The sequence below is a fragment of the Mesorhizobium sp. M7A.F.Ca.US.008.03.1.1 genome, assembly GCF_003997495.1.
Lineage (GTDB): Bacteria > Pseudomonadota > Alphaproteobacteria > Rhizobiales > Rhizobiaceae > Mesorhizobium.
In genome coordinates this window covers 56,528-108,258 of sequence record NZ_RZRU01000022.1, presented here as the reverse complement: position 1 = coordinate 108,258, position 51,731 = coordinate 56,528, and the positions used below count along the sequence as shown (strand labels likewise).

The window sequence follows — 51,731 nt, the reverse complement described above, 5'->3', positions numbered from 1 at the left end:
GCGTTGCGGTGATCCGCGTCGGCGGTGCGACGGAAGTCGAAGTCAAGGAAAAGAAGGACCGCGTCGATGACGCCCTCAACGCGACCCGCGCGGCCGTCGAAGAAGGCATCGTTGCTGGTGGTGGCGTAGCCCTGCTGCGCGCTTCGGCCAACATCAAGGCCACCGGCGTCAACGCCGACCAGGCCGCCGGCATCAACATCGTCCGTCGTGCGCTGCAGGCTCCGGCCCGCCAGATCGCGGCCAACGCCGGTGCGGAAGCATCGATTGTTGCCGGCAAGATCCTTGAGAACAAGGGCTTGACCTTCGGCTACAACGCCCAGACCGGCGAATATGGCGACATGATCGCCATGGGTATCGTCGATCCGGTCAAGGTCGTTCGCACCGCTCTCCAGGACGCGGCCTCGGTCGCCGGCCTGCTCGTCACCACCGAAGCCATGATCGCGGAGGCTCCGAAGAAGGAGTCGGCTGGCGGCGGCGGCATGCCTGGCGGCATGGGCGGCGGCATGGGCGGTATGGGCGGTATGGATTTCTAATCCACGCTTCCATCAGCTTTCAGCTACGGAAAGGGCGGCAGCGATGCCGCCCTTTTTGTTTGGCGCGAGCTTCTATCGCCGCGCCTCTTTCGGTCCTCAGACGGCGGCATCGGCGCGTTGCTTTACCTTCCCGGCAAGCACAGCGGCTTCGATCAGCGCAGCGACTTCGTCGGCCACCGCCTGCACCGGGGCGCGGTCGCGGGTAGCGCGGGCGATCACCATCAGCCCTTCCAGTGACGATTCGACCAGCAGCGCCAAAGCCTGGGCGCGGCGCTCGGGCACCCCTGCCCTGACGAAGGCGTCCCGCAGCAGGCTGATCCATTGCTCGAAAGCCGAGCGGCACAATTCCACCAGTTCCGGCACGTCGGTCGGCGCGTCCAGCACGACGGGCGCGATCGGACAGCCCAGCGAAAACTCGTTGTCCTCCAGCATGCGCCCCACCGACTGGTAGATATGATGGACGGCCACCGCCGGATCCTTTTCGGCAGCCAGCGCTTCGCCCAGCCTCTTCGTCACGTCAGCAACGCTGGCGCGCGTCACCTCGATGACCAGTTGGTCCTTGCCGCCGGGAAAATGAAAATAGAGCGAGCCCCGCGGGGCGCCGCTGGCGCTCAATATGTCGTTGAGCGAGGTGCCGTGATAGCCGCGCTGCCTGAGCAGCAGCCCAGTCGTCTCGAGTATGCGGGTGCGGGTGTCGTTGGCCATGTCAACCTCTGTCAGGAGGAATCATTATAGGCCTTGCGCAGAATATGACAATCGGTCTACATAATATGTAGATCAGTCTATATATTTCTTGAGAGGAACGACATGCGAAGCTACCGTCTCGAAGGATCTGGGGCCGAATCCCTGATGATGCGCGACGCGGCGCAGCCGGAGCCCAAACCGCATGAGATCATGGTACGCGTTCGCGCCACCTCGCTCAACCGGCGCGATGCAATGATCCTCAACGGCACCTATCCGCTGCCGCCGCGCCAAGGCGTCGTTCCGCTGAGCGACGGGGTCGGTGACATTGTCGCCATCGGCGATGCCGTCACCCGCTTTGCCGTCGGCGACCGTGTCACCGGCAGCTATTTCGCGCGCTGGATCGATGGCCGCATCCATGCGGGGCTCATCGATCAGCTCGGCTGCACGCTGGACGGCATGCTGGCGGACTACGCGGTTCTCGACGAACAATGGGCGCTGCGCTTGCCCGATCATCTCGACTGGCATGAAGCGGCGACGCTGACCTGCGCTGGCCTGACTGCCTGGAACGCGGTGACGGGCGCCGGAATTCCGAAGCCCGGCCAATGGGTTCTGGTCATCGGCTCGGGCGGCGTCTCGCTGTTTGCATTGCAGTTCGCCAAGCTGCTCGGCTGCCGTGTCGCCGCCGTCACCTCGCGCGGCGAGAAAGCCGACAGGCTGCGGGCGTTGGGCGCCGACCTGGTGATTTCGACATCGGATATGCCGCAATGGGGCGCGGCCGTCCGCGACCAGACCGGCGGCATCGATCTCGTCGTCGAGACCGGTGGCCCGGCGACTTTCGCGCAGTCACTGATCGCCAGCACGCTTTACGGGCACATCGTGCTCTTGACGCTGCAGGATGCGAAAGGCGGATCGATCCAGCTGCCGGCGGCACTCTACCAGCGTAGCCTCGCCACCATCAGCCGTTTGTTCGTGGGCAACCGGACCCATCTCGAAGCCATGCTGCGCGCCGTCTCGCAGCACCGCCTGCGGCCCGTCATCGACAAGGTCTTCGCCTTCACCGAGGCCGGTGATGCCTACCGCTATTTCCAGCAGGGCGACGTCTTCGGGAAGGTGATCATCGACGGCCTGACCCATCAGTCCTCAAACCAAGGAGAACGACAATGACAATTCGTGAAGCCTCGGCCAAATGGCAAGGGACGCTGAAGGAAGGGGCGGGCCGGTTGCGGCTCGGCAGCGGCGTCTTCGAAGGCGCCTATTCCTTCCCGTCGCGTTTCGAGAACGGTCCGGGGACCAACCCGGAGGAGCTGATCGCCGCGGCGCATGCAGGCTGCTTCTCGATGGCGCTGAGCGCCGTACTGGGCAACGCCAATTATGTCCCGACAAGCATCAGCACCGTCGCCAAGGTGCATCTGCGCGCAACCGCTGCCGGTCCGACGATCACCCGCATCGAGCTCGAAACCGAGGCAGAGGTCGCGGGACTTGCCGAAGATGAATTCGAGCGCCTTGCACAGTCCGCCAAGGCGGGCTGCCTTGTCTCGCGGGCCCTTGCCGGCGTGTCTCAGATCACCCTCAAGGCAACGCTCGTCGAAGCCACCAAAGGCCAATGAAGCCAGGAGAAAGAAGATGACACAAGAACTTGTCATGGACGCGACCGCGTACGACCTGTCCCAGCAGACGGCCGAGATCATGCGGCGCTACAACAACGTATTCCAACGCCATGATCCTTCGGCACTCGCCGAGCTGGTGGCTGAGGATTGCGTGATCGAGAACACCGTTCCAGCGCCGGACGGCGCCCGTTATGCCGGTCAAGCGGCGTGCGTCGGGCTTTGGACGGCGATAGCAACCCAGGCCGGCACGCGCTTCGATATCGAGGAAACCTTCGTTGCCGGCGACCGGGCAACGATCCGCTGGCGCTATTTCATGACCGACGGCAATTCGCTGCGCGGCGTCAACCTCATGCGCGTGGCCGACGGGCGGATTATCGAAGCGATGGGCTATGTGAAGGGGTAGCGTGCCCGAGCAATTCCCCGAAAGGGCATAACGGCTTTTCGCCCGGCAGCCCAACAAAGAGGAGCCGATCAGCGAGACTGAACCGCTCCCCGTGGCGCTACCGATCCGCCAGCGCCAGTTTTGCGCCGAGCATGACGAAGGCGCCGGCGAAGGTCCGACGCATCCAGGTCAGCACCATTGGCCGCGAGACGACGTGGCTGCGGATCGAGGCGGCGAAGATGCCGTAGCCGACGAAAACCACGAAGGTCAAAAGCATGAAGACGGAGCTGAGTTCCAGCATCTTCGACAGCGCATTGGGCTCTGTGGTGCTGACGAATTGCGGCAGGAAGGCGAAGAAGAAGATCGACAGTTTCGGGTTGAGCACGTTGACGAGGATGCCGGTGGCGATGACCTTGCCGGCCGAGCGTGGCGTCACATCCTGCTCGACGCTGAGGCCACCCTTTTCCTTGAGCGTGTTCCAGGCCATGTAGAGCAGATAGGCGACGCCGAGATATTTCAGCGTCTCGAAGGCGACCGCGCTGGTGTGCAGCAGAGCCGCAAGGCCGGTGATGGCGGCGGCCATGTGCGGGATGATGCCGAGCGTGCAGCCGAAGGCGGCGATGACGCTGGCCCGCGCACCGCGCGAGAGCCCGGCGCTCAGCGTGTAGAGAACGCCGGTGCCGGGCGAAGCCACGACAATCAGCGACGTCAACAGAAATTCGATGCTCATGAAATCCTCCGCTGCCCTGCCCGGCGCGGAAGGTATCGGGACGAGGGTCTACGCACAAGCGGCGGCGGCTGGCTTAATCTCCCACTTGTGGATTGGTTACACCGGCAATCCGAGCGCCTGGCGTGCCATCAGACACTCCTCGTCGCCGGGCATGCAGGCGCGACAGACGTCCGGCCGGACGTCGTAAATGCCGCAAGCGGTCGACTTGCCGATCTCGCCGGACAGCGCCGAGCAGCGCACGCCCTCGCAGCGCATGCCTGACAGGTCAGATGCGACATATTTTTCCGGGATACGGTCGAGCTGTGCGTCATCCTCGGTGGAAAAGCGCGGCCACTCGGCCGAATAGGAGCAGCAGGCACCGCAGCTTTGGCAATCGAAGGTGCCCTGTTGCGACGACAAAATGCTTGCGGCGGCCACCAGGGCGGACAGCCCTGGCGCGGCGGGGTTGCGATCGGCGTCTTGCGGCAAGGCGCTATTTCTTCTTAGCCGTCTTGCCCTTCGGCGAATCCGCCGGCGACTTGAACAGATCGGTCGCGGCCTCGGTGGCGTCGCCGGCTTTCGGCGCGGCAACCGGCTTGGCCGGTTTTGCCGAAGCACCCGAGGCTGCCGGCTGATCCTTGGAGGAGAATTTTATGGCCATGTCAGTCCTCGTCGGCGAAGCGCGATGATGGGGCGCGCGGATTGCGCAGGCGGCCGATCAGCGCCGAAACGGCCGTGATGTTCATTTCCTCGGGCGACCAGTTTTTCACCGCCTCGATGTGATGGGCCGCCAGCTCGCGATGCGTGCTGCCGCTGTAGGCGGCGTCCTGATACGTCACCCGCTCATGGGTCTTGGCGTCTTCGCGGACATATTCGATCAGGTAGTTCGGGCATTCGGCGCGGCCGCGCACGCCGACGCGCACCTGGGCATCACCGTGGGCACGCTTGCAGCGCTCCAACTTTTCCAGCACACGCCGAACGAATTCGACCGGCTTGTCGAGGCCTTCAACCATATCGGCAATGGTTGCGTCGGCGGCGATCGGTGTTGGCGGTACGCGTTTGGTGGCCATCAGCGTCTTCCGGCCCGCTTCGGCAAAGCGGCTAGCGCGGCGGCGGCGGCCATCTCATCGGCCTCCTTCTCCAGGCGCAATTCGCGCAGACGCGCGGTCTTGGCTTCGCGGGCCTCGCTGACGGCGTCGCGCTCGGAATTGATGCGGTTGAGCGACATCGACTGGGTTTGCGTCTTGCTGAACAGGGACACGGCCTGTTCGACGGTTGTCTTTGAACTGGTGGTCAAATCTTTCTCCTGTCAGGAGCCTGTGCCGATGGAGCGAGACCGGGTCTTCGGTCAGGATCACGCACAAAGCAATACGCGCGGCGAATTCAAATTGCTGGAGCGTCCCTTAGCACGTCCAGGCCGGCACGCAGCGTACTTTCGGCGGCAAGGCGCGCAAAATGAAAAAGGCCAGGCACCGCCTGACCTTCCATGAGAGCGTCGCGCAACCAGATGACATCCAAAAGGATGCACCGGGGATGCACGGGAACGCCCTGCTTATGCACATGATATGCCGTGGAAACTCAGGTCTCCGCGGCCATGTGCCCGAATTCGCCACTCACCGGTGCCAGTACATCCGTGGTCACCGGGAGAGCTGAATTCGTTTTTCAGGCCGCCTTCAACTGGTCGGCGGACATCTTGCCCGACTTGTTGTCGCGGACCATCTCGTAGCCGAGCTTCTGGCCCTCGACGATGTCACGCATGCCGGCGCGCTCTACGGCCGAGATGTGGACAAAAACGTCGGCCGAGCCGTCGTCAGGCTGAATAAAACCAAAACCTTTGGTGGCGTTGAACCATTTAACTGTGCCGGTGCTCATGACGAACCCTTTCCATGGCAAATATTCGTTCGACGCCATGCGGATGCACAACGTCGTTTGTCCCGATTTTTGATGTGGGAAGTTCGTCAAAGGCGCGCTCGAAAGCGCGGATAACAAAAGTCAGTCAAACAAATATCGACGAATTGCTTGTAGGCTTCTTTTGGCGCGCTGTCAAATTTGCATAAAGCCCCAGCTGCGGAATTCTCCCAAAACACCTGGCCAAAACACCTGGCATGGCGGCAAATCGGGCGCCAAACAGCGCGCTTGCGCCAACTTGAAAAAATTTTTGCGGTATCCAGGAACCATCTGCGCAGACGCGCATTTGTTCCGTGTCACCAGCAGTTCATGAGAGCGATCGAAAGGACAGTTGATGGCAAAGACGCCCCCCGCACGATAAAAGGTGCGAGGGGCGTTTTCGTTTGTCTCCTATTCGTCCGGGCCGGGTTCCGGCCACGTTTCCCTGGCCGCCTCGGCATACCAGTGCCGCATCGCCGGCGTTGCCAGCACGGCGTCGACATAGGCGCGCGTATCCGGCGCCAGCGTGCTGCCATAGGTGTCGAAACGGGTGACGACAGGCGCATACATAGCGTCGGCCGCGGTGAAATGGCCAAACAGGAACGGGCCGCCCTTGCCATATTTTTCCCGGCACTCGCGCCACAGCGCCTCGATGCGGTCGCGTTGCGCCTCGCCTTCGGCATCGAGCGGCTTGTGCCCCTTGGGCCGGCGCAAATTCATCGGCCAGCCATAGCGGACCTCGCGAAAGCCGGAATGCATCTCGGTCGCGGCCGAACGCGCCAGCGCACGGGCGTCGATATCGGCCGGCCAGAGCTTTTTGTCCGGAAACAGGTCGGCGAGATATTCAAGAATGGCAAGGGTTTCCCAGATGATTTTGCCATTGTGATTCAAGACCGGCACCTGGCCGGTCGGCGACACTTTCGCCAGATTGGCAAAGGTCTCAGGCGTGCGCAGCCGCACGAAACCTTCCTCGAACGGGATCTCCAGATGCCTCATCGCCAGCCATGGCCGCAGCGACCATGAGGAGAAACACTTGTTGCCGATATAGAGCGTAAATTCTGCCATTTTTCTCCCCGCACGCTTGGCCACCCAATTCCCATTGTCGGCGCGTGTCCACAGCCTAGCCCACCGACCTTGCCCCAGGCGGCGGCCGCGCGACCTGATCTGCCGTCCGGGCGACGCCTGGAACCTAACCAACATCGGCTCGTTAGCTACCCGCAATGAATTCCCCCGAATTCAGAATCCCAGGAGATGCGCAAAAATGGTGAACAAGGATCAGGTTGCGGGCGTGGCCAAGCAGGTCAAGGGCTCGGTCAAGGAAACCGCGGGCAAGGCAACAGGCAACAGGCAGACCCAGGCCGAAGGCACGGCCGACAGGATCGCCGGCAAGGCGCAGAAGGCCTATGGCGACGTCAAGGACAAGGTCAAGAAGGCGCTTTGATCCCGCATCGAGAGATGCGCTGTTTGTCGGGAAAGGCGGTCGCGAGGGCCGCCTTTTTCATGTGCTCCAGCCCTTGCTGAAAGCACTGGTGAAGGAGACCTCGCCGTGATCGCCGGTCGCCTCGCCCAGCACCACGTCCATGCCGTCGCTGGTCACCCTGGCCAGCGCGAAACCGCCCATATAGGCAGCCTTCGGCTTGAACAGGTCGATCTCATCCCTGCGATAGATCAGCGGCGTTTCGTGCTGGTGGCCATGGAAAATGCCGACGACATTGTAGCCCTTCAGCGCCGCCAGCAACGCCTGCCGGTCGGCCTCGCTCCACCAGTGCGGCGCACCGGTGCCGTCATCATCGAAGTGCCTCTTGGCGGCATCCCAGCGTTCCACCGAGAAAGTGTCCCAGCCATAATGCTGGAACAGGACGACAGGACGGCCGTCCGCCGCATAGGTCGCAAGGTCCTGCTTCAGCCATGGCAGGCTGCTCTCGGCGCCGTGGCCGGTATCGCCGGCGAAACGATGAGTCTGGATCAGATGCAGGCCGCCCCAGTCCCAGGAGTAGCAGTCGGTGTCGACATCATAGTCGGTGGCCGGCACTGGCGGCTTGAAGAACACGCCGGCGCGATGGTTGACCTCGACATAGTCGCGCAGTTCGCGCCGGTACCAGTCGACATGGTGCGGCGGCCCGTTCTGATCGAGATCATGGTTGCCGAGCCCGACATAGACCGGCATGTGCACGCGATCCGGACCGACGCCTTGGCTGTAGCGCTGGCTGAACTGAAGCAGTTGGGTGCCCTCGTTCGGCTGGGTGATCTGGCCGCCACCGTCATCGGTCATGTCACCGCCGACGACAAGACCGAGGGGCGCGGCGATGCGGCTGCCCGCCGAGCGCAGGCCGGTGGGGACGCCGTTGATCTCGACCGGCCAGTCCTTGTCGCCGAGACCGTTGAGCGCTGCCACGTTGCGCAGCAGCGCGGCGTCGGTCTTGCCTTCCTGCAGGCAGTTGGGGCTCAAGCCGCTCGCCATGCGGCAGGCATGGACATCGGCGATGAACAGGAAGGTGGCGTCGATCGACTGGACGCGTTGTCCGGTCTGGCCGAAGGCCGGGCGCGACAAGGCGCCGGCCGCGGCAAATCCAGCAGCCTGCGCCAGGAAGCTGCGTCGAGAAAGCGATCCAGTCGAACGGCGATTCATCATACGCTGATTCAGCATGGACAGCGGCCAGTCGTCCAGCGCCTCTGCGCCCCGCCATCATCGACATGACGCCACGGGTCTGGCATGTCTCCCCTTGCGCGAGCGGAGAAGGACGAAAAATGAAAGCCGCACCTATCTGCACGATTCTGGCCGCGATGTTGTGCGCGAGCACCGCGCATGCCGCCGGTTGCGTCGACGCCAAGTCCGCCAGGAAGGGTTTCGTTCTGGCGAGACCCGGCATCCAGAGCGAATTTCGGCCCGTGGCTGGCGGGATGATGTCGGTTATCAACACCTACGAATCGCAATCGCCCCAAACCCAATATTTGTTCGCCGGCCTGATCGAGGTGTTTCGCGACAGCGACACCGGTCGCCAGGCGATGATCCCATTTTCCGATCTGCGAAAACTGTTCCCGCTGAAGGCGGGGGCAAAGGCCGCGATAGAGTTCGTCGAGTTGTCGCCGAACAAGCCGCCGAAGGGCACCAAGGTGCTGAGCCTTGTCGTCAAGGGCAAGGAGACATTCAGTCTGGGCGATTGCAAATACAATGTCCTGGCGGTCAAGGAGACGTTCAAGAACGGCGCCGGCGAGACGCTGGACACGTTCACCGCGCTCTATGCGCCCGATCTGCAAGCCGCGCTCGCACGGCGCTACGATGAAGGCACCGGTTCGGAATCCGTCAACGGCTACGAGACGATCAAGCCGCTGGCCGAGTAGCTGAATCAGAGCCGGCGTTCCCCACCTCTTCGGGCATCGGCTGAAGAACGCAGCGCCGCAAAGTCAAGGGGTTCTCGGCCGTGGCAGTATCCTGTTGCGTCGCCTGGCTGCCAATCCGCCCTGCGACGGCGATGGCGACGGCACGCTGCGCTCCAGCCCCGCCAGACAATCCCGCAGCACACCGGCATCCTGCGCCGTCTTGGCCATGGACATCGCTCCGGAATAGGCGGCGACCGTCAGCGCGGCGAAGCGTTCGGGGTCCGTGCCCTCGTCCCTGCCCGCCTGCTGGTCGGCACGCACCTTGTCGGCGATCGCGCGCCGCCACCCGGTAAAAATACCGGCAAGGGCAAGGCGAAAATCGGGATCGGCAAGCGACAATTCATGCGCCAGATTGTTGAGCGGGCAGCCGCGCACGAACCCCTGCTGCTCCAGTTCCGCCGCCACGGCCTCGAACACCGCGCGCACGCCCTCGCGCGCTGATGCCGCCGCCAGCACGGGCGCGATCCATGTCTCTTCGACCGCTGCCGCCACACGCTCGTCGATCACAGCCAGCGCCAGCGCCTTCTTGGTCGGGAAATGGTGATGCAGCGCGCCGCCGCTGACATCAGCCGCCGCCATAAGGTCGCCGATGCTGGAAGCGTGATAGCCGCGCGACTGGAACGCGCCCTCGGCGACATCGAGCATCTTTTTGCGCATGCCTTCTGGGTCGTTGGTGCGTTTTCCCGGGCGCGGTTTTGGTTGGACGGTCATCTCTGCTGACATTACCGAACTTTAGCATGTTGACAAAACAGGACAACCGGTCTGTTTTTAAAACAGGACGATCACCCTGTTTTAAGGAGAGCGCCGGATGAACCTGCCCCAGAACGGCGCGCCGAAACCCACGGCGCTTGCCTCGCCTGTCGTCGAATTGAGGCAATACACGCTGAAGCCCGGCCGGCGCGACACGCTCATCGACATCTTCGACGGCAGACTGATCGATGGCCAGGAGGACGCCGGCATGACCATCATCGGCCAGTTCCGGGACCTCGACCGCCCGGACATGTTCGTCTGGATGCGCGGCTTCGACGGCATGGATGCGCGGAAAAATGCTCTCGCCGCTTTTTATGGCGGGCCGGTCTGGGCGGCGAACAGTGATGCGGCGAATGCAACGATGATCGATTCGGACGATGTGCTGCTTCTCAAGCCGGCGTGGCCGGGTGCCGGCTTCGACCTAGCGGGCGCGCAGCGGCCAAGCCTGGCGGTCTATGAAAAGCCCATTCAAAACAAACCGCTAACCGGCATCGTTGTCACCGAGATTCATCATTTACAGCCCGGCACGGAGGCTGATTTCGCCACTCGCTTCGAGATTAAGACGGCGTGCCTGATGACAACCGACGCACGCCTGCTCGCCGCTTTCGTTACCGAGCATGCCGAAAACAGTTTTCCGCGCCTGCCGGTACGGGCTGATGAAAACGTCTTCATCAGCGTCATGGGCTTTGCCAGCACCGAAGCGCATGCCCGCCACAAGGCCGCCCTCGCCGTCTCTCCGGCATGGCAGGATTTTTGGCGGGCCGCGCAACTCGGCCTGACCAAACCAACGGAGACTTTGCGGCTGTCGCCGACATCGCAATCGCTGGTCGGGCCTTAGACTTCAAACGCCTTGAGAATGGCCTTCGCGACGAGGCCTGGGTCTTCCCAATGCGGGTTGTGGCCACAGTTCTCGGACCGAACGAAGACGGCTCCGGCAAGAGCGGATTGCAACGCCTGCTGGTGCGCTTCGCCGAACAGCGGGTCGCACGCGCCGGCGATGATCAGCGTCCGGGCCTGCACGGCCCGCGCAGCATCGGTCAGATCGGCGCGGCGGATTTTCTCGAGAATCGCGCGCCAGCGCGGCGTCGGCATCGCCGAGGCCTCTTGCGCCAGGCCGGCGAGAAAGGCTGCTGGCACGTCGGGACTGCAGGCATGCCACCAGGCATAGAACGGATCGGCCGGTGATATCGGGTCGCGCAGCGCCTCGACGCCCGCGATCAGCGGATGATCCGGCGCGAAATCAGGCTTCAACGTGCCGGCCAGCACCACCAGTCCACCCATGAGGTCCTTGTGTCGCCCAGCCAAGGCGATAGCCACCATGGCGCCCAGCGAATGGCCGACGACGACCGGCCGGTCGAGCCGCAAGATCTGGATCAGCCCGGCAATATCGTCGGCGAAATCGGTGATGCAGCAGCCCTTGCCCGCTTGCGAGGCGCCGTGGCCGCGCAGATCCGGCATGACCAGCCGGCGGCCGGCCAGATATGGCGCAAGAAGCGAAAAGCTGCGGCTGGTGTCGGTGAAGCCGTGCACCAACAGCAGTGCCGGCTCGGCGCCCGATATCTCGACATAGGCGATGTCGAGATCGCCGACAGTGACGAACTGCTTGCGGCCGGCCCAGGCGTCCTGTTCCGGCATAGCATCCAGCACCGCCGCCCTCACAGGCCGAGCTTTTCCTTGACCGCTGCGAGGCCGGGTCGGCCGTCAAAAGTGGTGACGCCGCCAAGCCAGGCATCGAGACGGTTCTTGTTGGCCGTGATCGCCTTCAGCGCGCCGTCCTCCGGCTTCATGCCGTCATTGATCAAATAACCCATGCCGCCATTTTCGAAATCGATGTCGAAGGCGAGATTCCTGAGGAATTGCGCGACGTTCGGGCATTGATCGAGATAGCCCTTGCGCACCTGCGTCGTCACCGTCGCAGCGCCGAAGTTCGGGCCGAAGAACTTGTCGCCGCCGGTCAGGTACTTGAAGTCGTACATCGTGTTCATCGGATGCGGCGCCCAGCCCTGGAAAACGATGAACTGCTTTTCCTTGATCTCGTAGCCGACCTCGGAAAGCATGCCGGCTTCGCTCGACTCGACCACTTGCCAGCCGTCCAGCCCAAAGGCCGGATCGGCGATGGCGTCCATCATCAACTGGTTTGAACCGGGCTCGATGCCGTACATTTTCTTGCCGAACTTGTCGGCGAACTTGTGAAGGTCGGAAATGTCCTTGACGCCGGCATCCCAGGCGTAAGTCGGGACGGCGAAAGTGTATTTGGCGCCTACAAGGTTGACGCGCACATTCTCGACCGAGCCGTCCTTCTTGTAGGGCTCGTAATAGGTGACCATGGCCGGGTCCCAGTAGCCAAGGAACAGGTCGAGGTCCCTGTTTTTCATGCCCTCATAGATGACATTGATGCCAAGAACCTGGCTTTGCGGCTGATAGCCGAGCGCCTCCAACAAGACATTGGCGACCCCTGTGGTGAAGGCAAGGTCGTTCCAGCCGGGTTCGGCCATGCGGACCGTCTTGCACTGCTCGGCCTCGGCCGCCTGGGCCGCATGAGAGGCCGACATGAGGGCGGCAAGGCAGACGCCATTTGCAAGGATGCGGAACATTTCGGTTCTCCTCGTTCGTAAAATTGACCAGTTGGTCTTTTTATTGTCCCATGGGTCAATTCTTGATCTGAGCGGACGAAAATGTCAACGTGGATTCGAAATGCATGGACCGATCCCGTGAAACTCAAGCGTCTCAGTGACATACGCCGCAAGGAATTGCGGCAGGCGGCCTTCGCAGTGCTGGAGCGCGAAGGCATTGCCGGCGCGACGCTGGAAAAGGTGGCGGCGCAGGCTGGCGCCTCCAAGGGCATCGTGCTGCACTATTTCCGTAACAAGCAGGAATTGTTCGAGCACGCGATGCGCGAGGCAAACGCCGTCCTGTGCCAGGCGGTGATCGCGCGGCTTCGCCGGGCGCGTACGCCGATGGAGCGCATGGATGCCGTGATCGAGGGCAATTTCGAGGAGCATCTGTTCCAGCCGCCTCTGTGCCATGCCTGGCTGTCGCTCTGCGCCGAGGTGCCGCGCGACGAGAAGATGGCCCGGATCCAGAGGGTGATCCACGCGCGCATGCGCTCGAACCTGTTGTCGGGCCTGCACGGCCTCGCCTCGCCTGAAAATGCCGACGACATCGCGCTTGGCGTCACCGCGCTGATCGACGGGCTTTGGCTGCGGCTTGGCCTGCAGCCAGGCAGCGTCTCGCGCGAACAGGCGGTCCGCCAGGTCAAGAACTATGTCGCGGGCCGGCTGGCTTTGGGGGAGTTTGCAACCGCCGTCGCTTAAACCAGCCTCGGCTGGCCTGCCGGATGGCAGCCGTCGAAGTTCATACCGTAGGATAGGCTGACGGCTTGACCTTGGCCGCCAATGTACGGCGCTCTCGACGACGCAGAAATCTCGGAGCGTCCCATGAGACTTCCCGACAAGCGCGCGCTGGTCACCGGTGGGTCGGACGGTATCGGCCTGGCGATCGCCCAGGCCTTTTCGCACGAGGGTGCGGACGTCCTGATCGTCGGCCGTGACACCAAAAAACTCGACGACGCCCGCGAGCAGCTCGGCGGCACTATCGAGACGCTGTCGGCCGATCTTGCCACATCGGCCGGCATCGCGGCCGTGGTCGAGGAGGTGAAAAAATCGGGCAAGCCTCTCGATATCCTCGTCAACAATGCCGGGGTGGCCTTTTTGGTGCCGTTCGAGACCGTCAGCGTGGCGCAGTTCCAAGAATCCTTGGCGCTCAATGTGACGGCGGTGTTCTTCCTCACCCAGGGCCTGCTGCCGCATCTGGCAACCGGCGCATCGGTGATCAACATCTCGTCCTATTTCGCCAACAAGATGATCCCGAAGCGGCCGTCGAGCCTCTATTCCCTGTCGAAGGGCGCGTTGAACTCGCTGACCAAATCGCTGGCCTTCGAACTCGGCCCGCGCGGCATCCGCGTCAACGCCATTGCGCCGGGTACGGTCGACACCGCCATGCGGCGCCGCACCGTGGACAATTTGCCGGCGGAGGCCAAGGCCGAGCTCAAGGCCTATGTCGAGCACAGTTATCCGCTCGGCAGAATTGGCCGCCCCGACGATCTGGCCGGCATCGCGGTCTATCTGGCGAGCGACGAGGCGGCCTGGACCAGCGGCGGCATTTTCTCGATCGACGGTGGATATACGGCGGGGTGATCCCTCCGCGCGCCAGAGCAATTCCAGAAAAAGCGTGAAACGCTTTTCCGTACCGAATTGCGTCAAAACAAAGCGTTAGGCGCCGGCAATTTCAGGGGCGCCGCTTTCCACAAATCCGAGTGCGGCTACCGCCTCCAGGATCTGCTTGCGAACCCAGCGATGGGGTGGCTCGTCGTCGTGGCGCGCGTGCCAGTACATCCTGATTTCAGGAACAGCAATGGGAAGCGGCGGTTCAAAGATGACGAGCGGGAGGGTCTTCGCCGCCCAAACCGCGAACTGCCTGGGAACCGCCGAGAGGTAGTTTCCATTTGCCACTGCCAATGCGACAGCTTGAAAATGCGGCAGCGCCAGGCTCACACGGCGCTTTCGCCCGATCTTGTCCAGCGCCTCGTCGGTGGAACCCGACATCGAACCGTCGATGGAGCGAAGCACATGAGGCAGTTCGCAGAAAAGCTCTATCGGCAGACGCTCGCCGTCCGCGATCCCGGCCTGCCTGATGGTGGTGTTGTCCCTCGCGGCAATGATTGAGAATGGCGAATGGAACAGAGGTGCGCTGGAGATCCAGTCGGAAACCTCCAGCGGACGTTCGAGTGCGGCGTCGATTTCATCGTCCTGGAGCAGCCGCGAAACGTCGCCGCGCGCGCTGTCGAGAAAGCGGAACGACACGCCGGGCGCCACGGCCGCGACGCGCGCCGCCAGGGGCGGCATCAGCAGCATGGAAAAGAAGTCCGCGCCCATGAAGGTGAAGGTTCGCTCCAGGCCGGCAGGATCGAAATCCTTCCCCGACTGGAAAACGCGTTCGATCTCGCGCAGCGCGGCGCGCACCGGCTCCGCCAGGCTTTCGGCTCGCGGGGTCGGCACCATGTCGTTGCCGCGCCGCACGAACAACTGGTCGTTGAGGAGATGACGCAAGCGATTGAGCGCGGCACTGACGGCAGGCTGGCTGAGGCCGATCTGCTCGCCGGCACGCGTAACGCTTCTCTCCCGCAGAAGGGCGTCGAACACCCTGACGAGATTGAGGTCGAGCGCATTCAAATTCATCGCATCAATTCGCCCCATACGATCATTCGATTTCCGTTGTCGGCATGTCCTTGGTTAGGTCGTCATCGGCACAGCAGGCACAGGCAACAGAAGGATCAGACAGCCATGACAATGACCCCCGGCACGATCACAGGCAAGGAACTCTTCTGGTTCAACAACACGCTCGTCGCGATCCACGTCTCGTCGGCGGCAGGAGAGGACGGCACCTGCGTCGTCGAGCATCGCATGCCCTATGGCGACTCTCCGCCGCTGCATGTGCATCGCAGGGAAGACGAAGTGTTCCACATCCTCGACGGCAGGCTTCGCTTTCAGATCGACGGCTCCGAACGCTTTGCGGAAGCGGGCGAAACCGTCATTGCGCCGAAAGGCCTGCCGCACACCTACCGGGTCGAATCGCGCGAAGGCGCGCGTACGCTCACCATTACGCGCGGTTCGGATTTCGAGACGATGCTGCGTCAGGCGAGCCGTTCCGCCGAACAGCCGGAGCTGCCGCCGCAGATGCAACCAACACCGGAAATCATCGCGGCACTGGTGCAGCTCTGCGCAGAAAACGGCATCGACATTGTCGGTCCGCCGCTAGGGTGAGAGGCCGGATCTGCCGATCTCCCCCCTTGAGGGGGAGATGGCCGGCAGGCCAGAGGGGGGCACTGTCCCGCCGACCTCTCTCTGCCGCTTGCCCGGAGGAGCTGCCTTTCGGTAAGAGCAACATCGCAGCGTTGGCGATCCTTCGCGCCCCCCTCTGCCCTGCCGGGCATCTCCCCCACGAGGGGGGAGATTGGCTGTTCCTTCAACCGATTTGCATCCTTGCCGCCCGCAATCTCCGCTTGAAGCCGTTTGTGCAACGCGATACGCCGTTGCCGACTTCGACAAGGAGAGACCCGTGACCGCTGCAAAGACCAGAACCGAAACCGACACGTTCGGCCCGATCGAAGTTGCCGCCGACCGCTATTGGGGCGCGCAGGCACAGCGTTCCCTTGGCAATTTCAAGATCGGCTGGGAAAAGCAGCCGGCGTCGATCGTGCGCGCATTGGGCATCGTCAAGCGGGCGGCGGCCGAAGCCAACATGGAGCTGAAGCGGCTCGACCCTTCGATCGGCAAGACGATTGTCGAGGCGGCGCAGGAGGTCATCGACGGCAAGCTTGACGAGCATTTTCCGCTGGTGGTCTGGCAGACCGGCTCTGGCACGCAGTCCAACATGAACGCCAATGAGGTGATCTCCAACCGGGCGATCGAGATGCTGGGCGGCGTCATGGGCTCCAAGAAGCCGGTGCACCCCAACGACCACGTCAATATGAGCCAGTCGTCCAACGACACCTACCCGACGGCCATGCACATCGCCTGCGCCGAACGCATCGTGCACGACCTGTTGCCGGCCCTGAAGCATCTGCACAAGGCGCTCGCCGCCAAGAGCCGGGACTTCAACCACATCATCAAGATCGGCCGCACGCACACGCAGGATGCCACCCCCCTCACGCTTGGCCAGGAATTCTCGGGCTATGCCGCACAGGTCGCCTCATCGATCAAGCGCATCGAGCTGACGCTGCCCGGCCTGCAGGAACTGGCGCAGGGCGGCACCGCCGTCGGCACCGGCCTCAACGCGCCGGTCGGCTTCGCCGAAAGGGTGGCGGATCGCATCGCCACCATCACCGGCATCGCCTTCGTCACCGCGCCGAACAAGTTCGAGGCGCTGGCGGCCCATGATTCCATGGTGTTCTCGCACGGCGCCATCAATGCGGCGGCCGCCGCGCTGTTCAAGATCGCCAACGACATCCGTTTCCTCGGTTCCGGCCCACGTTCGGGCCTCGGCGAACTGTCGCTGCCGGAAAACGAACCGGGCTCCTCGATCATGCCGGGCAAGGTCAATCCGACCCAGTGCGAGGCGATGACGCAGGTCTGCGTGCAGGTGTTCGGCAACAATGCGGCGCTCACCTTCGCCGGCAGCCAGGGTCATTTCGAGCTCAACGTCTACAACCCGCTGATGGCCTACAACTTCCTGCAGTCGGTGCAGTTGCTCTCCGACGCCTCGGTCTCCTTCACCGACAATTGCGTCGTCGGCATCGAGGCGCGCGAAGACAACATCAAGGCGGCACTCGACCGCTCGCTGATGCTGGTGACGGCGCTGGCGCCGACCATCGGCTACGACAATGCCGCCAAGATCGCCAAGACCGCGCACAAGAAGGGCACTACTTTGCGCGAGGAAGCGCTCGCTACCGGACTGGTCAGCGAGGCCGACTACGACCGGCTGGTGCGGCCGGAGGATATGACGCATCCGGGGTAGGCAGTTCCGGTAAAAGTGTCTGCGGTTTTCCGTCCGGAATTGCGTCAACCAAAAGCCCGGTATTTCGTGATGGGAGAATTTACTCCCGTCACGACCTGACCCGAAGCGAATTTTGCGCAGGCCGCCCGATCACGGAAACGTAAGTACTGTGAACAATGTGTCGCCAGTCTGGTGGCTTTGGTGAACAGTCGGCTTGCTCTATCTCCCCGGTATCAACCCATCCCGGAGAGCCACCATGTCCATCAACCCTTCAGTCGCCGGTTCCGGCGCATCCAATGCCTCGACCACCATTCTCCTCGGCCGCGTGCTGCTTGCCGTCATCTTCCTGCTTTCAGGCTTCGGCAAGCTGACCGCCATCACCGGCACGGCCGGCTATTTCGGCAGCCTCGGCCTGCCCTTGCCGACCGTAACGACCATTGTCGTCGGCTTGATCGAGCTTCTTGGCGGCCTCGCCATTCTCGTCGGCTTCAAGACCCGGATTGTTGCCTGGGTGCTGGCGATCTTCACGGTCGCTACCGGTTTGGTCGCCCATACCGGTTGGGCCGACCAGATGCAGATGATCCAGTTTCTCAAGAACCTCGCCATCGCGGGCGGCTTCCTCGTGCTGGCCTCCTCGGGCGCCGGCGCCTATTCGATCGACGCCAAGCGCGGCTGAGCCAAGCCTCAATAGCTGAACGAAAAAGCGGCGCGGAATTTTCCGCGCCGCTTTTTCGTTGTCGGTGTATGCCAGCCGATCCGCCAGCCTGAGTTTTCTGATAAGATCGGAGCTATCGGGACGAGGCCGGCCGGCGGCCGATAACGGAGGTGAACATGCCCAGCAACGCGCTGCTCCTGCTCTCCCGGCTGCTGCTTGCCGCCCTGTTCGTGCCTTCCGGTTTCCATGCATTGAGCGACATAGCCGGCACGACAGGCTATTTCGCCGGCCTCGGCCTGCCGCTGCCGACACTTGCCGCCTGGGGCACGGGACTGTTCGAACTGATCGCCGGGCTGCTCATCCTGGTCGGTTTCCAGACCCGGATCGCAGCGCTGCTGCTCGCCGCCTTCTGCATTGCCGCCGGTTTCATCGGCCACTATGGCCAGGGCGGCGGCGACGCGATGATCGCCCTCCTGCACCAGCAGATGCTGATGAAGGACATCGCCATATCAGGCGGTTTCCTGGCGCTGGCCGTGGCTGGCGCCGGCGCATGGTCGGTCGATGGACGCAGCGCTGAACCAACCAGACATATTGCCCCGGGTTGAACCCTCGACACCCCAGCTAGGTCGACCCCCACTCCGTCTCGGCTTCGCCGAGCCACCTCTCCCCCGATCGACGGGGTAGAGGAAGGGCGCGAGCCTGTTGTAGCCAGCGCTCTTCCAAGAGGCTCCCTTCCTCTCCCTCCGGAGGGGGGAGAGGTGGCGCTGCGAAGCAGCGACGGAGTGGGGGAAGGCTTTGGCGAAAACGCGCAGCCGCTGACAAGTGGCGCGATTGAGTTGGTCTAATATCCGTGTGATCAGATAAATCACGCCCTGGTAGGCCGTGTTCACTTCACCGTCATGCTCGGGCCGCCCTCGACGGCCAGTACCAGGCGGCGGTTTGTTATCTTTGCCAGCTGCGCCAGCCTTCCCGCCGGCCGCTCGCCATAGAGATCGGCCAGCGATGCCGGCAGGACCAGCGCCAGCACGCCGTTGGCGCGCTGTTCCCATTTCAGCCTGGGCATGATGCCGGGCATCGACGCCGTCAGCAGGTAGACGACGCGCATCATGGCGGCGAGCACGCGGGCGCGTTCCAGGTAACGCGGCGGCGCCAGCGCCTTGATCTCGGGTGCGATGGCTTCGTTGAAGATCCCGTCGTGACGATAGGCGTTGGCCATTGCCAGGAAGGCACGGCCGGGATGGTCGACGCCGAAGAAGGACGCATGCGCAATGATGTTGAGCGATTGCTTGCCGCGATATTCGGGATGTGCGCGCCAGCCGATGTCGGCCAGCAATGCGGCCGCGTGGCGGTAGCGCGCCTCGTCTTCGGTCTCCTCGATGCCGAAGGCGGCAAAGGTTTTGGCGGTCCAGTCGACAAGTTCATGCGCATGGGCGACGGAGCGCGAGCGCAGGCGGGCAAGCTCCTCCGAGGCCGAAATCAGCGGATCGGCCTTCTGCTCCGCCTCGTCGAGCAGCGAATAGAGAAAGCCTTCGCGTACACCCAGAGCCGAAACGATGATCTTCGACGGCTGCATCGCCGCCATGATCTCCTGCAGCACGACGGCGCCATAGGGCAGCAGCGAACGGCGGTTCTTGGAAACGCCTTCGATGCCCTTGACCTTCTCGATCTCGGCCTTGGCCACCTGCTTGAGGAAATTCGCCGCGCTTTCGGCCGATATCTCGTAATGGTGCATCACACCGAGCGGATAGTTGGTCATTTCCATGTGCAGCCGGGCGAGATTTCGCCAGGTGCCGCCGACGGCGTAGAAGGGCCTGCCCTGCCCGCCTTTCAACAGCTTGGCCTTCCCCAGCTCGTCACGCGCGATCTTCGCCGCCTGGGCCAGCGAGTTCTTCGCCATGTCCTGCAGGCGCAGACCGCCCAGCGGCAGCGTGATGCCGTCGCCGATCGCTTCGCCGGCGACGTCGACCAGTTCGAGACTGCCGCCGCCCAGATCGCCGGCGATGCCATCGGCCGGATGGAAGCCGGAAATGACGCCGAGCGCCGAAAAATAGGCTTCCTGACGGCCGCTGATGACACGAATCTCGGTCTTCAGCACATCCTCGGCGCGGTGGATGAAATCGGGGCCATTGACCGCCTCGCGGGCCGCTGCGGTCGCCAGCACATACATATGCTCGGCGCCGGCCTGGTCGGAGAGCGCGCGAAAGCGGCGGAACTCTTCCATCGAGCGCGTCACCGCCTCGGGGTCGAGCTTGCCGGTCGAAACGATGCCCCGGCCGAGACCGGCCAGCATCTTTTCGTTGAACAGCATGGTCGGCGAGCGCGCCAGCCCCTCATAGACGACGAGACGGATCGAGTTCGATCCGATGTCGATGATGGACAGCGGTCGGCGGTCCTGCAGCCGGCCCTGGGAATCAGACAGCATCAGCCGGACGCTGCAGCGTTCTTCTTGCGGCGCTTGAACTGCGCGATGCGCTTGGGCGCATGCGACTTCAGCGCGTCACCCCGTCCCGACAGGCTCGGATTGGTCATGAAATATTCCTGCGCGTTGAACGGTTCCTCGCCCTCCTCCAGCACGACGCGCCGGGAGGTTCCATCAGCCAATACGTCGAAACTTTGCTGATTGTCCATGATGTTGCCCAGCATGATCTGGCCAAGGATCTGTTCATGCACAGTTGGATTGGTGATCGGCACCATGGTTTCGACGCGGCGGTCGAGGTTGCGCGGCATCAGGTCGGCCGAAGAGATGTAGACGATCGCCTCGTCCGACGGCAGGCCGTAACCATTGCCGAAACAATAGATGCGGCTGTGTTCGAGAAAACGGCCGACGATCGATTTTACGCGGATGTTTTCCGACAGGCCCGGAACCTGCGGCCGCAGGCAGCAGATGCCGCGCACGACAAGGTCGATCTCGACGCCGGCGCGGCTGGCATCGTAGAGCGCGTCGATGATGATCGGATCGACGAGTGCGTTCATCTTCATCCAGATGCGCGCCGGTTTCCCCTGCACCGCGTAGGCAATCTCGTCGGCAATGTGCTTCAGGATGCGGCTTCTCAGCGTGAACGGCGAGATCGCCAGCCGCATTTCGTCCGTCGGCTCGGCATAGCCGGTGATGAAATTGAACAGTTGGGCGACATCGCGGGCAATCGTCGGATCGGTGGTGAAGAAGGACAGGTCGGTGTAGATGCGCGCCGTTACCGGATGGTAGTTGCCGGTGCCGAGGTGCACGTAGTTGCGCAGCTTGCCGTCCTCGCGCCGCACCACCAGCGACATTTTCGAATGGGTTTTCAGCTCGAGAAAGCCGAACACGACCTGCACGCCGGCACGCTCCAGATCGCGCGCCCAGCGGATGTTGGCTTCTTCGTCGAAGCGCGCCTTGAGCTCGACCAGCGCGGTGACCGATTTGCCGGCCTCGGCCGCGTCCACCAGCGCGCGCACGATCGGGCTGTCATTGGAGGTGCGGTAAAGCGTCTGCTTGATCGCCACCACTTCCGGATCGGCCATCGCCTGGCGCAGGAACTGCACCACGACGTCAAACGATTCGTAGGGGTGATGGACGACGATGTCCTTCTCGCGGATGGCGGCGAAACAATCGCCCCCATGCTCGCGGATGCGCTCGGGAAACCGCGGATTGTAGGGCATGAATTTCAGGTCGTCGCGAGGGACGGCGACGATCTCGGAAATCTGGCTGAGCGCCAGCGGCCCGGTGAGCACGCTGATGCGGCTCGACGACACGCCAAGCTCGCCTGCCACGAAGTCGCGCAATTCGCCAGGCATCAGCCTGTCGAATTCGATGCGGATCACCGAACCGCGCCGCCGCCGCTTCAGCGCCGTTTCGAACAGGCGCACCAAGTCCTCGGACTCCTCCTCGACCTCGATATCGCTGTCGCGGATGATGCGGAACGTGCCGGAGCCCTTGACCTCGTAGCCGGGAAAGAGCTTGCCGATATAGAGGCCGACCGCCTCTTCCAGCGGGATGAAGCGGACATGATGCTTGCGGTCCGGCAGACGGATGAAGCGCTTCAGCGCCACCGGCAGGCGCAGCAGCGCGCTCATCTCCTCGCCATTCTTGCGATGGCGCAATTGCAGCGCCATCGAGAAGCCGAGATTGGGAATGAACGGGAACGGATGCGCCGGGTCGATCGACAGCGGGGTCAGCACCGGGAACACCTGCCCCTGAAAATGGTCTTCCAGCCAGATTTTCTCGTCCTTGGTCAGCGCATCGCGGGTGATGCTCTCGATGCCTTCCTTGTTGAGCAGCACGGTGAGCGCCGAAAGGCTCTTCTGCTGGTCTTCCTGCAGCCGCTCGACCTCACGCAGCAACTGTTCGAGCTGCTGTTCGGGGGTGCGTCCGTCGGGGCTCTTCAGTGTGATGCCCTCGCGCACCTGGCCGGCAAGACCGGCAACACGGACCATGAAGAACTCGTCAAGATTGGCGGCCGAGATCGACAGGAAGCGGACGCGCTCCAGCAGCGGATGATTGAGGTTCAGCGATTCCTCGAGAACGCGCCGGTTGAACTGCAGCCAGGAAAACTCGCGATTGACGAAGCGATCCGGATTGCCGCCCTCCGGACGAGCCACCTCGACATCCACGAATTCGTTCTGCACCGGCTTCAGTTCGTTCATGATTCCCGCTCTTCTACACCGTCAGCCAGTTAAAGCGCCGCGCGTCTTCAGGACGCGCAAAGGACGCTCTGCCACTCCAAGGCGACGCATGGGCCCTGCCGAAAACCGGGGGCGGTCTTCTGGGCCATGCGTTAACCGGCTTAACTTATCCTCTGACAGGCTTTTGCGACAGTTTGATTTCATCGAACTTGCAAAGAGACCTGATATGATCCAGATGCAGACGAGACTGCGTTAAGGAGACGACGATGGCAGGCGGTTCCATTCCCCATTTTCAGAACGATGCGGGCTATCAGGCAATAGACATCGGCGTGAAGGAATTCATGTGCACGGGCGCCAATCCGCCTTTCGACCACCCGCATGTGTTCCTGGACATGGGCGACGACAATGAAAAAGTCTGTCCCTATTGCTCGACGCTCTACCGCTATTCGCCGAAGCTGAAGGCGACCGAAACGCTGCCGGCCGGCTGCATCTACATCGACCAGGCCGCCTGAGTCTTTCGCGACCAGCCCGATGAACGACACACGATCCCGGCAAATTGTCATCGCCGGGGCGGGTGTCGCCGGATTGACCGCAGCCCTTGCGTTCGCCGAACGCGGCTACCTTGTTCGGGTGTTCGAACAGGCGCAGCGCCTGGAAGCTGCCGGCGCAGGCATCCAGCTCTCTCCAAACGCGACCCGTATCCTTCGCCAGCTTGGCGTGCTCGACCGGCTGCTGCCGGCGGCGGTGCGGCCCGAAGCCGTGGTGTTGAAGGAGGCCGCGACCTTGCGCGAACTGGCGCGCGTGCCGCTGGGGCAAGCCGCCGAAGCGCGCTGGCAGACACCCTATCTCGTCGCGCACAGGGCCGATCTGCAGAGCGCACTGACCGCGCGCGTTGCCGAGATGCCGGACATCCATCTCATCACCGGCGGGCGCGTCAGCGGTGTTGACACTGACAGCCATGGCATCGCGGCGACAGTCGAGATCGAGGGCCAGACCATCAAGGCTGAAGGCTCCCTGCTGGTCGGCGCCGATGGCGTCTGGTCGTCGGTGCGCGCGCTTGTCGATTCGACCAGGGGGACGGCATCGCCAAGGAGCCGTTTTTCCGGTGAACTGGCCTGGCGCACCACCGTCGCGGTTGAAAGCGCCGCCGGGCAAGCCTTTGCCGCGATCGGGGCGGCCGACTGTGTGACGACCTTTCTGCATCCTGGCTTCCATATGGTCGCCTATCCCGTCAGCAAGGGCGACGCCTTCAACCTCGTCGCCTTCAGCAGAGGCGAGCGCATTGCCGAGGGCTGGTCCGGCCATGCCGATCCCGGCATCCTCGCCAGCGCAATGCGCGGCACCGCGCCGGGCGTTGCAAGACTACTGGAAATGGCCGGCCCGTGGCTGACCTGGCCGCTCCATACGGTCGAGCAGAAGCAGTCCTGGACAACACCAGACGGCATCGCGCTGATCGGCGACGCCGCGCATGCGATGACGCCGTTCGCGGCGCAAGGTGCTGCCATGGCGATCGAGGATGCGGCTATGCTTGCCGATGTTATCGCCGACTTCCCCGCCGATCAGGCACAAAGCCTTCAGATCTGGGAGAACCTGCGGCGGCCGCGCGTCACCAGGGTCGCCCGTCGCGGCACCATCAACCGCCTTGCCTGGCATGCCGCAGGGCCAGTGGCGATCGCGCGCAATCTGTTCCTGAAGATGCGCTCGTCGGAGAAACTCGCCGCCGATCTCGACTGGCTCTACGGCTGGCAGCAGCAGAAAATCATCCGACGCTGAAACCTGGGCCTGAATGTCGGCCTTTGAGCAGAGCTAGTTGTAAAGCCGCATCGACAGGCCGAGCGATACAGGCAGCGGGTTCCACCAGCCGGTGCGCAGGCCGGCGGTGCGCAACGCCGCCGCCGTCCAGGTGTTGCAGCCGACCAGCGCGTTGAAATGGCCATTGGCTTCGTAGAAGCCGTCGAAGCTGGAATAGGCTGCGTCCGGAACGAGGATCGGGCCTTTCGGTCCCCGCTGGAAACTCGCATCGATGAAATCGAGCAACGCCGCGAACCGATCCTCACCGATGTCGAATCCCACGATATCAGGGCGCGGTTCGAGGATGTCACCGGCGACATCGACATGCATGACCGACGCGTCGAGGGTTAGTGCCTTCATCACCGGCACCGCCTTCAGCTCAGACCATGTCGGCGTCTCCAGGTAGAAGGCGCGGCCGCCCCAGCCGAAGACGATGTAGCGGACCTCCGGCCTGTCGGCGGGTATGCCGGCGTCGACCAGGAAATGGAAACGTCGGCGCACGGCGTCGTCGACCGGGATGGCGATGTCCGTGTGGATCGGATTGTTCAGCACCAGGATGTGGCGCGTCGTAGCGGGCATGGCGGCCGCCGCCGGCCACAGCGGCCGCGGCACGAGGGTGCCCGTCGTCACGGCGAGTGCGACGACAATCAACAGAAGACCTAGAAAACGTCCCAGTCTTTTCATTGAAAGGCGGCCCTGCAAACGCGCTCCGGCGCGACACGAACGCCCGCCTGTTATCCCATACGCAAAAGAGCCCGGCAGTGTTTCAGCCGGGCTCTTCGTGGCTGTAGAGGCCTTAGTGCAGTATCTGCGACAGGAACAGCTTCGTGCGCTCGTGACGCGGGTGGTCGAAGAACTCGGCCGGCGTGTTCTGCTCGACGATCTGGCCCTGGTCCATGAAGATCACCCGGTTGGCGACCTTGCGGGCGAAGCCCATCTCGTGAGTGACGCACAGCATGGTCATGCCTTCCTCGGCAAGGCCAACCATGGTCTCCAGCACTTCCTTGATCATCTCCGGATCGAGCGCCGAGGTCGGCTCATCGAACAGCATGATGCGCGGGTTCATGCACAGCGAACGGGCAATCGCCACACGCTGCTGCTGGCCGCCGGAAAGCTGGCCGGGATATTTGTTGGCCTGTTCCGGAATCTTGACGCGCTTGAGGAAATGCATGGCGATTTCCTCGGCCTGTTTCTTCGGCGTCTTGCGCACCCAGATCGGCGCCAGCGTGCAGTTCTCCAGGATGGTCAGATGCGGGAACAGGTTGAAGTGCTGGAACACCATGCCGACCTCGCGGCGCACCTCGTCGATCTTCTTGAGATCGTTGGTCAGTTCCTTGCCGTCGACGATGATCTTGCCCTTCTGGTGCTCCTCCAGACGGTTGATGCAGCGGATCATGGTCGATTTGCCGGAGCCGGAGGGACCGCAGATGACGATACGCTCGCCGCGCATCACTTTCAGGTTGATGTCCTTCAGCACATGGAACTCGCCATACCATTTGTGCATGGCGATGATGTCGATGGCGACATCGGTCGTGGAAATCTGCATCTTGGCGGCGTTGACCTTGATCTCTTCGGCGCTGACGGCATTTTCGGTGGCCATGACAGGATCCCCTTTTTCTTTATCGTTGGTTGTGAGGCATGTCGTTATCCCAAAACCGCTATACACTTTTGGGCGACATGGATCAGCGTTTGTGGCCGGTGTCGAGCCGGCGTTCGGTGTACATTGAATAGCGCGACATGCCGAAGCAGAACAGCCAGAAGACGAAGGCGGCGAAGATCAGGCCGGACCTCGCCGTCTGCGCGGTTGCCCAGTTTGCATCGGAAAAATTCTGTTTGACGATGCCGAGCAGGTCGAACATCGAGATGATGATGACCAGGCTGGTGTCCTTGAACATGCCGATGAAGGTGTTGACGATGCCCGGAATGACCAGTTTCAGCGCCTGCGGCATGACGATGAAATACATCTTCTGCCAATAGCCGAGGCCGAGCGAATCGGCACCTTCATACTGGCCCTTGGGGATCGCCTGCAGGCCGCCTCGCACCACTTCGGCCATATAGGCGGCGGCAAACAGCGAGACGCCGATCAGCGCCCGCAGGAACTTGTCGAAGGAGACGCCGGCCGGCAGGAACAGCGGCAGCATGACGCTGGCAAAGAACAGCACGGTGATCAGCGGGATGCCGCGCACCGTCTCGATGAAGACGACGCACAGCGTCTTGATGATCGGCATCTTGGAACGGCGGCCGAGCGCCAGCACGATGCCGAGCGGCAGCGACACGGCAATGCCGACGAAGGACAGGCTGAGCGTTACCAGCAGCCCGCCCCACATCGAGGTCTCGACATGCGGCAGGCCGAACATGCCGCCGACCAGCAGGACGAAGGCGACGACCGGCAGCACGAAGAACAGCAGAACCGCATTCAGCCCTTTGCGCGGCACCTTCGGGATGAGCATCGGCACCAGCAGCGCGACGAGCAGGATGGCGACCAGGATCGGCCGCCAGCGCTCCTCGATGGGATAGCGCCCGACCATGAACTGGCCGAATTTGGCGTTGACGAAAGCCCAGCAGGCGCCGGTCCAGCCATCCGGCTGGATGCCGCCTTGCGCCACCGTGGCGCATACGGTCCGGTCCGGTCCCGTCCACACGGCGTTGATGAACGCCCAGTTGATGATTTGCGGCAGGATCATCGCCACCAGGGCGATGCCGACGATTGTCAAAATGGTGTCGCCGGCAGAGGCGATCAGGTTCTTGCGCACCCACGCACCGAGGCCGGTGACGCTGGCGGGCGCCGGCTGCGCCAGCACCATTTCGGTGCGCACCCAGGACATATCATGTTCTTGCATGTCCTTACCTCACCTCTCCACCAGCGCCATCTTGGCGTTGAACCAGTTCATCACAAGCGAGGTCAGGAGGCTGATGGCGAGATAGATCACCATCATGATCACCACGCCCTCGACGGCCTGGCCGGTCTGGTTCAGCACCGTCCCGGCGGTCGCCGTCAGGTCCGGATAGCCAATGGCGATGGCCAGCGACGAGTTCTTGGTCAGGTTGAGATACTGGCTGGTCAGCGGCGGAATGACGATGCGCATCGCCTGCGGCACGACGACAAGCCGCAGGATCGATCCGGACCGCAACCCCAACGCACCGGCAGCTTCCGTCTGGCCCGCGCTGACACCCCGGATGCCGGCGCGCACGATCTCGGCGATGAAGGCGGCGGTATAGCAGGACAGCGCCAGATAAAGCGACAGGAACTCCGGCCGGACCTGGAAGCCGCCGGTCAGGTTGAAAGTCGACTGCTTCGGGTAGTCGAAACTCAGGGGAAAGCCGCTCAGCGCATAGGCGAGCAGCGGCAGCCCGACGATCAGCGCCGCGGATGTCCAAAACACCGGAAATTGCTGGCCGGTCGCCATCTGCCGTTGCCGCGCCCTGCGCGCGACGAACCACGCCATGGCGATGCCGACGAGCAGGGCGACGAAGATCAGCCATGAGCCGTCGCCCCACACGGCACGTGGGAAATAGAAACCGCGCTGGTTGAGGAAGGAGCCGAACGGCAAACCGATGCTGTCGCGTGGCGCCGGCAGCACGGCCAGCACGCCGGAATACCAGAAGAAGATGACCAGCAGCGGCGGGATGTTACGGAAGACCTCGACATAGACGGTGCAGATCTTCCTGATCAGCCAGTTCTGCGAGAGCCGGCCGATGCCGATGACGAAGCCGATGATCGTCGCGGTGATGATGCCAACGATGGCGACGATGACCGTGTTGATGAGGCCGACCAGAATGGCGCGGCCATAGGTGGAATCCGACGAATAGGCGATGGCGCTCTCGCTGATGTCAAAGCCGGCGCGGCCCTTCAGGAAGCCGAAGCCTGAAGCGATGCGCAGCCGCGTCAGGTTGTCGATGACATTGTGGGCAATCCACCAGACGCCCGCCACCAGCAGCACGACGACCAGCACCTGGAAGAATATGCCCCGGATTTTCGGATCGTTGATGAAGGAACCGCGGCTGGGCTCCTCGCGAAGTACTTCCTGCGATGCCATTCGACCGTCCCCTGGAAAGAGAAACCGGGAGGCAGATGATCTGCCTCCCGGATCACATTTCGATCAGCGGATCGGCGGCGCGTATTGCAGGCCGCCCTTGGTCCACAGCGCGTTGATGCCGCGCGCGATCTTCAGCGGGCTGCCCGAGCCGACATTGCGCTCGAACATTTCGCCATAATTGCCGACCGCCTTGACGATGTTGACCACCCAGTCATTGGAGACGCCGAGATCGGTACCGATCTTGGTATCGGCTTCCTGGCCGAGCACGCGCTTGATCTCGGGGCTGGCCGAGTTCTTCATCTCATCGACATTGGCCTTGGTGATGCCGAGCTCTTCAGCCTGCAGCAGCGCGAAATAGGTCCACTTGACGATGTGGTACCACTGGTCGTCGCCCTGGCGAACGGCCGGTCCGAGCGGCTCCTTGGAGATGATCTCGGGCAGCACGACGTGATCAGCCGGCGATCCCAGCGTCAGGCGAATGCCATAGAGGCCCGACTGATCGGTGGTGTAGACGTCGCAGCGGCCGGCATCATAGGCGGCGTTGACCTCTTCCAGCTTTTCGAAGACGACGGGATTGTACTCCATCTTGTTGGCCTTGAAGTAGTCGGCCAGGTTCAGCTCGGTGGTGGTGCCGCTCTGCACGCAGACGGCGGCGCCCGAAAGCTGCAATGCCGAATTGACGCCCGGCAGCTTCTTGGCGTTGATCATGAAACCCTGGCCGTCATAGTAGGTGACGCCGATGAAATTCAGGCCGAGTGCCGTGTCGCGGTTGATGGTCCAGGTGGTGTTGCGCGACAGAATGTCGATCTCGCCCGACTGCAGCGCGGTGAACCGCTCCTTGGCGCTGAGCGGCGTGAACTTGACCTTGGAGCCGTCACCAAAGACGGCGGCCGCGACAGCGCGGCAGAAATCCGCATCGATGCCTTGCCAGTCACCCTTGTCGTCCGGCGCCGAAAAGCCGGCCAGGCCAGTGGAGACGCCGCACTGGATGAAGCCCTTCGCCTTGACCGTGTCGAGAGTGGCCGCCGACGCGGCCGACGCCATCAATCCCAGCGTGGCGGCGCCAAGAATGCCGATAGCAATATGTTTCATGACCCACAGACCCTTTTCTCTGTTTTTCAGGAGTAAATCCTGATTTTTTTCTCCCGTGTGAACGCGGCTTCATCCCGGCCCATCCCGAAACCCCGCATCGTAACCGACGCGCCGCCTCCCATTCACAAATGTCATCGAAGGCGATAATTCCTGTGAGGTCAAGGGAAATGACCCAAACCCGAAGAGTTTGAAAACCGATTGCCGCAAATGCCCGATTTACAGACAAACACGCCCGCGATTTAGCCAGCAGGGCCAATAAAGGCGGCAAAGCTCATGCAACGCCAACACGAAGCCAATACGGGCCGCCGCAGCGAAATCCAACCCGGGCAATACCTCGTCGTTGTTGACCTCCGCGTGCGACGAACTACCATGTCCCAAGATTGTCATCTGACAATTTACCGGCGACTGCATACCAATACAGGTCGCAGACAGAGACTGTTCTCAAAAGGCTTGAAAGACGATCCAGGTCCCGATGGCAGCCATCAACGCGCCTGAAACGCGCGGAATCAGCTGCCCGGTCGGCACCGTCTTCTCCAGCAGAACAAGGATGGCGATGCCGGCTATCCACAGCACGTTCATGACACCACCGACGAACAGCAGGGCCATCAGCGCCCAGCAGCATCCCAGGCAATAGGCGCCGTGATCCATGCCGAGCCGAAGCGCGCCGAGCGGGGCGGAGCGGAATCCGCCATGGCCGGCCAGGAACGCGATCGGCGCCTGACATTGGCGCAGGCAGACGCCCTTCATCGGCGTCCATTGATAGAGACCGGCGGCGATCAGAACGAGGCCGCCGAGGATCGCGCTGCCGGTCGCCATCGAGGGATCGAGCAAGGCAAGGCGGGCGAGCAGCCATTGCGCACCCGTCGCCAGGAGGCTGAAGACGACCCAGACGGCGAGATAGCCGGCAAAAAACCATCCTGTCGAAGCGATGGGCCTGCCATCCGCCCGCGCCTTGCGGCCGACACCGGCATAGAGCAGCAACATCGGTGCGACCGAAGGCGTCATCATGCCGACCATCATCACCGCCCACATCGTGAAAGTGAAAGCGAAATCGGCCAATGCCCAGGCCCGGAAGCCGGGCGCTACGGCGGCGCCCATATCTATGCCGGCCATACCCGTGTTCGACCCGTCCATGTTCGACATGTCCATTCCGGCCATGTCACCGCCTCCGCTGTCCGGCAAGGGAGAGCCGGGCATGACCATGTCGGCGGCGAGCCACAGCACATAGGCCCAGGCGAGCACGGCAATCACCACGAGCGCGGCCATCACGACCACGCGATCGCGCCGCAGCACCGCCTCGAGGGCCGTATCGCCCATTGGATCAGATCAATGCACGATGCCGCTCTGCGTGAGATGCAGATTGGCGAAATGGCTGTGCGTATCGGCCAGCTCGAACTTGATCGGGCCCGTCGCCTTGGTCCAGCCGCGCCCGACCTCGGCGATCGCGTACTCGAAGCCGTGCGGCAGGTCGATGCGCGCCTGGTGCGCGGCGCCAGTAACCGGATTCCGGATTGGCTCGCCGCGACCGTCGGTTATACCGTCGACATGCAACTGACTGGTTCGCGCGTCGACGTCGATCTTGAATTCGATCGGCGCAAAGATCGGGTCGTGGAATTTCTCCAGCGTGGTCGAAAAAACCTGGAAGATGGTTGCACCCGGCTCGGTATCCAGACCGCCCAATATGCGAAGCAGCGCGCCACGTTGGGCTTCCGTCGCCCTCTCGTCGATAACCACCGCGGCTTCGCCCCCGCCCTGGTGTATGGCGCCGGGCCAACTGAAAATCCCGACGAACCGCAACCCGTCGAGCTTGGTGTCGCCGTGATGGCCGCTCTCGATTTCCATGCCGGCAACCGCCTGGCAGAATCCGTATGTGGGCATGGCGTTGAACTGGCACGGGCAGCCATAGGCGCAGTTGCAGTTGATGAATTCGCGCGCCTTCATGGCCCATTTGACGTCCGGCATGGCATTCCTCCCTTGCCGCGCTCACGCTTCGTGAGCGCGATCCGGATCGTGGAGGACCAGAAGTCAACCGGCAGCAACCATCCGGCAGCATCTGATCGAAGCAATCCGGCGATTAATATTAGCCTGTCATCATATACCATTCACAGCCGCTCACAATAGGCCGATCGGCGGGGACAAGGGGTCCGAAGGCAGGTCAACAAAAGACCTGACGACAACCAGTTCGGCGGTGTCGGCAGCTTTTGTGCCGGTAGCTTTTGTGCCAATCGCTTTTCATGATAGGAATTTTTTCTTGACTCCGTGCCCTCAGCTATGGTACATATTCATCCATGGTGCTGATTTGCGCCAATGACCCGCCGCACAGGCGGGTTTTTCGTTTGATACCCTGTCCCCGCATCGCTGTTTTTGCCGCGACGAATTGGCATATTCGAAGTCCATCTCCTGGCGGACGGTGGCTGTTGCACGGTCCATGCCGCCGCACTATGGCTAGCGGCTTGTCAAACAAGGCGACGCAGAATGGCGAAAGACGGCGAGCACCTTAGCGGCGGGATGGGCATCAACACGCGGCTTGCCCATTCTGGCAACAATCCGCATGACTATTTCGGCTTCGTCAATCCGCCGGTGGTGCATGCTTCGACCGTGCTTTTTCGCGATGCGGCTTCGATGGCGGCGCGAACCCAGAAATACACTTACGGCACGCGCGGCACACCGACGACCGATGCGCTTGCCCATGCCATAGACGCGCTGGAAGGCTCGGCAGGCACGATCGTGGTGCCGTCGGGCCTTGCGGCGGTGACGGTGCCGCTGCTCGCCTTCGTGTCGGCCGGCGACCATCTGCTGATCGTCGATACCGTCTATCATCCGACGCGCAATTTCGCCGACACGATGCTGAAGCGGCTGGGTGTCGAGGTCGAGTATTACGCCCCCGATGTCGGCGCCGGCATTGCGGCGTTGATCAAGCCCAACACCAAGGTGGTGTTCACGGAATCGCCGGCTTCCAACACGTTCGAGGTGCAGGACATCCCGGCCATCGCCAAGGCGGCGCACGCCGCGGGCGCCATCGTCATGATGGACAACACCTGGGCGACGCCACTCTATTTCCGCCCGCTCGACCACGGCGTCGACATCTCGATCCATGCGGCGACCAAATACCCGGCCGGCCATTCCGACGTGCTGCTTGGCACGGTGTCGGCCAATGAGAGCTGCTGGAAGCATCTTTACGAGAGCTTCTGCACGCTTGGCTGCTGCGCCGGACCCGACGACGTCTACCAGGTGCTGCGCGGCCTGCGCAGCATGGGCGTACGCCTCGAGCACCATCAGCGCAGCACGCTTGCCATCGCTTCGTGGCTCGAGGGCCAGAAGGGCGTGGCCCGCGTGCTCCACCCTGCCCTTCCCAGCCATCCGGACCACGACCTGTGGAAGCGCGACTTCTCCGGCTCGAGCGGCATCTTTTCCATCGTGCTTGCCGGTGGCGGCCAGAAGCAGCAGCACGCTTTCCTCGACGCGCTGCGGATTTTTGGCCTCGGCTATTCCTGGGGCGGCTATGAGAGCCTTGCCGTACCGGTCTGGCTCGGCGACCGCGTTGTGGCAAAAGCCCCCTATGAGGGGCCGTTGATCCGCCTGCAGATCGGCCTGGAGGATGTCGACGACCTGAAGGCCGACATTTCGCGCGGCCTAACCGCCGCAGCGGCGGCCTAAAGCGTGTCGCGCCTGAGGGCTTCAGGCGACCCGCTTCAGGTCTTTGTTTTGGGGCATGTCGTTCTCCCAAAACCGAGGTCACTTTTGGGCGACAGGCACTAGCGGAATTCTATTCCCTCAAATTGCGGTTTCCCGGATCGGTTTGGCTTTCAAATTCAACGATGCCGCGTCATTGCGGTGCGATCGGCACATTTTCGACTTCCCCTGGAATACCGGCAGAGTTTTCGACCCCATGGCTTTCCGCCTTTTTGTTCCCATTCTTGCCGGCGCGACGCTGCGCGAGCGTCTCGTCGCCTGTATCGGCGCGACGATCGGCATTGCACTCACCGGTGTGATCGCCAGCCTTGTGCTCGGCAACGGCCCGCACGTGCCGCTGCTGGTGGCGCCGATGGGGGCATCGGCGGTGCTCCTGTTCGCCGTGCCCGCCAGTCCGCTGGCACAGCCATGGTCGATTATCGGCGGCAACACGATATCGGCACTGGTCGGCGTGATCGTGGCGCATTTCATCCACGAAACCGCCCTTGCCAGCGGCGTCGCGGTGGCACTGGCCATCGCCGCCATGTCGTTCACGCGCTGCCTGCATCCGCCGGGCGGAGCGGCCGCGCTGACCGCGGTGCTGGGAGGGCCTGCCGTCATCAGCGCCGGCTTCCTGTTTCCATTCGTGCCGGTGGCGCTGAACTCGATCCTGCTGGTGGCGCTCGGCTACGGCTTCCACAGGCTGGCCCGCCGCAATTATCCGCATGTACCGGTTGCAGCGCCGGTGAACAGCCACGGCACCGGCGATCCGCCGGCGCAGCTGCGCGTGGGCTTCCGGTCCGAAGACATCGATGCCGCGCTCGGCGCACTCGACGAGACGTTCGATATCGATCGCAACGATCTCGACCGGCTGCTGCGGCAGGTCGAATTGCAGGCGATGGTGCGCGCGCACAAGACCCTTCTGTGCGAGGACATCATGTCGCGCGATGTGATCTCGGTCGATGCTCACACCACCACCGAGGCGGCGCGCCAATTGCTGCTTGACCACAACATCCGGACCCTGCCGGTCGTCAATGCGGAAGCCAGGCTGGCAGGCACCGTGGGGTTGCGCGAACTCACCCAGGCCTCCGGGACGGTCGGATCCGTCATATCGCCCGCGGCAACAGCCGCCGCCGGCTTCGCCGCCATGGGTCTGCTGCCGGTGCTCACCGACGGCCGCAGCCATGCGGTCATCATCGTCGACGACGACAAGCGGATTCTCGGGCTGATCACCCAGACCGATCTGTTGGCGGCCACGGCACGCCTGCAGGCTGCCTGACAGGCGTCACTCGCGCGGTAAGGTACCGCCGCCGGCCCGCGAAAAATCTTCGGGAACCTTTTGCCGGCGACAGCGTCCAATCTCTCAATCGAGGTTCGGTCCGGAGATTGGGTTGAGGAAACTGGCCATGCCTGCTGTCTTGACGGCCGTGCCTTCCGCCGTGCCAGGCGAGATGCAGCTTGTGCGCCGCGCGCTGGCGCGCGACGGCGATGCCTTCCGCACCATCATCAAGACACACAATCAGCGGCTCTACCGGATCGCGCGCGGCGTCGTACGCAATGACAGCGAGGCCGAGGACATCGTGCAGGAGGCCTACGTCAAGGCTTTCGCCCATCTCGATGCGTTTCGCGGCGACTCCTCGCTCGCCACATGGCTGTCGCGCATCGTCATCAACGAGGCGCTCGGCCGCCTGCGCAAAAGGCGCAGAACGGTCGCACTGCCGGAAAATCCGCAAGCCGAGATCATCCAATTCCCCCTCAATCCCAGCGACGATCCGGAACGGACGATGGCGCAAAGGCAGATCCTCCAGCTGGTCGAGCAGGCCACCGACAGCCTTCCCGATGTCTACCGGACGGTGTTCGTGGCGCGGGTGATCGAGGGGCTGAGCATCGAGGAGACCGCCGATCTCCTCGGCGTGCGGCCGCAAACCGTCAAGACGAGGCTGCACCGCGCGCGGGCCCTGGTGCGCAAGGCGCTGGATGACCAGATCGGACCGGTGCTGCTCGATGCCTTCCCCTTCGCTGGCCGGCGTTGCGAACGACTGACCAGCGCCGTGATGCGGCGGCTCGGGCTGGAAAGCTGAGCCTCCCCGGATTCAGTTGATTTTGGCGGGAACGTTTGCCGCTGACCAGCATCCAATGATCGTCAACCGAAAAACACAGTCCGGCGCGATTTTCATCCCCGGACGAAGGAGATGCCATGTCTATCCGACACACTGCCGCGCTCGCTGCCCTGCTGCTGCTTGGCGCGTCCCCGTTCGCACAGGCCGCCGACAAGCCGACCGACCCGCAGATCGCCCATATCGCCTACACGGCCGGGGTCATCGATGTCGAGGCGGCCAAGCAAGCGCTCAAAAAGTCGAAGAACAAGGAGGTGCTCGCCTTCGCCAAGGATATGGTGCGCGACCATGAGGCGGTGAACGTGCAGGCGCTCGATCTGGTCAAGAAACTCAAGGTGACGCCGGAAGACAATGCCACCAGCCAGGCGCTGAGCAAGGCCGCTGCCGAGGAGCGGGCCAAACTCGCCAAGCTCAAGGGCGCGGCCTTCGACAAGGCCTATGTCGACAACGAGGTCGCCTACCACAAGCAGGTCGACGGCGCGCTCGAAACCCTGCTCATCCCGTCGGCCAGCAATGCCGAACTGAAGAGCCTGCTGGAAACCGGCCTGAAGATATTCCAGGGCCATGAGCAGCACGCCGAACACCTCGCCGGCATGCTGAAGTAAGGATCGGGAGCATGCCGAAATGCCATCTGTGGATTGCCTTGACGCTGGCCGCAGGTATCGCACCGGCGCAGGCTGAAACCGTCCAGGTCACCATCGACAGGCTGGTGTTCTCTCCGGCCACGGTCGAGGCCAAGGTCGGCGATACGATCGAGTGGGTGAACAAGGATGTGTTCGCCCACACGGCCACCGTGAAAGGCGGCTGGGAGGTGATGATCCCGCCGAAGAAATCCGCCAGCCTGACATTGAAGACGGCAGGACCGGTCGATTACTTCTGCCGCTTTCACCCCAACATGAAAGGCCGTTTGGTGGTGGCGCCCTGATCCAGTGCCAACGAGTCTCGCCTGGCCTCGTCGGGGCGCGCGATATGCGTCCACGAGCCGTCATAGCCCGGCTCGCCGCGCGCCATCCAGGCATTCAGCCCTTCGCGCAGATCAGCGGTCGGGACTATGCGGGCGAACTGCTCGGCCTCGATCAGCAAGCCTTCGGCGATGCTCTGGTTGAGGCCGCGCGCCACCGCCGTGAGGATGCCGGCAATCGCCAGATCGGAGTGCCGCAGGATACGCCTGGCCAGGCCAATCGCGGCCGGCATCAACTCGGCATGCGGCACAACCTCGTTGACGAGACCCAGCTCAAGCGCCCGCGGCGGCGCAAACCAGTCGCCGGTCAACAGCAGTTCAAGCGCCCGCTTGCGCCCGGCAAGCCTGGGCAAGCGTTGGGTTCCGCCAAAGGTCGGCGGCATTGCAAGGTTGATTTCCGGCTTGGCGAACAAAGCGCGGTCGCTGGCGATGGCGAGCGGCACCGCCTCGGTGATTTCGCAACCGCCACCAAAGGCAATGCCGTTGACGGCAGCGATGACGGGCTTGCGGTAGGCTTCCAGCCTCGCCGTCAGCCGCTGTCCGCGCATGACAAAGTCCCGCATCGCAACATCGACGCCAAGCGCCACGCTGGCCGAGAACTCGTGAATGTCGCCGCCCGCCGAAAACGCCCGCTCCCCTGCTCCGGTAAGAATGACCGCACGGACGCTGTCATCGACTTCAATGTCGTCGAGGACCGCAAGCAGGCGATCGATCAGGGCATAGTTCAGCGCGTTGAGCTTCTCCGGCCGGTTGAGGGTGAGGATGGCAATCCCATCCCTGGTCTCGTTAAGGACAAGATCGGTCATCAGCTGTTCCTCCTTCATCATGCATACGAACCGGAAGACTAGGCCCTTTTCCGCTTGTGTATATTCACTAGTCGGTATACCTAGGCTCATGCCTGACACGCAAAGTCCTACCCGCAAACGCATTGTCGATGCCGCGACCAGGCTCTTCTATGCGGAAGGAATCGGTCGCGTCAGCGTCGATGCCGTCGCCGAGGAAGCGGGTCTCACTAAGCGCACGCTCTACTACCATTTCAAAAGCAAGGACGACCTGATCGCCGCCTATCTCGATGGCCGCGACCAACCCAATCTGAAGCGGATGGCGGGCTGGTTCGATGCTGCCGAAGGCGGCGCGGACCGCAAGGTCGAGGCGATCTTCACCAATCTGGCGAGGTCCGCTCGCCACCCGAAATGGAAAGGATGCGGCTTCCTGCGCACGGCCGCCGAACTCGCCTCGATGCCCGGACATCCGGCGGTCAAGGTCGGTGCGCGGCACAAGCTGAATTTCGAAACATGGCTGGCCCGCGCCTTGTCGGACCATGGCGTCGCGGAGCCGCAAACCCTGGCACGCGAGATCGTGCTTTTGATCGACGGCTCCTTTTCGATCATGCTGATCCACCGCAACCCCGATTACATCGAGGCCGCCGGACGCGCCGCGGCGACGCTGGTGCGGGCGCGAATTTCAGGCAGTCAGGTTTAGAACCCAAACGCCAGCCATGATGTGCCGGCCGCCAGCGTTATCAGCGTCAACGGCAAGCCGACCTTGAAGAAGGCACCGAACGACAGCGTCGTACCGGCGGCCCGTGCCTGCTCGGCGACGATCAAATTGGCGACCGAACCCAGCAGCGTGAAATTGCCGGCCAGCGTCGAGCTCATGGCGACGACCAGCCAGGCGCGCTCGGGGTTTTCCAGGCCGGGTATGAAAGGCCGAAGCGCCAGCACGGCCGGGACATTGCTCATGATGTTGGAGAGCACCGCGGTGAAACCGGACAGCCGCCAGACATCGTCCAGAGCCAGGTTCTTGGCCGAGGCGATCATGTCGGGCGAAAGCAGCGTCTTTTCGGCGCCGGCGACGACAACGAACAGACCGGCGAACATGAACAGCAGCGGCCCGTCGATCTCGCGGTAGATGCGTTCGGGCTTTATCGCGCGGGTGAGCAAGAGGATGGCGCCGCCGATGAGTGCTGCCTTGGCGACCGGCACGCCGGCGAAGAAGGCGATCGCCAGCCCGATGCAGACCACCACCGCCTTCAGCACCTGTCCCTTGTGCATGCGGCCACGCGAGACCTCTGGCGTCAGTTGGACCGTTCGGGCGAATTCAGCCCGGTATACGATACGGATAATGACGACGACCGCGACGAGGCCGAACAGGGCGACCGGAGCGAGCGCTGCCGAAAAGGCCGGATAGGAAATGCCCGACAGCGCACCGATGACCATGTTTTGCGGATTGCCGGTGATGGTCGCGACGCTGCCGCAATTCGACGCGGTGGCGGTGGCGATCAGATAGGGGATCGGGTTGCGCTTGATCACTCGGGTGACGTGGACGACGATCGGCGCCATGACGAGGCAGATGGCGTCGTTGACCAGGAAGGCGGACAACACGCCGGTCAGCAGCGTCACCATCACCAAAAGCATGAAGGGCGCGTGCGCGTGCTCGATGGCGACGGCGCCAAGGCCGCGAAAGGCGCCCGACACTTTCAGATGCGCCACCACGATCATCATGCCGAGCAGAAGCGTAATGGTGTCGAAATTGATCGCCCGGTAGGCATCCTCCATGCTGAGCGCGCCGATGGCGATCATCGCGGCCCCGCCGAGAAGCGCGATCCCCGCCCGGTCGAGGCGCAGGCCGGGGATGCGGCCGATGGCGACACCGGCGTAAGTCAGGATCAGGATCAGCAGTGCCGCCGCGCCCATCAGTGTCATCGGTAAGAAGTCCTGCCCAGTCTGTGGCGCGCCGCTGCCTGTCAGCCCCAATGGTCCGCTTTGCGTGCCTGCTTTAGCGCGATGTCGAGATCGATGACAGCGGGCATGTTGTTGCGCCAAGCACAGCCCAAGGGATGACGTGCCGCTAACGCAGATAGAAATCCAGCCTCTGTCGCAGTGCCTGCGGTGAAAACAGCTGCTCGACGGTCTGCCGTGCCTTGAGGCCCACTGCGGTCCGCAGCGCCCGATCGGCTTTGAGATCGGCCAGTATCCGCGCCGCCTGCTGGGTCGTTTCGAACAAGAAACCGTTTTCGCCATGCCTGATATGGTCGGAATAACCGCCATATGAATGGCAGACCACGGGCAACCCGCAGGCCATCGCCTCGAACACGACGCGACCGAAGGTTTCCACATGCCAACCGGTGCGATAGTAAAACACGTCGAGCGTCTGCAGAAACTCTTCGGCGGTAAATTGGCCGGGTGGGAACAGCTCGAGTTGCGGATGCGGCATGAGGCTGCCCTTGAGCCCTGTCCCTCCCTGAATCCGCAAGGCTGTGCCTTCGGCCAGCAATCTCTCGTAGAGAGATATGTCATCGGGATGATGTTTGCCCGGCCCATCGCGGCTCAAGCGTCCGACGGTGAACGGACGATCCGAATCCAGACGCCGTGGTGAAAAACGTTCGATATCGATCGGAGACGGATGCACGGTGCCATCGATTTGGAGCATCCGTCTCTGAAAATCGGAAATCAGCACCAGTTCGGCGTCGGGCCAGTTCAGCATGCGGGGCATGCGCCTCGTCAGCGACATGATTTTCGGGTGAAAGGTATTGAAGACATAGATCAGCCGGCGCGGCCGCGGGATCAGGTAAGGCCACATCTTGTTGCGCCAATGCGAGCCGAGAAAGACGTAGGTACCCCCATTCGGTACATCCCACTTCGACAGTGAGACGCGGCGAATCGGGAAATTCCGCATCAACTCGGCGGACACACTGGAGGAGGTTGCCCACAGATGCACCTCGGAGTCGGCACTCAACAGCCGGTGCAGTTCCAAAGCTTCAAGGTCACTGCCGCCGAAGGGATCCTGAAAGCCGTTGAACAAATGGATCATAATAGCTGTGCTTACCTGACCGTTTCCGCCATTGTTCGCCGGCGTCAAAAATCATGATCGCACGTCGGCCGTAACCCTTGGAAACTCAGGAGTGAGAACCGTTTCTGCCGACAACGAAACATCGGCAACGCGGGGGAGTATACCGGTAAGCGGTTGCAGTCCATGGCCTATCGAGCCGGCATGCTATCCGTAAAGATCGGAATCCCGGCATATGACCGTAAGCATTGAAGCGTAGAGAAAGCGGCCTGCGTCGGTTTTGAGAGCTTCCCGATCAGCCATCCGCAAGTTTAAGCCCTCAATGCACGGTGGCGACCCCGGGCGCAGGCGCCGGAGACGTTCCGGCCGGATCGAAGCTGACTTGATCGCGTCCGTTCGACTTGGCCGTGTAAAGCCTTTTGTCGGCAGCGGAGAAGATTTCCTCATAGGTGATCGGGCCGGTAAAGCTTGTGCCGCCGATGCTGACGGAAAGCGGACAAGGCCTGCCGCCGGGAGAGAATTCCATCTCCCTGATACGCCGGCGGATGCTTTCGGCAACCACCCAGGATTGCGAGGGATCCACGCCGGGCAAAAACACGCCGAATTCTTCGCCACCGATGCGGCCGACGATATCGCCGCCACGCAGTTGCCCCTTGATCGCCTGCGCTATCAGCTTGAGCGCCTGATCGCCGCAATCATGGCCCAGCCGGTCATTGATCGACTTGAAGTGGTCGGCGTCGATGATCAGCAGCGCCCCCGAACGGGTCTGCTCCTGCTTGCGGGTCTGCTCGAGATAGGCTTCGACCAGCATCGAGAAGGCGCCACGGTTCAGCACCGCCGTCAGGCTGTCGGTCGCGGCGATGACGCTGAGATCGCGCTGCGCGATGGCCAGCTGGCGAATCTTCCACATCAGGAAAAACAGAAACGAGCCGCCCAGCACCAAAGGCAGCATCAGGTCGGTCATCTGCGCCCGCCACACGGCCTCGGGCGAAAGATAGGGAAAATTGAAGGAATCGACGAAGAACGCCACGGCAATGAAGAATGCCGTACCGACCGCCGTGACAGCGATCACCCTGCCCCAGCTCGTCGGCGACAGATCGAGCTTCATCGCGTTCAACTCCGTTAGCCGTCGCTACTATGACGCGCCAACCCAAACAAATTGATAAGACTTTCCCTCCAATTCGATATCGGGCGGCGGAATCAAACCACAGGCCAGCCAGCACCTGTCGATGACTTGCGACAGACGCTTGCGCAGACGCAACAAGACGGCCGCTGGAAAGCAGCCATCCTGTTTCAGAGCTTGAAGGCGTGGGCCAATTGCCGGCCGAGCAAGGGCAAAACGGCGCGAAGCCAGACCGCCCGTCGTCAGTTGAGCGTCGGTTCACCCAGCGCATCGACGACAAAGGATGCCGCGATCAGGTCGTCGGCATCGAGACGCAAGGAGCCTCCGTCGCCTCCCATGGCCGAAGCCACTTTTTGAAAGGTCTTCATTTCGTATTCCGTGATCCGGGCGTCCTGCATCCTGGCCTTGAGATCGGCGATGCGCCGATCGAGGGCCGAGGATATTCCTATTTCTCGCTTCGACATGGCAACACTCCTCCCCACCCTTGTTTGCCTCCCGCCTGTCCACTTTTATATGAGGGTCCGCGAATACAGCGGGCCGAACGCGCCGTGCGCGGGAAGGTTCCGAAAAGGCTGGGTAACGAAATAATACGCTGGCGATGCGGCTGCCCGAGCCATGCCAAATCCCCTCATCATCATGCAGAGTTGAACAGGTTGCGGTATCTGCCGCTGCTGGGGCGGCCCCGCATGAGAAGCCGATTGCGCCGACTTGCTATATCAGGCGCGGCTAATCCTTGACGACGGCGGATGCCGCCCCAGAATCAGAGGCATGGCAATAATAAAGGTCGGCGACGAGGTGGCGGTCATGGCGACGGTGCTGAAGCGCGTCACGGAAGACCGCGTCAGCGTGTCGATCCCCGGTTACAACTTTCCGCATTCGGTCATTGATCCGGCGACCGGGCTGACCAGAGGCCAGCAGATGGAATTATCCGGCGGCGTTACTCGGATCGACGGCGACAAGGTCACGGTATCGCTCGGGACAATGGTCACGGTCGATCCGGACAAGGTGCGCCTGGTGCAAAGCCATGTCCCGCAGCGAAGGAGTCTCAGGATGTGATCAAGCGAAGCTCCACCGTCTCAGGGATCCAGCCCCTTACCTCCCAGCAGTGCAGATCTGCACGAGCCATCCTGAAGTGGTCGCAGGTGCGACTCGCCGCGAAGTGCGGCCTTAGCGAAGGAACGATTGGCAGTTTTGAGAGCGGACGAAGGATTCCGAGTCCGGCCAAGCTGGCTGCCATCCGTCGAGGGTTGGAGGCTGCGGGCGTGGTTTTCATCGATCAGAGGGCCGCAGTGACCAAGAGCGGGCCGCCTCACGAAACTATTCGTGGAACGTAATTCAGATATCGCTGTTAAATCCCAAACGGGAGGCGCGCGATGTTCAGACGTGAAATCGGCATTGTTTCGGACTGGTCGAAATTGGTGGCGAACGATCCTCTGATCGCCGCCGATATAGCCCAGCGTCTTTCTGCGCGCGCTTGCAATGACAACGCTCCCGATGCCGCCGACGTCCCGTGGCCCGGCACCGAAACATTTCGAAATCCCGACTTCGCCGGCCTCGCGACACCCGCCGAATATCCTCGACCGATCGTGCTTCTAGCGACGATCTATGCGTCGACAGTTGTGGGGGTAACGCTGCTTCTGGCGGCGGCGCTTTGAGCGCACGAGGCCTGATGCCACTCTCTGAAAGCCCATGTCTCCGGTATAAACCGTGGCCTAAGTGTCCGGAACGGACCGAAAAGCTTTGGCGATCCCGACAGGATTCGAACCTGTGACCATCGGCTTAGAAGGCCGGTGCTCTATCCAGCTGAGCTACGGGACCGCTGGCCGGCCCTTGGGCCGGCTGGATATTTTGGCGCCGGGCGCGTTCAATGCGTCCAGGGCGTCCTGCGGTCATAGCGGAAATTCTCCGCATAGGAAATCTGGCGGCGCTTGGTCTCTTTCGGCTCTTCGACGCGGAAAGCGAGCCCTTGCTTTTCGGCGTAGGCCACCGCCTCTTCGCGCGTGTCGAAGCTAAGCCTGATCTGGCTTCTCATGTCTGCCGACGTCGTATAGCCCATCAGCGGGTCGATCTTCTTGCGCGACTCGGGATCGAATTCCAGCACCCAGTGGCCGGTCTTGGCCTTGCCGGACTGCATCGCGGTTTTGGCTGGGCTGAAAATGCGCGCGGACATGGCCACCTCGTTCTTGTGCAAGGCAGCATCGCCACCCTTTGCCCGTCATTACTGCGCAATGCGCATGGCGGCAAGGTTTTTGCACTTGCCATGCACCACCGAAATGAATAGGCAACAGACCGTTCGGAGTGTAGCGCAGCCTGGTAGCGCATCTGGTTTGGGACCAGAGGGTCGGGAGTTCGAATCTCTCCACTCCGACCATCCCCTCACAGCCCAATGCCCGGCGCAGCCATCTGGTCGCTTGCTCCGGCTCCGGTCGTGCTCCGGCGGCTGCGGGCCGATTCGGCAAACAGGGGTTCAGATGCTTGGAATCGATGCCTGGGTGTCGCTTTTCGGACCGGCCTACTTTGCCTATGCCGGCATCACCGTTCCGTTCATGGTGACGTGGGCAATTGCCTGCGCCGCACTGGCGATGTGGAACAACCGTGAAAGCCGCAGACAGGCGAGGCAGGCCCCAGGCGCCGTCGTCTCCCGCTCCTGGCGTGTCAGTATCGGCATGTTTGTGCTGGTCGCCGCCGGCTACATCGCCGTCCACTCTGCCGTCTACCTCGCGGTCCGTCACTTTGCCAGAATGTGGCTCTGAGACTGGCCTCTCAGCTAAATCTGGAATTCGCCCTGCCCTTCATCCATGGCGTTGACGGTTTCGGCTGCCAGCGCCCTGGTGATCGGCGTCTTGCGTTCGAGCGCGGTCCGGTCGAGCCGCTCCACCACGCGCATCGCAGTCGCCAGCGAGCGCTCGATGCGGCGGACCAGATACTGCACGACATGCGGTTCGACCTCGATCTGGCGGTCGGCGAACAGTTTTGTGATGACGCCTGCCAGCAGGAGATCGTCGGGTTCATGAATTTCGACTGTCGCGGCCGCCTTCAGCCGTGAGGCGAGATCAGGCAGACCGACACCCCAGGCAGAGGGAAAGCGGCGCGCCGTCAAAAGCAGTTGCGAGCCGGCACCACGCACCGCATTGATAAGATGGAACAGGCCTTGTTCGTCAACCGTCCCGGTATCGACATCGTCGATCAGCGCCGGCCGTGCGCCGAGATTGGCAATGCTGTCGCCGATGCGCCTGGCGTCGACCGCCACCGCATTGGCACGGGCGCGCCAGATCGAGGCCAGATGCGTCTTGCCCGAACCCGCGGGACCGGCCAGCACCACCACCGGCGATGGCCAGTCCGGCCAGCGGTCGACCAGCGCAACCGCCTGGTTGTTGGTGCCGGAGACGACGAGGTCGTCACGCGAATAGCCGGTGCCATGGCCGAGATCGAGCGGCAGCTGGCGCGGCGGGTCAGTTGGCTGGGCAGTCACTTCAGCGACGCGGTTGCGTGCGGTGGCCGCCGCCGCGATCGGCCGCAAGCTGCGGCACAGGTGCCGCGCCGCGGCCCTTGTAGAGCGGCGATTCGAGATAGCGGGCTATGGCGAACCGCACCAGCACGGCGACGGCGGCAGAAGCCGGCACGGCTATCAGCAGGCCGACGAAGCCGAACAGCGCGCCGAAGGCAAACAGCGAGAACATCAGCCATACCGGGTGCAGGCCGACGCTCTTGCCGACCAGCCGCGGCTGCAGGATGTTGCCCTCGATGAACTGGCCGATGAAGAACACGACCGCGACCGCGGCGATCATCGTCCAGTCCGGCCAGAACTGGACGAAGGCGACGCCGACGGCCAGCACCAGCCCGGTCAGCGAGCCGACATAGGGGATGAAGGAAATCAGCCCGGCGAACAGGCCGATGAGGATGCCGAAATTCAGTCCCGTCAGCGTCAGCCCGGTGGCATACATGGCGCCCAGCACCAGGCACAGCGTGCCCTGGCCGCGCACGAAGCCGGCTGTCGCGGTGTTGATGTCGCGGGCGATGGCGCGCACGGTCGCGACGTTGTCGCGCGGCACCCAGCCGTCGATGACCGCCACCATGCGGTCCCAGTCGAGCAGCATGTAGAAGGCGACCACCGGCGTCACCACGAACAGGCTGACCACCGAGACCAGCGCCATGCCGGAACTCCACAGCGAGGTGAAGACGGTGGTGACCAGGCCGAAGCCGGAGGTCAGCAGCGAATTCAGCCCGTCGCGCAAGCTATTGGCGTTGACGCCGAACTTCTGTTCCAGCCATTTCGGATCGAACGAGGTGATCAGGCTTTGCAGCCGGGTCAGATATTCCGGCAATTTGCCGGCGAAATCGGCCATCTGCGTGGCCAGAACCGGAATGAGGATGACGAAGGCCAGGACCAGCACGATGAGGAAGGTGATGAGGATGACCACCGTCGCCATGAAACGCGACAGGCCGAGCCGCTGCAGCCGGTCGGCGACGGGATCGAGGAAATAGGCAAGCACCATGCCGGCGACAAAGGGCAGCAGGATGGCGCTGAAAACATAGAGGAAAAGCGCAAGCAGCGCGGCGCCGGCCAGCCAGAAGAAGATCTGGCGGCGAAAGGTCGCGGACGCGGCGATGTCGGCGGCCGCGGCCTCGATCGCTGCCGCTTCTGTCTCAGATGTCCGGAGTGGAGCCTTCGTCATGTGAGTTCATGTGCCTCAGCCAAGTCACGAGATAGGCCGCGGCCGAAGCCACGGTCAAGACCCCGGACAGCAATATGAGGGCTGACCTCAGCGGGTCGAGGTGAACGGCAAGGGCAAGTTCTCCCAGCACAAGCGCGGCCAGCACGATCTGGATCGCGGTGTTGGCTTTCGACACGAACAACGGTTTCATCTCGACCGGATGGATCATGATGGCGGACAACACCACCGCGCCGACGATCAACGCGTCGCGCGACACCATGATGACGACAAGCCACAGCGGCAATTGCCCGATGAAGCTCATGACCACGAACACCGAAACCAGCAGCAGCTTGTCGGCCGCCGGGTCGAGATATGCGCCGAGCGTGGACTGCTGGTTGAAACGGCGGGCGATGAACCCGTCGACGCCGTCGGAAATGCCGGCGACGAGGAACCCGGCAAAAGCCCAGTCCCAGCGCGCCTGCAGCATCGCCAGCACCACCGCCGGCACCAGGACAAGGCGCAGGATGGTGATCAGGTTGGGGATGGTCAAATGCTTGGCACCTCCTCTTGGTCGGAGATAGATGATGAAGATGGTGGGTGGCAACAAGGGAGAAGCCGCCGATCTCCCCGCACGGGAGAGCGGCTTTCAGCCTGGCTCTCGCCAATCACGAGCGCCTGTACGCGCGCGCTGTCCACGGTTTTGTAGGCGGAGATGGCCGTTATCCTTGCGGACAGAAACCGTTCATGCGAAGAGCCCGCGACAAGGAAAATTGTTGAACGGGCACCAGAAATGAGCAAGCGCGACGTGAACAAGCGCAAGAACGGGCTCACCTATGCCGAGGCCGGTGTCGATATCGATGCCGGCAATCTCATGGTCGAGAAGATCAAGCCGCTGGTGCGCGCGACGCGCCGGCCGGGCGCCGATGGTGAGATCGGTGGGTTTGGCGGCTTGTTCGACCTCAAGGCGGCCGGGTTTACCGATCCGGTCCTGGTGGCGGCCAATGACGGCGTCGGCACCAAGCTCAAGATCGCCATCGATGCCGGCAAGCACGACACGATCGGCATCGACCTCGTCGCCATGTGCGTCAACGACATCGTCGTGCAAGGTGCCGAACCGCTGTTCTTCCTGGACTATTTCGCCACCGGCAAGCTCGATCCCGACCAGGGTGCCGCAATCGTCGGCGGCATTGCCGAGGGCTGCCGCCAGGCCGGCTGCGCGCTGATCGGCGGCGAGACGGCCGAGATGCCCGGCATGTATCACGGCAATGACTACGACCTCGCCGGCTTTGCGGTGGGCGCCGCCGAACGCGGCCAATTGCTGCCCACCGATGACATTGTCGAAGGCGACGTGCTGCTGGGCCTGGCTTCCTCCGGCCTGCATTCGAACGGCTATTCGCTGGTGCGCCGCATCGTCGCCGTCAGCGGTCTGGCGTGGAGCGATCCGGCACCGTTCAACGACGAGGCCACTCTGGCCGAGGCGCTGCTCGAGCCGACCCGGATCTACGTCAAGTCGATTCTCAAGGCGATCCGCAACACGCATGGCATCAAGGCGCTCGCCCATATCACCGGCGGCGGCTTCCCGGAAAACATTCCGCGCGTGCTGCCCAAGGATTTTTCGGCCGAGCTCGACCTCGAGGCGATCGACGTCCCTCCGGTGTTTTCGTGGCTGGCCAAGACCGGCGGCGTGGCGCCGGAAGAAATGATGCGCACCTTCAATTGCGGCATCGGCATGATCCTGGCGGTCGCGTCCGGCCAGGCGGCGCAGGTCGCCGCCGTGCTGCAGGAGGCCGGCGAGACGGTGACGCCGATCGGCCGCATCGTGCCGCGCCGCGACGCCGGCGTCATCTATCGGGGCTCGATCGGCCTATGAGCGCGCAGAGGAAACGCACCGTTGTCCTGATCTCGGGACGTGGCTCCAACATGACCGCGCTGATTGCCGCGGCCAGCGACCCGGCGTTCCCGGCAGAGATCGTCGGTGTTATTTCCGACAAGGCGGATGCCGCCGGGCTCGGCATCGCCAGGGCGCGCGGCATCGCCACGCAGGTCGTCTCGCGTGCCGACCATGGCAGCAAGCAGGCGCACGACGCCGCCATCGACGCGGCGCTCGCAGCCTTCAACGCCGAGATCGTGGCGCTGGCCGGCTACATGCGCATCCTCACCCCCGGCTTCGTCCAGAGATGGCAGGGCCGCATGATCAACATCCACCCTGCCCTGCTGCCGGCTTTCAAGGGGCTAGACACCCATGCGCGCGCACTGGCCGCCGGCATCCGCATCCATGGCTGCACCGTGCACTTCGTCACCTCCGAGATGGATGACGGCCCGATCATCGCACAGGCGGCCGTGCCGGTGATGGTCGGCGACACCGCCGATACTTTGGCAGCCCGCGTGCTGAAAACCGAACATCGGCTCTATCCGCTGGCACTGGGATTGGTTGCCGAAGGCAAGGCGCGCATGGAGGCCGGCCGTACCGTGCTCGCCCACTTTGCCGACGATGCCGACAACGGCACTTCGGTGGTGATGGCCCCCGACCCACTGCGCGAGGAAGCCGACCTCGAACATCTGGCGCGGATTACGCCTTGAATCCTTGAGGGCGGTAGCAAATATTGCTACCTTCTGGCCGAGGAGACAGGTTCGATGGCGACAGTCGAAAAAGTCAGCGTGGCGCTTTCGCCGGAACTGCTGGAGATGGTCAAGGACGCCGTTGACAGCGGGCGCTATGGTTCGGCAAGCGAAGTGATCCGCGAGGCACTGCGAGAATGGCGGCTGCGCCAGCCCTTGCGCGAGGCCGAGGCGGAGCGATTGCGCAAGGCGTGGACGGAGGGACTGGAGAGCGGCCCGTTCGCTGCTTTCGACATAGAGGACATCAAGCGGAAGGCCCGCGGCCGGCTCGTCGACGCTGTCAAGAAATAGGCCAATGGCAGGCGTGCAGATCATTCGCAGCCCGGCGGCGGAAGATGATCTTATCGACATCTGGCTCGCCATCGCCGAGCACAGCCCCCGTGCCGCCGATCATTTCTGGATACCATCGCCGAGCGCATCCTGCAGCTTACCGTTTTTCCCGAGTCCGGACCCCGAAGACCCGATATCGGCGCTGACACGCGAGCGCTGACCATCGGCAATTATCTAATTCTTTATCGTCGCGCCGAGGGCCGGATCGAAATTGTGCGCATCGTGCATGGCGCGCGCGATGTGTCGACGTTGCTCTGATGCATACCGGCCTCCCGGCACAATATTCCTTGGATCGAACAGAAACCAATGAAACAGCTCCTCCTGCTTCGTCACGCCAAATCCAGCTGGGACGATCCGGATCTCGATGATTTCGACCGACCCCTGGCCGAACGCGGAGTTAAGGCAGCCCGGTTGATGGGGCGCGAGCTTGTGGCGCGCGGCTGGCTGCCGGACCTGGCGCTGGTGTCGGCGGCGTTGCGCACCCGCGACACCTGGCGGCTGGTAGCAACTGAACTGCCCACTCACCCACGGACCGCGTTCATCGAGGCGCTCTATGGCGCTTCGGCGACAGGCATTCTGGGCCAGGTTCATCAAACGGACCCGTCGTGCGGCAGTTTGCTGGTGATCGCTCACAATTCGGGCCTGGAAGATCTGGCCAAACAGCTTGCGAGGTCGGGATCGGAAACTACGGCACGCAAGACACTCGATGAAAAATTCCCGACGTCAGCCCTTGCGCGCTTCGTCTTCGAAGGCGACTGGTCCGGCCTGTCCTCCGCCCGGCTGACACACTGCCTGCGGCCGAAGGATCTGGGCTAGAATCCAGGCGCGGCAGGCCAAACCTTCCGCTTGATAGTCAGTTGCCCCAGATGCCCTGTCCGGGGTCAGGCCAGTTGGTTGCGACCTTCATCGTGGTATCCACAGCCTTGTGCCCAGCCATGGTCTTCACCGAGCCGGTGACGGCGTGGTCAACGCTGTCAACCGGCTGGCTGGCACTGTTGGAGCCGTGGTGATCGCTGCCGGCAAGGGCGCTTGCGGTGCCGTACGGCTTTGTTCCCGGAAGCGGCATCGGCATCGTCATGCATAAAAACAAGAGCGGCGGGCAAAGCCCACCGCTCTTTGTGGTCGCAGACTTCAGAAAATCAACGACCCCAGATGCCCTGGCCCGACTGAGCCGGCACGTTGGCATTGGCATCACCCTGCGTCTTTACGGACTTCGGGATCGAGCCGGTGTGCGTGGTGTCGATGTTGGACACGGACTGGTTCGCAACCGGCTGGTTGGCATTGTAGGAGCCATAGTTGTCGCTGCCGGCAAAAGCAGTGCCCGTGGCAACGAGGATGGCGGCGGCGGTAAGAGCGATCTTGGTCATTTTAATTACTCCTGAGTTCAAGGTTAGGTTGATATCGGCAGTCGCGATCAGCGGCCGAAGAGATTGCGGTCAGCGCCCTGCGACGCTGGGGCCTGGACGGTCTGCGTCGACTTCGAGACCGAAGCGGTGATCGAATGGTCGACAGCGACGGCAGGCTGATTGGCGTTGGCCGAGCCATAGTTGTCGCTGCCGGCAAAAGCAGTGCCCGTGGCAACGAGGATGGCGACGGCGGTAAGAGCGATCTTGGTCATTTTAAGCACTCCAGTATTTGTCATGTCCGTCTAGTGGCGTGCCCTTGGGAGGAATTTCGCGTCGCTCGGACCACCCCGAGATGGGTTTGCCCTGTCGTGGATTCCAATCACGAAGATGTTCCCCCGCGGCTCGAATCCAGGCCTTGAAATTTGACACAGGGTCTCCGCGGTCATAATTTTAAACCTTTAAAATCAGACAGTTACACAGAAGTGCCCATCACCGGCCGCGATCATTCACCAGGCCGGCGTTCACTATCTGCTACACAGTGCGTCAACAGAAATCGAACTGAACGGTTCGGTTTGAAGCAGTCTGGCCGCATCAGACGCTTTCTAGGGGTGCGAAGGTGGACGAGGGTATGGGCCGGACATCCACTCCGGGGCGACAAATCGGCCCTGCTATGAGCCGTTCAGACCCAGCACGTCGCGCATGTCGTATTCGCCTGGCAGGCGTCCCTCGAGCCAGAGCGCGGCGGCGATGGCGCCGCGGGCGAACATGACGCGGTCGCCGGCCGCATGCGACAAGGTCACCAGCTCGCCGTCGGCGCAGAAGCTCACGCTGTGTTCGCCGATGATGCTGCCGCCACGCAGCACCGCGAAGCCGATCTCACCGGGAGGCCGCGCGCCAATGGTGCCATCGCGTGCGCGCCTTGCGACCGTCTCCAGATCGATGCCGCGTCCGCCGGCCGCGGCATGCCCCAGCATCAACGCCGTTCCCGATGGCGCATCGACCTTGTAGCGGTGATGCGCCTCGACAATCTCCACGTCCCAGTCATCGGGATCGAGTGCACGCGCCGCCTGCTCGACCAGTCCGACCAGCATGTTGAGACCGAGCGAAAAGCTGCCGGAGCGCACGATGGGAACTGTTTTCGCGGCGTCGGCGATCGCAGCCGATTGAGCGGCATCGAAACCCGTAGAGCCGATGACCAGGGCCGGCCCGCCGCGCTCGGCGCAAATCCTGGCCAGATCTGCCGAGGCAGCCGGCGTGGTGAAATCGATGACGATTTCGGCCACGGCGAGCGCCTCGTCACGGCTCACCAGACCTTGGCCGACACTGCCCGGCCGGTGGAAGCGGGCGGCGAGCGCCAGCCGCGCGTCGCCCTGCACGGCGTTCGCCATCTGGCGGCCCATGCGGCCCAGCGCACCCGCGATGGCGACCCTGACCGGTGGTTTCGACATGGGGCGCTATCCCGCGGCTATTTCCACATGCCGCGCATGCGCGCGCCGATGTCGACGCGTACCTCCG

Annotated in this window: 67 protein-coding genes and 2 tRNA genes (1 of these 69 cut by a window edge); 32 read left to right on the top strand and 37 right to left on the bottom strand. The window is 62.9% G+C overall.

Translation table 11 applies throughout. From position 1 onward, the window contains the following. A partial coding sequence (locus tag EOA16_RS25810; RefSeq protein WP_281035950.1) for a TCP-1/cpn60 chaperonin family protein occupies window positions 1-533 on the top strand: 533 nt, incomplete at its 5' end. 96 nt (window positions 534-629) lie between these two features. On the opposite strand, the gene EOA16_RS25805 is transcribed toward EOA16_RS25810, so the two are convergent. Next, the gene (locus EOA16_RS25805) at window positions 630-1,238 is read right to left on the bottom strand and encodes a TetR/AcrR family transcriptional regulator (RefSeq protein ID WP_127260716.1); all 609 of its coding nucleotides are present in this window, start codon (window positions 1,236-1,238) and stop codon (window positions 630-632) included. 102 nt (window positions 1,239-1,340) lie between these two features. Here EOA16_RS25805 and EOA16_RS25800 point away from each other — a divergent pair, with 102 nt between their 5' ends. The 3 genes from EOA16_RS25800 to EOA16_RS25790 are packed head-to-tail and all read left to right on the top strand — an operon-like array spanning window position 1,341 to window position 3,227. After that, complete coding sequence (locus EOA16_RS25800) at window positions 1,341-2,381, top strand: NAD(P)-dependent alcohol dehydrogenase (protein WP_127260715.1); 1,041 nt, start codon at window positions 1,341-1,343, stop codon at window positions 2,379-2,381. Beyond that, window positions 2,378-2,824 (top strand): OsmC family protein, encoded by a 447-nt coding sequence (locus EOA16_RS25795; RefSeq protein WP_127260714.1) that lies wholly within the window; start codon window positions 2,378-2,380, stop codon window positions 2,822-2,824. Before EOA16_RS25800 ends, EOA16_RS25795 begins: the two co-directional genes overlap by 4 nt. Window positions 2,825-2,840: 16 nt before the next feature. After that, window positions 2,841-3,227 carry a nuclear transport factor 2 family protein gene (locus tag EOA16_RS25790; protein ID WP_127260713.1) on the top strand — a complete coding sequence of 129 codons (387 nt, stop codon included), beginning with the start codon at window positions 2,841-2,843 and terminating at the stop codon, window positions 3,225-3,227. A gap of 97 nt (window positions 3,228-3,324) precedes the next feature. On the opposite strand, the gene EOA16_RS25785 is transcribed toward EOA16_RS25790, so the two are convergent. From EOA16_RS25785 to EOA16_RS25755, 7 genes are all read right to left on the bottom strand, one after another. Next, window positions 3,325-3,936 carry a LysE family translocator gene (locus EOA16_RS25785; RefSeq protein ID WP_127260712.1) on the bottom strand — a complete coding sequence of 204 codons (612 nt, stop codon included), beginning with the start codon at window positions 3,934-3,936 and terminating at the stop codon, window positions 3,325-3,327. A gap of 96 nt (window positions 3,937-4,032) precedes the next feature. After that, the gene (locus EOA16_RS25780) at window positions 4,033-4,353 is read right to left on the bottom strand and encodes a YkgJ family cysteine cluster protein (protein ID WP_164754392.1); all 321 of its coding nucleotides are present in this window, start codon (window positions 4,351-4,353) and stop codon (window positions 4,033-4,035) included. A gap of 55 nt (window positions 4,354-4,408) precedes the next feature. Next, a complete protein-coding gene (locus EOA16_RS25775; RefSeq protein WP_127260710.1) occupies window positions 4,409-4,576 on the bottom strand; it encodes a hypothetical protein in 168 nt (55 codons plus the stop codon). A gap of 1 nt (window position 4,577) precedes the next feature. After that, window positions 4,578-4,985 (bottom strand): hypothetical protein, encoded by a 408-nt coding sequence (locus EOA16_RS25770; RefSeq protein ID WP_013532398.1) that lies wholly within the window; start codon window positions 4,983-4,985, stop codon window positions 4,578-4,580. After that, a complete protein-coding gene (locus EOA16_RS25765) occupies window positions 4,985-5,212 on the bottom strand; it encodes a hypothetical protein (RefSeq protein WP_127260709.1) in 228 nt (75 codons plus the stop codon). The genes EOA16_RS25770 and EOA16_RS25765 overlap by 1 nt, the downstream gene beginning before the upstream one ends. A gap of 365 nt (window positions 5,213-5,577) precedes the next feature. After that, a complete protein-coding gene (locus tag EOA16_RS25760) occupies window positions 5,578-5,787 on the bottom strand; it encodes a cold-shock protein (protein WP_010915421.1) in 210 nt (69 codons plus the stop codon). A 426-nt stretch (window positions 5,788-6,213) separates the two neighbouring features. Beyond that, window positions 6,214-6,867: a glutathione S-transferase family protein gene (locus EOA16_RS25755; protein WP_164754390.1), complete on the bottom strand. Its 654-nt coding sequence runs from the start codon at window positions 6,865-6,867 to the stop codon at window positions 6,214-6,216. Window positions 6,868-7,063: 196 nt separating this feature from the next. Between EOA16_RS25755 and EOA16_RS25750 the strand changes: the two genes are divergently transcribed. Next, window positions 7,064-7,243: a CsbD family protein gene (locus tag EOA16_RS25750; RefSeq protein ID WP_127260707.1), complete on the top strand. Its 180-nt coding sequence runs from the start codon at window positions 7,064-7,066 to the stop codon at window positions 7,241-7,243. Window positions 7,244-7,300: 57 nt separating this feature from the next. Here EOA16_RS25750 and EOA16_RS25745 read toward each other — a convergent pair whose 3' ends face one another. Beyond that, complete coding sequence (locus EOA16_RS25745; RefSeq protein ID WP_127260721.1) at window positions 7,301-8,434, bottom strand: metallophosphoesterase; 1,134 nt, start codon at window positions 8,432-8,434, stop codon at window positions 7,301-7,303. A gap of 116 nt (window positions 8,435-8,550) precedes the next feature. Here EOA16_RS25745 and EOA16_RS25740 point away from each other — a divergent pair, with 116 nt between their 5' ends. After that, window positions 8,551-9,144, top strand: coding sequence for a hypothetical protein (locus tag EOA16_RS25740; protein WP_127260706.1), 594 nt, complete (start codon window positions 8,551-8,553; stop codon window positions 9,142-9,144). Between the two features lie 63 nt (window positions 9,145-9,207). Here the strand turns inward: EOA16_RS25740 and EOA16_RS25735 are convergent, their stop codons facing one another. Next, window positions 9,208-9,840 carry a TetR/AcrR family transcriptional regulator gene (locus EOA16_RS25735; RefSeq protein WP_245456025.1) on the bottom strand — a complete coding sequence of 211 codons (633 nt, stop codon included), beginning with the start codon at window positions 9,838-9,840 and terminating at the stop codon, window positions 9,208-9,210. Window positions 9,841-9,991: 151 nt separating this feature from the next. On the opposite strand from EOA16_RS25735, the gene EOA16_RS25730 reads away from it, so the two are divergent. Further along, window positions 9,992-10,771, top strand: coding sequence for an NIPSNAP family protein (locus EOA16_RS25730; RefSeq protein ID WP_127260704.1), 780 nt, complete (start codon window positions 9,992-9,994; stop codon window positions 10,769-10,771). Here EOA16_RS25730 and EOA16_RS25725 read toward each other — a convergent pair. After that, on the bottom strand, window positions 10,768-11,580 hold the full coding sequence (locus tag EOA16_RS25725; RefSeq protein ID WP_127260703.1) for an alpha/beta hydrolase: 813 nt from the start codon (window positions 11,578-11,580) through the stop codon (window positions 10,768-10,770). The two genes, EOA16_RS25730 and EOA16_RS25725, sit on opposite strands and share 4 nt — an antisense overlap. 8 nt (window positions 11,581-11,588) lie before the next feature. Further along, the gene (choX, locus tag EOA16_RS25720; protein ID WP_127260702.1) at window positions 11,589-12,527 is read right to left on the bottom strand and encodes a choline ABC transporter substrate-binding protein; all 939 of its coding nucleotides are present in this window, start codon (window positions 12,525-12,527) and stop codon (window positions 11,589-11,591) included. Between the two features lie 81 nt (window positions 12,528-12,608). On the opposite strand from choX, the gene betI reads away from it, so the two are divergent. Beyond that, the gene (betI, locus tag EOA16_RS25715; protein WP_127260701.1) at window positions 12,609-13,247 is read left to right on the top strand and encodes a transcriptional regulator BetI; all 639 of its coding nucleotides are present in this window, start codon (window positions 12,609-12,611) and stop codon (window positions 13,245-13,247) included. A 123-nt stretch (window positions 13,248-13,370) separates the two neighbouring features. Next, on the top strand, window positions 13,371-14,129 hold the full coding sequence (locus tag EOA16_RS25710; RefSeq protein ID WP_127260700.1) for an SDR family oxidoreductase: 759 nt from the start codon (window positions 13,371-13,373) through the stop codon (window positions 14,127-14,129). 75 nt (window positions 14,130-14,204) lie between these two features. Here EOA16_RS25710 and EOA16_RS25705 read toward each other — a convergent pair whose 3' ends face one another. Beyond that, a complete protein-coding gene (locus tag EOA16_RS25705) occupies window positions 14,205-15,134 on the bottom strand; it encodes a LysR family transcriptional regulator (protein ID WP_245456024.1) in 930 nt (309 codons plus the stop codon). On the opposite strand from EOA16_RS25705, the gene EOA16_RS25700 reads away from it, so the two are divergent. The 4 genes from EOA16_RS25700 (at window position 15,033) to EOA16_RS25685 (ending at window position 18,687) form a co-directional block, all read left to right on the top strand. Next, the gene (locus tag EOA16_RS25700) at window positions 15,033-15,755 is read left to right on the top strand and encodes a cupin domain-containing protein (RefSeq protein ID WP_245456023.1); all 723 of its coding nucleotides are present in this window, start codon (window positions 15,033-15,035) and stop codon (window positions 15,753-15,755) included. The genes EOA16_RS25705 and EOA16_RS25700 overlap by 102 nt on opposite strands. 295 nt (window positions 15,756-16,050) lie before the next feature. Further along, window positions 16,051-17,448, top strand: a complete 1,398-nt coding sequence (gene fumC / locus EOA16_RS25695; RefSeq protein WP_127260697.1) for a class II fumarate hydratase — start codon at window positions 16,051-16,053, stop codon at window positions 17,446-17,448. A gap of 235 nt (window positions 17,449-17,683) precedes the next feature. Beyond that, the gene (locus EOA16_RS25690; RefSeq protein ID WP_127260696.1) at window positions 17,684-18,103 is read left to right on the top strand and encodes a DoxX family protein; all 420 of its coding nucleotides are present in this window, start codon (window positions 17,684-17,686) and stop codon (window positions 18,101-18,103) included. 155 nt (window positions 18,104-18,258) lie between these two features. Beyond that, complete coding sequence (locus EOA16_RS25685; protein WP_127260695.1) at window positions 18,259-18,687, top strand: DoxX family protein; 429 nt, start codon at window positions 18,259-18,261, stop codon at window positions 18,685-18,687. Window positions 18,688-18,968: 281 nt separating this feature from the next. On the opposite strand, the gene ppx is transcribed toward EOA16_RS25685, so the two are convergent. After that, window positions 18,969-20,504, bottom strand: a complete 1,536-nt coding sequence (gene ppx / locus EOA16_RS25680) for an exopolyphosphatase (protein ID WP_127260694.1) — start codon at window positions 20,502-20,504, stop codon at window positions 18,969-18,971. Beyond that, window positions 20,504-22,705, bottom strand: coding sequence for an RNA degradosome polyphosphate kinase (locus tag EOA16_RS25675; RefSeq protein ID WP_127260693.1), 2,202 nt, complete (start codon window positions 22,703-22,705; stop codon window positions 20,504-20,506). The genes ppx and EOA16_RS25675 overlap by 1 nt, the downstream gene beginning before the upstream one ends. 245 nt (window positions 22,706-22,950) lie before the next feature. Here EOA16_RS25675 and EOA16_RS25670 point away from each other — a divergent pair, with 245 nt between their 5' ends. After that, the gene (locus tag EOA16_RS25670) at window positions 22,951-23,196 is read left to right on the top strand and encodes a zinc-finger domain-containing protein (protein ID WP_023814125.1); all 246 of its coding nucleotides are present in this window, start codon (window positions 22,951-22,953) and stop codon (window positions 23,194-23,196) included. Window positions 23,197-23,215: 19 nt separating this feature from the next. Then, complete coding sequence (locus EOA16_RS25665) at window positions 23,216-24,457, top strand: FAD-dependent monooxygenase (RefSeq protein ID WP_127260692.1); 1,242 nt, start codon at window positions 23,216-23,218, stop codon at window positions 24,455-24,457. Window positions 24,458-24,490: 33 nt separating this feature from the next. On the opposite strand, the gene EOA16_RS25660 is transcribed toward EOA16_RS25665, so the two are convergent. The 7 genes from EOA16_RS25660 to EOA16_RS25630 form a co-directional block, all read right to left on the bottom strand. Next, the gene (locus EOA16_RS25660) at window positions 24,491-25,159 is read right to left on the bottom strand and encodes a TIGR02117 family protein (RefSeq protein ID WP_127260691.1); all 669 of its coding nucleotides are present in this window, start codon (window positions 25,157-25,159) and stop codon (window positions 24,491-24,493) included. A 112-nt stretch (window positions 25,160-25,271) separates the two neighbouring features. Next, window positions 25,272-26,075, bottom strand: coding sequence for an amino acid ABC transporter ATP-binding protein (locus EOA16_RS25655; RefSeq protein WP_013532420.1), 804 nt, complete (start codon window positions 26,073-26,075; stop codon window positions 25,272-25,274). Window positions 26,076-26,157: 82 nt separating this feature from the next. Next, window positions 26,158-27,315, bottom strand: coding sequence for an amino acid ABC transporter permease (locus EOA16_RS25650; protein WP_127260690.1), 1,158 nt, complete (start codon window positions 27,313-27,315; stop codon window positions 26,158-26,160). Between the two features lie 9 nt (window positions 27,316-27,324). Beyond that, window positions 27,325-28,512: an amino acid ABC transporter permease gene (locus EOA16_RS25645; protein WP_127260689.1), complete on the bottom strand. Its 1,188-nt coding sequence runs from the start codon at window positions 28,510-28,512 to the stop codon at window positions 27,325-27,327. 63 nt (window positions 28,513-28,575) lie between these two features. Continuing rightward, window positions 28,576-29,604, bottom strand: coding sequence for an amino acid ABC transporter substrate-binding protein (locus EOA16_RS25640; protein ID WP_024505009.1), 1,029 nt, complete (start codon window positions 29,602-29,604; stop codon window positions 28,576-28,578). 441 nt (window positions 29,605-30,045) lie between these two features. Beyond that, window positions 30,046-30,921, bottom strand: coding sequence for a DUF2182 domain-containing protein (locus EOA16_RS25635; protein ID WP_127260688.1), 876 nt, complete (start codon window positions 30,919-30,921; stop codon window positions 30,046-30,048). 9 nt (window positions 30,922-30,930) lie between these two features. After that, the gene (locus EOA16_RS25630; protein WP_127260687.1) at window positions 30,931-31,566 is read right to left on the bottom strand and encodes a DUF1326 domain-containing protein; all 636 of its coding nucleotides are present in this window, start codon (window positions 31,564-31,566) and stop codon (window positions 30,931-30,933) included. Window positions 31,567-32,079: 513 nt separating this feature from the next. On the opposite strand from EOA16_RS25630, the gene EOA16_RS25625 reads away from it, so the two are divergent. The 5 genes from EOA16_RS25625 (at window position 32,080) to EOA16_RS25605 (ending at window position 36,318) form a co-directional block, all read left to right on the top strand. After that, on the top strand, window positions 32,080-33,261 hold the full coding sequence (locus EOA16_RS25625) for a cystathionine beta-lyase (RefSeq protein ID WP_127260686.1): 1,182 nt from the start codon (window positions 32,080-32,082) through the stop codon (window positions 33,259-33,261). A 232-nt stretch (window positions 33,262-33,493) separates the two neighbouring features. Next, window positions 33,494-34,555: an HPP family protein gene (locus EOA16_RS25620; RefSeq protein ID WP_127260685.1), complete on the top strand. Its 1,062-nt coding sequence runs from the start codon at window positions 33,494-33,496 to the stop codon at window positions 34,553-34,555. Window positions 34,556-34,682: 127 nt separating this feature from the next. Further along, the gene (locus EOA16_RS25615) at window positions 34,683-35,357 is read left to right on the top strand and encodes an RNA polymerase sigma factor (RefSeq protein ID WP_127260684.1); all 675 of its coding nucleotides are present in this window, start codon (window positions 34,683-34,685) and stop codon (window positions 35,355-35,357) included. Window positions 35,358-35,473: 116 nt separating this feature from the next. Next, complete coding sequence (locus tag EOA16_RS25610) at window positions 35,474-35,998, top strand: DUF4142 domain-containing protein (protein ID WP_127260683.1); 525 nt, start codon at window positions 35,474-35,476, stop codon at window positions 35,996-35,998. Window positions 35,999-36,009: 11 nt separating this feature from the next. Next, a complete protein-coding gene (locus tag EOA16_RS25605) occupies window positions 36,010-36,318 on the top strand; it encodes a cupredoxin family copper-binding protein (protein ID WP_127260682.1) in 309 nt (102 codons plus the stop codon). On the opposite strand, the gene EOA16_RS25600 is transcribed toward EOA16_RS25605, so the two are convergent. Next, a complete protein-coding gene (locus tag EOA16_RS25600; RefSeq protein ID WP_127260681.1) occupies window positions 36,279-37,160 on the bottom strand; it encodes a crotonase/enoyl-CoA hydratase family protein in 882 nt (293 codons plus the stop codon). The two genes, EOA16_RS25605 and EOA16_RS25600, sit on opposite strands and share 40 nt — an antisense overlap. Before the next feature lie 88 nt (window positions 37,161-37,248). Here EOA16_RS25600 and EOA16_RS25595 point away from each other — a divergent pair, with 88 nt between their 5' ends. Next, entirely contained in the window at window positions 37,249-37,836 is a 588-nt protein-coding gene (locus EOA16_RS25595) for a TetR/AcrR family transcriptional regulator (RefSeq protein ID WP_164754387.1), read from the top strand. On the opposite strand, the gene EOA16_RS25590 is transcribed toward EOA16_RS25595, so the two are convergent. From EOA16_RS25590 to EOA16_RS25575, 4 genes are all read right to left on the bottom strand, one after another. Then, window positions 37,833-39,059 carry an anion transporter gene (locus EOA16_RS25590; protein ID WP_127260679.1) on the bottom strand — a complete coding sequence of 409 codons (1,227 nt, stop codon included), beginning with the start codon at window positions 39,057-39,059 and terminating at the stop codon, window positions 37,833-37,835. The two genes, EOA16_RS25595 and EOA16_RS25590, sit on opposite strands and share 4 nt — an antisense overlap. A gap of 145 nt (window positions 39,060-39,204) precedes the next feature. Then, window positions 39,205-40,167 (bottom strand): glycosyltransferase family 4 protein, encoded by a 963-nt coding sequence (locus tag EOA16_RS25585; RefSeq protein ID WP_127260678.1) that lies wholly within the window; start codon window positions 40,165-40,167, stop codon window positions 39,205-39,207. A gap of 295 nt (window positions 40,168-40,462) precedes the next feature. Further along, the gene (locus EOA16_RS25580; protein ID WP_023814104.1) at window positions 40,463-41,251 is read right to left on the bottom strand and encodes a GGDEF domain-containing protein; all 789 of its coding nucleotides are present in this window, start codon (window positions 41,249-41,251) and stop codon (window positions 40,463-40,465) included. A 257-nt stretch (window positions 41,252-41,508) separates the two neighbouring features. After that, window positions 41,509-41,730 (bottom strand): hypothetical protein, encoded by a 222-nt coding sequence (locus EOA16_RS25575; RefSeq protein ID WP_027037861.1) that lies wholly within the window; start codon window positions 41,728-41,730, stop codon window positions 41,509-41,511. Window positions 41,731-42,034: 304 nt separating this feature from the next. Between EOA16_RS25575 and EOA16_RS25570 the strand changes: the two genes are divergently transcribed. From EOA16_RS25570 to EOA16_RS25560, 3 genes are read left to right on the top strand one after another with little or no spacing between them, the layout of a single operon-like run. Beyond that, the gene (locus EOA16_RS25570) at window positions 42,035-42,322 is read left to right on the top strand and encodes a hypothetical protein (protein WP_164754386.1); all 288 of its coding nucleotides are present in this window, start codon (window positions 42,035-42,037) and stop codon (window positions 42,320-42,322) included. After that, window positions 42,319-42,600 (top strand): helix-turn-helix transcriptional regulator, encoded by a 282-nt coding sequence (locus EOA16_RS25565; protein ID WP_127260677.1) that lies wholly within the window; start codon window positions 42,319-42,321, stop codon window positions 42,598-42,600. The genes EOA16_RS25570 and EOA16_RS25565 overlap by 4 nt, the downstream gene beginning before the upstream one ends. Window positions 42,601-42,639: 39 nt before the next feature. Beyond that, the gene (locus EOA16_RS25560; protein WP_127260676.1) at window positions 42,640-42,921 is read left to right on the top strand and encodes a hypothetical protein; all 282 of its coding nucleotides are present in this window, start codon (window positions 42,640-42,642) and stop codon (window positions 42,919-42,921) included. A gap of 86 nt (window positions 42,922-43,007) precedes the next feature. Here EOA16_RS25560 and EOA16_RS25555 read toward each other — a convergent pair. Further along, window positions 43,008-43,084: transfer RNA gene (locus EOA16_RS25555), tRNA-Arg, on the bottom strand. Between the two features lie 46 nt (window positions 43,085-43,130). Next, the gene (locus tag EOA16_RS25550) at window positions 43,131-43,436 is read right to left on the bottom strand and encodes an ETC complex I subunit (protein ID WP_127260675.1); all 306 of its coding nucleotides are present in this window, start codon (window positions 43,434-43,436) and stop codon (window positions 43,131-43,133) included. 124 nt (window positions 43,437-43,560) lie between these two features. On the opposite strand from EOA16_RS25550, the gene EOA16_RS25545 reads away from it, so the two are divergent. Together EOA16_RS25545 and EOA16_RS25540 are read left to right on the top strand one after the other, a co-directional pair. Next, window positions 43,561-43,637: transfer RNA gene (locus tag EOA16_RS25545), tRNA-Pro, on the top strand. A gap of 100 nt (window positions 43,638-43,737) precedes the next feature. Next, entirely contained in the window at window positions 43,738-44,019 is a 282-nt protein-coding gene (locus EOA16_RS25540) for a hypothetical protein (RefSeq protein ID WP_127260674.1), read from the top strand. Window positions 44,020-44,033: 14 nt separating this feature from the next. Here the strand turns inward: EOA16_RS25540 and hdaA are convergent, their stop codons facing one another. Genes hdaA through EOA16_RS25525 form a run of 3 tightly spaced genes read right to left on the bottom strand, consistent with a single transcriptional unit; the run spans window position 44,034 to window position 46,471 of the window. Continuing rightward, window positions 44,034-44,738: a DnaA regulatory inactivator HdaA gene (hdaA, locus tag EOA16_RS25535; RefSeq protein WP_127260673.1), complete on the bottom strand. Its 705-nt coding sequence runs from the start codon at window positions 44,736-44,738 to the stop codon at window positions 44,034-44,036. A 1-nt stretch (window position 44,739) separates the two neighbouring features. Beyond that, entirely contained in the window at window positions 44,740-45,942 is a 1,203-nt protein-coding gene (locus tag EOA16_RS25530; protein WP_127260672.1) for an AI-2E family transporter, read from the bottom strand. Beyond that, on the bottom strand, window positions 45,914-46,471 hold the full coding sequence (locus tag EOA16_RS25525; protein ID WP_127260671.1) for a CDP-alcohol phosphatidyltransferase family protein: 558 nt from the start codon (window positions 46,469-46,471) through the stop codon (window positions 45,914-45,916). The genes EOA16_RS25530 and EOA16_RS25525 overlap by 29 nt, the downstream gene beginning before the upstream one ends. A 240-nt stretch (window positions 46,472-46,711) precedes the next feature. On the opposite strand from EOA16_RS25525, the gene purM reads away from it, so the two are divergent. From purM to EOA16_RS25500, 6 genes are read left to right on the top strand one after another with little or no spacing between them, the layout of a single operon-like run. Further along, complete coding sequence (purM, locus tag EOA16_RS25520) at window positions 46,712-47,791, top strand: phosphoribosylformylglycinamidine cyclo-ligase (RefSeq protein ID WP_127260670.1); 1,080 nt, start codon at window positions 46,712-46,714, stop codon at window positions 47,789-47,791. After that, on the top strand, window positions 47,788-48,501 hold the full coding sequence (purN, locus tag EOA16_RS25515) for a phosphoribosylglycinamide formyltransferase (protein ID WP_127260669.1): 714 nt from the start codon (window positions 47,788-47,790) through the stop codon (window positions 48,499-48,501). The genes purM and purN overlap by 4 nt, the downstream gene beginning before the upstream one ends. Window positions 48,502-48,555: 54 nt before the next feature. Continuing rightward, on the top strand, window positions 48,556-48,831 hold the full coding sequence (locus EOA16_RS25510; protein WP_127260668.1) for a type II toxin-antitoxin system ParD family antitoxin: 276 nt from the start codon (window positions 48,556-48,558) through the stop codon (window positions 48,829-48,831). A 4-nt stretch (window positions 48,832-48,835) separates the two neighbouring features. Next, window positions 48,836-49,030 (top strand): hypothetical protein, encoded by a 195-nt coding sequence (locus EOA16_RS25505; protein ID WP_245456022.1) that lies wholly within the window; start codon window positions 48,836-48,838, stop codon window positions 49,028-49,030. Further along, window positions 48,946-49,128: a type II toxin-antitoxin system RelE/ParE family toxin gene (locus EOA16_RS33325; RefSeq protein ID WP_348630368.1), complete on the top strand. Its 183-nt coding sequence runs from the start codon at window positions 48,946-48,948 to the stop codon at window positions 49,126-49,128. The genes EOA16_RS25505 and EOA16_RS33325 overlap by 85 nt, the downstream gene beginning before the upstream one ends. Before the next feature lie 48 nt (window positions 49,129-49,176). Beyond that, on the top strand, window positions 49,177-49,686 hold the full coding sequence (locus EOA16_RS25500; protein ID WP_127260667.1) for a histidine phosphatase family protein: 510 nt from the start codon (window positions 49,177-49,179) through the stop codon (window positions 49,684-49,686). Window positions 49,687-49,723: 37 nt separating this feature from the next. Here EOA16_RS25500 and EOA16_RS25495 read toward each other — a convergent pair whose 3' ends face one another. The 5 genes from EOA16_RS25495 to EOA16_RS25475 all read right to left on the bottom strand — a co-directional run. Further along, window positions 49,724-49,948, bottom strand: coding sequence for a DUF680 domain-containing protein (locus EOA16_RS25495; protein WP_127260666.1), 225 nt, complete (start codon window positions 49,946-49,948; stop codon window positions 49,724-49,726). A 61-nt stretch (window positions 49,949-50,009) separates the two neighbouring features. Continuing rightward, complete coding sequence (locus EOA16_RS25490) at window positions 50,010-50,237, bottom strand: DUF680 domain-containing protein (RefSeq protein WP_023812599.1); 228 nt, start codon at window positions 50,235-50,237, stop codon at window positions 50,010-50,012. Between the two features lie 47 nt (window positions 50,238-50,284). Further along, window positions 50,285-50,488 (bottom strand): DUF680 domain-containing protein, encoded by a 204-nt coding sequence (locus tag EOA16_RS25485; protein WP_127260665.1) that lies wholly within the window; start codon window positions 50,486-50,488, stop codon window positions 50,285-50,287. A gap of 396 nt (window positions 50,489-50,884) precedes the next feature. Next, a complete protein-coding gene (gene dapB / locus EOA16_RS25480; protein ID WP_127260664.1) occupies window positions 50,885-51,664 on the bottom strand; it encodes a 4-hydroxy-tetrahydrodipicolinate reductase in 780 nt (259 codons plus the stop codon). Between the two features lie 17 nt (window positions 51,665-51,681). Further along, window positions 51,682-51,731, bottom strand: partial view of an ATP-dependent helicase gene (locus EOA16_RS25475; protein ID WP_127260663.1) — the final stretch only. It continues 2,044 nt past the right edge of the window; 50 of the gene's 2,094 nt are visible here — the last part of the coding sequence; its start codon lies beyond the right edge, outside the window; the stop codon is at window positions 51,682-51,684.

Excerpts from the sequence above, each read along its gene's own strand:
- EOA16_RS25750 (WP_127260707.1), top strand. The coding sequence starts at position 7,064 with ATGGTGAACAAGGATCAGGTTGCGGGCGTGGCCAAGCAGGTCAAGGGC.
- EOA16_RS25630 (WP_127260687.1), bottom strand. The coding sequence starts at position 31,566 with ATGCCGGACGTCAAATGGGCCATGAAGGCGCGCGAATTCATCAACTGC.
- EOA16_RS25785 (WP_127260712.1), bottom strand. The coding sequence starts at position 3,936 with ATGAGCATCGAATTTCTGTTGACGTCGCTGATTGTCGTGGCTTCGCCC.
- EOA16_RS25620 (WP_127260685.1), top strand. The coding sequence starts at position 33,494 with ATGGCTTTCCGCCTTTTTGTTCCCATTCTTGCCGGCGCGACGCTGCGC.
- EOA16_RS25790 (WP_127260713.1), top strand. The coding sequence starts at position 2,841 with ATGACACAAGAACTTGTCATGGACGCGACCGCGTACGACCTGTCCCAG.
- EOA16_RS25660 (WP_127260691.1), bottom strand. The coding sequence starts at position 25,159 with ATGAAAAGACTGGGACGTTTTCTAGGTCTTCTGTTGATTGTCGTCGCA.
- EOA16_RS25655 (WP_013532420.1), bottom strand. The coding sequence starts at position 26,075 with ATGGCCACCGAAAATGCCGTCAGCGCCGAAGAGATCAAGGTCAACGCC.
- EOA16_RS25650 (WP_127260690.1), bottom strand. The coding sequence starts at position 27,315 with ATGCAAGAACATGATATGTCCTGGGTGCGCACCGAAATGGTGCTGGCG.
- EOA16_RS25795 (WP_127260714.1), top strand. The coding sequence starts at position 2,378 with ATGACAATTCGTGAAGCCTCGGCCAAATGGCAAGGGACGCTGAAGGAA.
- EOA16_RS25595 (WP_164754387.1), top strand. The coding sequence starts at position 37,249 with ATGCCTGACACGCAAAGTCCTACCCGCAAACGCATTGTCGATGCCGCG.
- EOA16_RS25495 (WP_127260666.1), bottom strand. The coding sequence starts at position 49,948 with ATGACGATGCCGATGCCGCTTCCGGGAACAAAGCCGTACGGCACCGCA.
- EOA16_RS25800 (WP_127260715.1), top strand. The coding sequence starts at position 1,341 with ATGCGAAGCTACCGTCTCGAAGGATCTGGGGCCGAATCCCTGATGATG.
- EOA16_RS25590 (WP_127260679.1), bottom strand. The coding sequence starts at position 39,059 with ATGACACTGATGGGCGCGGCGGCACTGCTGATCCTGATCCTGACTTAC.
- EOA16_RS25505 (WP_245456022.1), top strand. The coding sequence starts at position 48,836 with ATGGCAGGCGTGCAGATCATTCGCAGCCCGGCGGCGGAAGATGATCTT.
- EOA16_RS25615 (WP_127260684.1), top strand. The coding sequence starts at position 34,683 with ATGCCTGCTGTCTTGACGGCCGTGCCTTCCGCCGTGCCAGGCGAGATG.
- EOA16_RS25490 (WP_023812599.1), bottom strand. The coding sequence starts at position 50,237 with ATGACCAAGATCGCTCTTACCGCCGCCGCCATCCTCGTTGCCACGGGC.
- EOA16_RS25500 (WP_127260667.1), top strand. The coding sequence starts at position 49,177 with ATGAAACAGCTCCTCCTGCTTCGTCACGCCAAATCCAGCTGGGACGAT.
- EOA16_RS25740 (WP_127260706.1), top strand. The coding sequence starts at position 8,551 with ATGAAAGCCGCACCTATCTGCACGATTCTGGCCGCGATGTTGTGCGCG.
- EOA16_RS25510 (WP_127260668.1), top strand. The coding sequence starts at position 48,556 with ATGGCGACAGTCGAAAAAGTCAGCGTGGCGCTTTCGCCGGAACTGCTG.
- EOA16_RS25670 (WP_023814125.1), top strand. The coding sequence starts at position 22,951 with ATGGCAGGCGGTTCCATTCCCCATTTTCAGAACGATGCGGGCTATCAG.
- EOA16_RS25700 (WP_245456023.1), top strand. The coding sequence starts at position 15,033 with ATGACGCAAGCGATTGAGCGCGGCACTGACGGCAGGCTGGCTGAGGCC.
- EOA16_RS25710 (WP_127260700.1), top strand. The coding sequence starts at position 13,371 with ATGAGACTTCCCGACAAGCGCGCGCTGGTCACCGGTGGGTCGGACGGT.
- EOA16_RS25760 (WP_010915421.1), bottom strand. The coding sequence starts at position 5,787 with ATGAGCACCGGCACAGTTAAATGGTTCAACGCCACCAAAGGTTTTGGT.
- EOA16_RS25775 (WP_127260710.1), bottom strand. The coding sequence starts at position 4,576 with ATGGCCATAAAATTCTCCTCCAAGGATCAGCCGGCAGCCTCGGGTGCT.
- EOA16_RS25575 (WP_027037861.1), bottom strand. The coding sequence starts at position 41,730 with ATGTCGAAGCGAGAAATAGGAATATCCTCGGCCCTCGATCGGCGCATC.
- EOA16_RS25585 (WP_127260678.1), bottom strand. The coding sequence starts at position 40,167 with ATGATCCATTTGTTCAACGGCTTTCAGGATCCCTTCGGCGGCAGTGAC.
- choX (WP_127260702.1), bottom strand. The coding sequence starts at position 12,527 with ATGTTCCGCATCCTTGCAAATGGCGTCTGCCTTGCCGCCCTCATGTCG.
- EOA16_RS25580 (WP_023814104.1), bottom strand. The coding sequence starts at position 41,251 with ATGAAGCTCGATCTGTCGCCGACGAGCTGGGGCAGGGTGATCGCTGTC.
- EOA16_RS25640 (WP_024505009.1), bottom strand. The coding sequence starts at position 29,604 with ATGAAACATATTGCTATCGGCATTCTTGGCGCCGCCACGCTGGGATTG.
- EOA16_RS25605 (WP_127260682.1), top strand. The coding sequence starts at position 36,010 with ATGCCGAAATGCCATCTGTGGATTGCCTTGACGCTGGCCGCAGGTATC.
- EOA16_RS25570 (WP_164754386.1), top strand. The coding sequence starts at position 42,035 with ATGGCAATAATAAAGGTCGGCGACGAGGTGGCGGTCATGGCGACGGTG.
- EOA16_RS25665 (WP_127260692.1), top strand. The coding sequence starts at position 23,216 with ATGAACGACACACGATCCCGGCAAATTGTCATCGCCGGGGCGGGTGTC.
- EOA16_RS25805 (WP_127260716.1), bottom strand. The coding sequence starts at position 1,238 with ATGGCCAACGACACCCGCACCCGCATACTCGAGACGACTGGGCTGCTG.
- EOA16_RS25485 (WP_127260665.1), bottom strand. The coding sequence starts at position 50,488 with ATGACCAAGATCGCTCTTACCGCCGTCGCCATCCTCGTTGCCACGGGC.
- EOA16_RS25550 (WP_127260675.1), bottom strand. The coding sequence starts at position 43,436 with ATGTCCGCGCGCATTTTCAGCCCAGCCAAAACCGCGATGCAGTCCGGC.
- EOA16_RS25745 (WP_127260721.1), bottom strand. The coding sequence starts at position 8,434 with ATGATGAATCGCCGTTCGACTGGATCGCTTTCTCGACGCAGCTTCCTG.
- ppx (WP_127260694.1), bottom strand. The coding sequence starts at position 20,504 with ATGCTGTCTGATTCCCAGGGCCGGCTGCAGGACCGCCGACCGCTGTCC.
- EOA16_RS25635 (WP_127260688.1), bottom strand. The coding sequence starts at position 30,921 with ATGGGCGATACGGCCCTCGAGGCGGTGCTGCGGCGCGATCGCGTGGTC.
- EOA16_RS25735 (WP_245456025.1), bottom strand. The coding sequence starts at position 9,840 with ATGCGCAAAAAGATGCTCGATGTCGCCGAGGGCGCGTTCCAGTCGCGC.
- EOA16_RS25530 (WP_127260672.1), bottom strand. The coding sequence starts at position 45,942 with ATGACGAAGGCTCCACTCCGGACATCTGAGACAGAAGCGGCAGCGATC.
- EOA16_RS25600 (WP_127260681.1), bottom strand. The coding sequence starts at position 37,160 with ATGACCGATCTTGTCCTTAACGAGACCAGGGATGGGATTGCCATCCTC.
- EOA16_RS25730 (WP_127260704.1), top strand. The coding sequence starts at position 9,992 with ATGAACCTGCCCCAGAACGGCGCGCCGAAACCCACGGCGCTTGCCTCG.
- EOA16_RS25685 (WP_127260695.1), top strand. The coding sequence starts at position 18,259 with ATGCCCAGCAACGCGCTGCTCCTGCTCTCCCGGCTGCTGCTTGCCGCC.
- EOA16_RS25755 (WP_164754390.1), bottom strand. The coding sequence starts at position 6,867 with ATGGCAGAATTTACGCTCTATATCGGCAACAAGTGTTTCTCCTCATGG.
- EOA16_RS25540 (WP_127260674.1), top strand. The coding sequence starts at position 43,738 with ATGCTTGGAATCGATGCCTGGGTGTCGCTTTTCGGACCGGCCTACTTT.
- betI (WP_127260701.1), top strand. The coding sequence starts at position 12,609 with ATGTCAACGTGGATTCGAAATGCATGGACCGATCCCGTGAAACTCAAG.
- EOA16_RS25645 (WP_127260689.1), bottom strand. The coding sequence starts at position 28,512 with ATGGCATCGCAGGAAGTACTTCGCGAGGAGCCCAGCCGCGGTTCCTTC.
- EOA16_RS25560 (WP_127260676.1), top strand. The coding sequence starts at position 42,640 with ATGTTCAGACGTGAAATCGGCATTGTTTCGGACTGGTCGAAATTGGTG.
- purM (WP_127260670.1), top strand. The coding sequence starts at position 46,712 with ATGAGCAAGCGCGACGTGAACAAGCGCAAGAACGGGCTCACCTATGCC.
- dapB (WP_127260664.1), bottom strand. The coding sequence starts at position 51,664 with ATGTCGAAACCACCGGTCAGGGTCGCCATCGCGGGTGCGCTGGGCCGC.
- EOA16_RS25625 (WP_127260686.1), top strand. The coding sequence starts at position 32,080 with ATGGCGAAAGACGGCGAGCACCTTAGCGGCGGGATGGGCATCAACACG.
- EOA16_RS25690 (WP_127260696.1), top strand. The coding sequence starts at position 17,684 with ATGTCCATCAACCCTTCAGTCGCCGGTTCCGGCGCATCCAATGCCTCG.
- EOA16_RS25675 (WP_127260693.1), bottom strand. The coding sequence starts at position 22,705 with ATGAACGAACTGAAGCCGGTGCAGAACGAATTCGTGGATGTCGAGGTG.
- EOA16_RS25770 (WP_013532398.1), bottom strand. The coding sequence starts at position 4,985 with ATGGCCACCAAACGCGTACCGCCAACACCGATCGCCGCCGACGCAACC.
- EOA16_RS25610 (WP_127260683.1), top strand. The coding sequence starts at position 35,474 with ATGTCTATCCGACACACTGCCGCGCTCGCTGCCCTGCTGCTGCTTGGC.
- purN (WP_127260669.1), top strand. The coding sequence starts at position 47,788 with ATGAGCGCGCAGAGGAAACGCACCGTTGTCCTGATCTCGGGACGTGGC.